Source organism: Anditalea andensis, assembly GCF_000714815.1.
Taxonomy (GTDB): domain Bacteria; phylum Bacteroidota; class Bacteroidia; order Cytophagales; family Cyclobacteriaceae; genus Anditalea; species Anditalea andensis.
In genome coordinates, this window is record NZ_JMIH01000013.1 from 115,343 (window position 1) to 173,013 (window position 57,671).

The 57,671-nt window shown below is 37.7% G+C and carries 45 protein-coding genes and 1 riboswitch (1 of these 46 cut by a window edge); of the genes, 21 read left to right on the forward strand and 24 right to left on the reverse strand.

Translation table 11 applies throughout. The features are described 5' to 3' along the window. The 3 genes in view from EL17_RS03400 to EL17_RS22505 are tightly spaced (at most 59 nt apart) and all read right to left on the reverse strand, a layout consistent with a single transcriptional unit that may run on beyond the window. Positions 1–266, reverse strand: partial view of an NAD-dependent epimerase/dehydratase family protein gene (locus EL17_RS03400; protein WP_035070099.1) — the 5' portion only. 679 nt of this gene lie to the left of the window's left edge; 266 of the gene's 945 nt are visible here — the first part of the coding sequence; the start codon lies at positions 264–266; its stop codon lies off the left edge, out of view. Then, complete coding sequence (locus EL17_RS03405; RefSeq protein WP_035070101.1) at positions 263–1,090, reverse strand: SDR family NAD(P)-dependent oxidoreductase; 828 nt, start codon at positions 1,088–1,090, stop codon at positions 263–265. The genes EL17_RS03400 and EL17_RS03405 overlap by 4 nt, the downstream gene beginning before the upstream one ends. A gap of 59 nt (positions 1,091–1,149) precedes the next feature. After that, the gene (locus EL17_RS22505; RefSeq protein ID WP_164674937.1) at positions 1,150–1,722 is read right to left on the reverse strand and encodes a DUF4136 domain-containing protein; all 573 of its coding nucleotides are present in this window, start codon (positions 1,720–1,722) and stop codon (positions 1,150–1,152) included. A 1,079-nt stretch (positions 1,723–2,801) separates the two neighbouring features. Here EL17_RS22505 and EL17_RS03415 point away from each other — a divergent pair. Next, a complete protein-coding gene (locus tag EL17_RS03415) occupies positions 2,802–3,932 on the forward strand; it encodes an exo-alpha-sialidase (protein ID WP_164674938.1) in 1,131 nt (376 codons plus the stop codon). Positions 3,933–4,077: 145 nt separating this feature from the next. Continuing rightward, a complete protein-coding gene (locus EL17_RS03420) occupies positions 4,078–5,445 on the forward strand; it encodes a L,D-transpeptidase scaffold domain-containing protein (protein WP_035070103.1) in 1,368 nt (455 codons plus the stop codon). Here EL17_RS03420 and EL17_RS03425 read toward each other — a convergent pair whose 3' ends face one another. The 3 genes from EL17_RS03425 to EL17_RS03435 all read right to left on the reverse strand — a co-directional run bounded on the left by EL17_RS03425 (position 5,446) and on the right by EL17_RS03435 (position 10,365). Further along, a complete protein-coding gene (locus EL17_RS03425) occupies positions 5,446–6,423 on the reverse strand; it encodes a glycoside hydrolase family 43 protein (protein ID WP_035070105.1) in 978 nt (325 codons plus the stop codon). Between the two features lie 212 nt (positions 6,424–6,635). Then, on the reverse strand, positions 6,636–9,647 hold the full coding sequence (locus EL17_RS03430) for a histidine kinase (RefSeq protein ID WP_035070107.1): 3,012 nt from the start codon (positions 9,645–9,647) through the stop codon (positions 6,636–6,638). Continuing rightward, positions 9,634–10,365 carry a LytR/AlgR family response regulator transcription factor gene (locus tag EL17_RS03435; RefSeq protein WP_035070231.1) on the reverse strand — a complete coding sequence of 244 codons (732 nt, stop codon included), beginning with the start codon at positions 10,363–10,365 and terminating at the stop codon, positions 9,634–9,636. The genes EL17_RS03430 and EL17_RS03435 overlap by 14 nt, the downstream gene beginning before the upstream one ends. Positions 10,366–11,039: 674 nt before the next feature. Here EL17_RS03435 and EL17_RS03440 point away from each other — a divergent pair. The 3 genes from EL17_RS03440 (at position 11,040) to EL17_RS03450 (ending at position 13,849) form a co-directional block, all read left to right on the forward strand. Beyond that, positions 11,040–11,408 carry a hypothetical protein gene (locus tag EL17_RS03440; protein ID WP_164674939.1) on the forward strand — a complete coding sequence of 123 codons (369 nt, stop codon included), beginning with the start codon at positions 11,040–11,042 and terminating at the stop codon, positions 11,406–11,408. An 828-nt stretch (positions 11,409–12,236) separates the two neighbouring features. After that, positions 12,237–12,575: a P-II family nitrogen regulator gene (locus EL17_RS03445; RefSeq protein WP_035070111.1), complete on the forward strand. Its 339-nt coding sequence runs from the start codon at positions 12,237–12,239 to the stop codon at positions 12,573–12,575. A gap of 41 nt (positions 12,576–12,616) precedes the next feature. Further along, entirely contained in the window at positions 12,617–13,849 is a 1,233-nt protein-coding gene (locus EL17_RS03450; RefSeq protein ID WP_035070113.1) for an ammonium transporter, read from the forward strand. Here EL17_RS03450 and EL17_RS03455 read toward each other — a convergent pair. Beyond that, positions 13,839–14,819, reverse strand: coding sequence for a hypothetical protein (locus EL17_RS03455; protein ID WP_051719791.1), 981 nt, complete (start codon positions 14,817–14,819; stop codon positions 13,839–13,841). The two genes, EL17_RS03450 and EL17_RS03455, sit on opposite strands and share 11 nt — an antisense overlap. Before the next feature lie 270 nt (positions 14,820–15,089). Between EL17_RS03455 and EL17_RS03460 the strand changes: the two genes are divergently transcribed. Then, positions 15,090–15,986: a bestrophin family protein gene (locus EL17_RS03460; RefSeq protein WP_035070115.1), complete on the forward strand. Its 897-nt coding sequence runs from the start codon at positions 15,090–15,092 to the stop codon at positions 15,984–15,986. A gap of 271 nt (positions 15,987–16,257) precedes the next feature. Here EL17_RS03460 and EL17_RS03465 read toward each other — a convergent pair whose 3' ends face one another. The 3 genes from EL17_RS03465 to EL17_RS03475 all read right to left on the reverse strand — a co-directional run bounded on the left by EL17_RS03465 (position 16,258) and on the right by EL17_RS03475 (position 19,534). Then, positions 16,258–17,283 (reverse strand): LacI family DNA-binding transcriptional regulator, encoded by a 1,026-nt coding sequence (locus EL17_RS03465; RefSeq protein ID WP_035070117.1) that lies wholly within the window; start codon positions 17,281–17,283, stop codon positions 16,258–16,260. A gap of 239 nt (positions 17,284–17,522) precedes the next feature. Continuing rightward, the gene (locus EL17_RS03470; protein WP_035070119.1) at positions 17,523–18,083 is read right to left on the reverse strand and encodes a class I SAM-dependent methyltransferase; all 561 of its coding nucleotides are present in this window, start codon (positions 18,081–18,083) and stop codon (positions 17,523–17,525) included. A gap of 50 nt (positions 18,084–18,133) precedes the next feature. Further along, a complete protein-coding gene (locus tag EL17_RS03475; protein ID WP_205623528.1) occupies positions 18,134–19,534 on the reverse strand; it encodes an APC family permease in 1,401 nt (466 codons plus the stop codon). A 231-nt stretch (positions 19,535–19,765) separates the two neighbouring features. Here EL17_RS03475 and EL17_RS03480 point away from each other — a divergent pair, with 231 nt between their 5' ends. The 3 genes from EL17_RS03480 to EL17_RS03485 all read left to right on the forward strand — a co-directional run bounded on the left by EL17_RS03480 (position 19,766) and on the right by EL17_RS03485 (position 21,074). Then, a complete protein-coding gene (locus tag EL17_RS03480; protein ID WP_035070121.1) occupies positions 19,766–20,299 on the forward strand; it encodes a DUF421 domain-containing protein in 534 nt (177 codons plus the stop codon). 82 nt (positions 20,300–20,381) lie between these two features. Beyond that, positions 20,382–20,552: a hypothetical protein gene (locus EL17_RS23415; protein ID WP_164674940.1), complete on the forward strand. Its 171-nt coding sequence runs from the start codon at positions 20,382–20,384 to the stop codon at positions 20,550–20,552. 6 nt (positions 20,553–20,558) lie between these two features. Further along, on the forward strand, positions 20,559–21,074 hold the full coding sequence (locus EL17_RS03485) for a CinA family protein (RefSeq protein WP_051719792.1): 516 nt from the start codon (positions 20,559–20,561) through the stop codon (positions 21,072–21,074). Between the two features lie 46 nt (positions 21,075–21,120). Here EL17_RS03485 and EL17_RS03490 read toward each other — a convergent pair whose 3' ends face one another. The 3 genes from EL17_RS03490 to EL17_RS03500 form a co-directional block, all read right to left on the reverse strand. Continuing rightward, positions 21,121–22,755: a sensor histidine kinase gene (locus tag EL17_RS03490; RefSeq protein ID WP_084166105.1), complete on the reverse strand. Its 1,635-nt coding sequence runs from the start codon at positions 22,753–22,755 to the stop codon at positions 21,121–21,123. 200 nt (positions 22,756–22,955) lie between these two features. Beyond that, entirely contained in the window at positions 22,956–25,151 is a 2,196-nt protein-coding gene (locus EL17_RS03495) for a bifunctional alpha,alpha-trehalose-phosphate synthase (UDP-forming)/trehalose-phosphatase (protein WP_035070128.1), read from the reverse strand. Between the two features lie 201 nt (positions 25,152–25,352). Further along, complete coding sequence (locus EL17_RS03500) at positions 25,353–26,885, reverse strand: FAD-dependent oxidoreductase (protein WP_035070131.1); 1,533 nt, start codon at positions 26,883–26,885, stop codon at positions 25,353–25,355. 503 nt (positions 26,886–27,388) lie between these two features. Between EL17_RS03500 and EL17_RS03505 the strand changes: the two genes are divergently transcribed. The 6 genes from EL17_RS03505 to EL17_RS03530 all read left to right on the forward strand — a co-directional run bounded on the left by EL17_RS03505 (position 27,389) and on the right by EL17_RS03530 (position 32,891). After that, positions 27,389–27,937, forward strand: coding sequence for a DUF892 family protein (locus EL17_RS03505; RefSeq protein WP_164674941.1), 549 nt, complete (start codon positions 27,389–27,391; stop codon positions 27,935–27,937). A 259-nt stretch (positions 27,938–28,196) separates the two neighbouring features. Further along, a complete protein-coding gene (locus EL17_RS03510) occupies positions 28,197–28,751 on the forward strand; it encodes a hypothetical protein (RefSeq protein WP_035070138.1) in 555 nt (184 codons plus the stop codon). Between the two features lie 15 nt (positions 28,752–28,766). Then, a complete protein-coding gene (locus EL17_RS03515) occupies positions 28,767–29,636 on the forward strand; it encodes an SDR family oxidoreductase (protein ID WP_035070141.1) in 870 nt (289 codons plus the stop codon). A 97-nt stretch (positions 29,637–29,733) separates the two neighbouring features. Then, positions 29,734–30,111 (forward strand): sensory rhodopsin transducer, encoded by a 378-nt coding sequence (locus tag EL17_RS03520; RefSeq protein WP_205623529.1) that lies wholly within the window; start codon positions 29,734–29,736, stop codon positions 30,109–30,111. A 3-nt stretch (positions 30,112–30,114) separates the two neighbouring features. Continuing rightward, positions 30,115–31,746 carry an alpha-amylase family glycosyl hydrolase gene (locus EL17_RS03525; RefSeq protein WP_035070143.1) on the forward strand — a complete coding sequence of 544 codons (1,632 nt, stop codon included), beginning with the start codon at positions 30,115–30,117 and terminating at the stop codon, positions 31,744–31,746. Between the two features lie 185 nt (positions 31,747–31,931). Then, positions 31,932–32,891 carry a TIGR03885 family FMN-dependent LLM class oxidoreductase gene (locus tag EL17_RS03530; RefSeq protein WP_035070145.1) on the forward strand — a complete coding sequence of 320 codons (960 nt, stop codon included), beginning with the start codon at positions 31,932–31,934 and terminating at the stop codon, positions 32,889–32,891. A gap of 71 nt (positions 32,892–32,962) precedes the next feature. Here the strand turns inward: EL17_RS03530 and EL17_RS03535 are convergent, their stop codons facing one another. From EL17_RS03535 to rmuC, 3 genes are all read right to left on the reverse strand, one after another. Then, positions 32,963–35,074 (reverse strand): catalase, encoded by a 2,112-nt coding sequence (locus EL17_RS03535; RefSeq protein ID WP_051719793.1) that lies wholly within the window; start codon positions 35,072–35,074, stop codon positions 32,963–32,965. A gap of 513 nt (positions 35,075–35,587) precedes the next feature. Next, positions 35,588–35,935 (reverse strand): hypothetical protein, encoded by a 348-nt coding sequence (locus EL17_RS03540; RefSeq protein ID WP_035070149.1) that lies wholly within the window; start codon positions 35,933–35,935, stop codon positions 35,588–35,590. Positions 35,936–36,031: 96 nt separating this feature from the next. Next, positions 36,032–37,513, reverse strand: a complete 1,482-nt coding sequence (gene rmuC / locus EL17_RS03545; RefSeq protein WP_035070151.1) for a DNA recombination protein RmuC — start codon at positions 37,511–37,513, stop codon at positions 36,032–36,034. Between the two features lie 309 nt (positions 37,514–37,822). Between rmuC and EL17_RS03550 the strand changes: the two genes are divergently transcribed. Then, positions 37,823–38,629 (forward strand): glycerophosphodiester phosphodiesterase, encoded by an 807-nt coding sequence (locus EL17_RS03550; RefSeq protein WP_035070152.1) that lies wholly within the window; start codon positions 37,823–37,825, stop codon positions 38,627–38,629. A 448-nt stretch (positions 38,630–39,077) separates the two neighbouring features. Further along, the gene (locus EL17_RS03555) at positions 39,078–42,359 is read left to right on the forward strand and encodes an amidohydrolase family protein (RefSeq protein WP_035070154.1); all 3,282 of its coding nucleotides are present in this window, start codon (positions 39,078–39,080) and stop codon (positions 42,357–42,359) included. A gap of 312 nt (positions 42,360–42,671) precedes the next feature. On the opposite strand, the gene EL17_RS03560 is transcribed toward EL17_RS03555, so the two are convergent. The 7 genes from EL17_RS03560 to EL17_RS03590 form a co-directional block, all read right to left on the reverse strand. Beyond that, a complete protein-coding gene (locus EL17_RS03560; RefSeq protein WP_035070156.1) occupies positions 42,672–43,268 on the reverse strand; it encodes a hypothetical protein in 597 nt (198 codons plus the stop codon). Between the two features lie 290 nt (positions 43,269–43,558). After that, the gene (locus tag EL17_RS03565; protein ID WP_164674942.1) at positions 43,559–44,671 is read right to left on the reverse strand and encodes a hypothetical protein; all 1,113 of its coding nucleotides are present in this window, start codon (positions 44,669–44,671) and stop codon (positions 43,559–43,561) included. Between the two features lie 274 nt (positions 44,672–44,945). Next, a complete protein-coding gene (locus EL17_RS03570) occupies positions 44,946–46,217 on the reverse strand; it encodes a PepSY-associated TM helix domain-containing protein (protein ID WP_035070255.1) in 1,272 nt (423 codons plus the stop codon). 429 nt (positions 46,218–46,646) lie between these two features. Further along, positions 46,647–47,261, reverse strand: coding sequence for a hypothetical protein (locus EL17_RS03575; protein WP_035070158.1), 615 nt, complete (start codon positions 47,259–47,261; stop codon positions 46,647–46,649). Positions 47,262–47,340: 79 nt separating this feature from the next. Continuing rightward, positions 47,341–49,437 (reverse strand): type IA DNA topoisomerase, encoded by a 2,097-nt coding sequence (locus EL17_RS03580; RefSeq protein WP_035070160.1) that lies wholly within the window; start codon positions 49,435–49,437, stop codon positions 47,341–47,343. A gap of 230 nt (positions 49,438–49,667) precedes the next feature. Further along, complete coding sequence (locus EL17_RS03585; RefSeq protein ID WP_164674943.1) at positions 49,668–50,192, reverse strand: DUF6134 family protein; 525 nt, start codon at positions 50,190–50,192, stop codon at positions 49,668–49,670. 228 nt (positions 50,193–50,420) lie between these two features. Next, positions 50,421–51,584, reverse strand: coding sequence for an MFS transporter (locus EL17_RS03590; RefSeq protein ID WP_035070162.1), 1,164 nt, complete (start codon positions 51,582–51,584; stop codon positions 50,421–50,423). A gap of 339 nt (positions 51,585–51,923) precedes the next feature. Here EL17_RS03590 and EL17_RS03595 point away from each other — a divergent pair, with 339 nt between their 5' ends. Further along, positions 51,924–52,733, forward strand: coding sequence for a universal stress protein (locus EL17_RS03595; protein ID WP_035070164.1), 810 nt, complete (start codon positions 51,924–51,926; stop codon positions 52,731–52,733). 27 nt (positions 52,734–52,760) lie between these two features. Here the strand turns inward: EL17_RS03595 and EL17_RS03600 are convergent, their stop codons facing one another. Further along, positions 52,761–53,681 (reverse strand): helix-turn-helix domain-containing protein, encoded by a 921-nt coding sequence (locus tag EL17_RS03600; protein ID WP_035070166.1) that lies wholly within the window; start codon positions 53,679–53,681, stop codon positions 52,761–52,763. Positions 53,682–53,809: 128 nt separating this feature from the next. Here EL17_RS03600 and EL17_RS03605 point away from each other — a divergent pair, with 128 nt between their 5' ends. From EL17_RS03605 to EL17_RS03615, 3 genes are all read left to right on the forward strand, one after another. Continuing rightward, a complete protein-coding gene (locus tag EL17_RS03605; protein WP_035070167.1) occupies positions 53,810–55,336 on the forward strand; it encodes an aldehyde dehydrogenase family protein in 1,527 nt (508 codons plus the stop codon). A 197-nt stretch (positions 55,337–55,533) separates the two neighbouring features. After that, on the forward strand, positions 55,534–55,926 hold the full coding sequence (locus EL17_RS03610; RefSeq protein WP_035070169.1) for a DUF779 domain-containing protein: 393 nt from the start codon (positions 55,534–55,536) through the stop codon (positions 55,924–55,926). 185 nt (positions 55,927–56,111) lie between these two features. Beyond that, positions 56,112–56,217, forward strand: a riboswitch (SAM riboswitch). Between the two features lie 7 nt (positions 56,218–56,224). Beyond that, positions 56,225–57,409 carry a trans-sulfuration enzyme family protein gene (locus tag EL17_RS03615; protein ID WP_035070171.1) on the forward strand — a complete coding sequence of 395 codons (1,185 nt, stop codon included), beginning with the start codon at positions 56,225–56,227 and terminating at the stop codon, positions 57,407–57,409. Positions 57,410–57,671: the final 262 nt, after the last annotated feature.

Below are 57,671 nucleotides of genomic sequence, written 5' to 3' on the forward strand. Positions count from 1 at the left end.
TTAATCCGGTCATGCTCTTCCCGGCTACTTCCCCACTGTTTGGTATTGGCTGCACAATGGATGATCGCTTGACAACCTTTGGCTGCTTTAAAAATAGAGTTTTTGTCTTCTAAATCACCGAAATGAATGATCGGTGACAAACCTGTCAATCCCCGTGTATCACTAGTCCGGCGAAGTAGCGCGTTCACTTCATATCCCTGACTGAGCATCCATTCCACCACATTGGCACCGAGAAGACCACTGGCTCCGGTTACTAAGACTCTCATATGCTTTGTCTTTCACTTTCAGAAAAAACTTCCTTACTCAGTACCTTATAAATCATAGGCATAGCAAAAATCCTGGGAATGAATTTCAACAACCGAATTATAACTTTATTATAAACTCCAGGAATGATAACCTTGTCACCGGCTAACATTTTGCTCACCCCTATATCAGCTACATCATCTACGGTCAGCCAGGCACCTTTTCCCATGAACCCATGCTTACCTATTCTGGCCTCATTATCTTCAGATGTATTCATAGGCCCAGGGTGCATGACGGCTACGTGTACACCTGTATCTTTTAATTCTTCACCTAAACCTACAGAGAACGAATAGACAAAAGCTTTACTGGCTGGATAGACCATTTTGAATGGCATTGGCTTAAAAGCGGCTATGCTGGATACATTCAAAATAAATGAATGCTCTTGTGCTTTTAGAGCGGGCAGAAAATACCTGGTCAATAAAGTCAAGGCCCTCACGTTGACCAATAGCATGGTATCTATAAGTGATATAGAGGTCTGCTCAAACAAGGCACTTCCTCCCAGACCTGCATTGTTTACCAAGCCTGCTATCTGTACTTTTTGATTTAATACCCAATCGGCAAATTCTTTTATATTTTCCCCCTTACACAAGTCAGTTTCAAAATGAAGGATTTTGACACCATATTCATTGGCCAGCATTCTGCTATAATTCGCCAGTCCTTCTCCCGGAAGAGAAAGCAAGATTAAGTTGCATCCCTCCAAGGCAAATCTCTTTGCCAATGCCTTACCCAACCCTAAACTTGCTCCAGTGATAATTATATATTTGTTAGAATAATTTTTATACTTCATGTTTTTAAAAATGGATACTATTTATAATCAAAAATGTCAATACATTTTTTTCGTTTTAATTAATAAGTGCTTTGTACGTTATATTCATCTATTTTTTCGAAAGTTTTTTCTACGCCATTTCTTATGGTAGCTCTTAGCCTTTCTTCCCTTCTGGGCAAAATTTTCTCAACGATCCCTACCCAGACAGCCTCATCCCTATGGACATCTATTAAATGTAGCGTGGCTGTTCCATGCCTATAACGACCCGTTTCTACCGTTTCGCTGCGCCAGGCATACCTTCTCTGCCCAATGTAGGTAAATGTCCCTGGATCAGTCACTAACCCAGTCTGTCTGGTCTGCGTCCTTTCTTCGACCTGAACGCCTAGATTAATCTTTAGTTCAGGGCTAACTGTATCTCTTCTCACGCCCCGTTCCTCCATACGCTGTACTATTTCATCTTTTATAAGGCTTATGCTCATGTTGTCTTCGCTACTAAAAACACCATCCGTCCGGGTTTCGACAAAATCATAACTTTGATAATGGTTTAGGCTGAATTTTCGGTTATCATCTTCTACCACCGTAACAGAAGTAGTCCTACAACCTGTACCTAAGGCAATCACCACCATTAATAAGGATGTCTTTAGTATTTTCATATCAAGGGGGATAAAACTCATTAAAATAATGAGTGAAAACTCACATAAAACGTGCCCTTTCTCACTTATAAAAGCGCTTATTAACGATACTAAATAGAAACTCGCCAAAAACGTAAGAGTTCAAAAAAATTAATTTGTGCCTCGGATGGTACTGAGCGTCGATCTGACGCGCTGTACAACCCGAGGACTTAAGTTCTTTATATTAAGCATTTATTACATAAATACCTTCAAAGCTGATATATTTGGAGATGTAAACATATGAATTAATAAATTAACCCGCAAACGTTTTCTTAAAAATATATGTAAGTATTATGTTAATAAATATAATTATTTGAAGCAAAAAAATTTTTGAAAGCCAAGTGCATTATTTAAGGTTTGATAATGAAACACTTGTCCTGTTAATACGTGAATTAAATAATTTTGGACCCAGCTAAAAAATACTTATACTAGACGAATAATGACTTATTGGAGAAATAAATTACTTTACCAACCCCATTAAACGACGCCTTTTATAGATTACTTTTAAATAAAATAGTAAATCTCCATCATTTACTTCATATGGAAATGAATAGGGTTAAAAATAACTATAAACTTACAGCGACCGGGCTGAGCAATATACTGCCTTGACATAGGCATTTCAAAGTGGACCAAAGTTGAATACATCTCCAACCATCACCACACGATAAGCAACTGTATAATATTATTTTTAATGCTTAAATCAGCTTACCCTTTACTAGCAATATAGGATATAAGGCTCAAAAAGCCGGTCCGAATATCATAATTAGAAAACAATAAGCTTACTATTCCCTGGCAAAGGTAATGGCTCTTACGTTATCGATCAGTATCAATCCATGTTAATGCGATGTGCTTTTTTTCATTTCCCATACTCTACCCAACATGCAATAATCTTTGTAAAAGGTATTATCTTAGGCACACTAATAGGATAATTATATTGAGAAGAAATAAATATCACCCCTATGCGATTACCTTACACTCTAACAGTTTATTTACTTCTACTTTTATGTGGCTGTAATAAGAATCCTGGAAAAGCTATAGATGGATTATCAAACCAGCTACCTATGGCTATAAATTTTTTCACGGAAGAAGGAATCCAATATGGAGAGCCGTACCTCCTTACCTACCAAGGAAAAACCTTTTTATCATTTAGAGAAACAGAAAATAACACTCACCGGCTCAGGTATACCATATTGCAGGAAGACGGATGGGCATCTCCAGTCACTATTGCTACAGGTAATAATTGGTTTGTAAACTGGGCAGACTATCCCCAACTGGTGGCACTACCTAAAGGCAATATGCTTTCTTTTTATTTAGAAAAAAGTGGCCCATCTACCTTTTCCTATGACATCATGGTGACCACTTCTACTGAAGGCATGAATTGGGATGAAGCCAAAATATTACATGACGACGCCAAAAAAGTAGAGCATGGTTTTGTTTCCCTGCAACCTTACGATGAAAATGTTTTTATAGCATGGCTTGACGGAAGAAACACTGCCGAAGAAACCCATCACGGTCACACGCAAGTACATGGAGAACATGGTCCTATGTCTCTAAGAGGTGCGATTACAGATATCAAGGGCAACAAGTTACATGAATGGGAACTAGACCAAAGGGTGTGTGACTGCTGTCAGACTACATCTGCAATAACAGATAACGGACCAATAGTGGTATATAGAGGCAGATCAATTACCGAAATAAGGAATATCAACATCATCAGGCTGGTCAATGGTCAATGGACCAAGCCAAAACCAATTTACGACGACAATTGGATGATAAAAGGATGCCCGGTCAATGGGCCGAGGGCTGCTGCAACAGGAAATCATCTAGCCATTGCTTGGTTTACAGAAGCCCAGGGCAAAGCAGAAGTTAAAGTTATATTCTCAGAAGACGGCGGCGCCACATTTGGACATCCTATCCTGATCAATGAAGGTCATACCATAGGAAGAGTAGACATCGCCATGCTCGATACAGATATGGCTGTAGTAACCTGGATGGAAGGCCCGCTCATTTTAGCCAGGAAGGTGAAGAAGGACCATTCTTTAGGACCTGTTATTACTGTAGCGAAATCATCTGACAATAGATCAAGTGGCTTTCCCCAACTTACGGTAAACAACGGTCATCTTATATTAGCTTGGACTGACAGTAATGAAGCTTACCCCCAGATCAAAACAGCTATTTTGAAAGATTTCTAAAAAAATCCCAAACTTAAAACCTGACTCTCTTTTATAGGACTAAATCATTTTTTTATAAAACAATCTATAGCTTTATTGTATTTATTGTTTATATTGATTATATTAATTTAATCATTAAAGTCATTCATTTTAATTTAAATTGGGTATGGGAAAGCGCTACAAAATGATATTGCCAACATTTATCTTGTTATTATTTTCCAGCCCCATATTTGCGCATCAGGACACTTTACTTTTTGATACATGTATACTCCACTCACCGGAATTGGTACAGGATTTTTACAAGTCCAGAAATTATGAACCTGCATGGACTAAAGAAGGTAAATTTTCGGTAAAAGCATATTCATTTATACACATCCTTAGCAATGCGCACTACTATGGCCTACAAGCAAAGCATTACCACTTATTAGAGTTGATGGAATTAAAAGAAAAACAAGTTTTAGGTTCTCACGCCTGGGAAATAGAATCCCTACTGACCGACAGCTTTTTTACCTTTGCCCATCACTTAAGAGCTGGACAAATGGATAATGAAAAATTAACCATCAAAAAAGCCGGGAAGACACGTATGGACATATCCATATTGGATCAGGCACTCAATAGTCCTTCCATAAAGAACGTACTTGATAACCAAGAGCCCAGCCATGTCCAGTATCATCACTTAAAAGCTAAGCTTCATGAAATATTAAACAATAAAAATACGCTTTGGTCTACAATAGGCAGTGAAGCCCTCAAAACAGAAATCCAGACAATAGCTTTAAACATGGAACGCTGGAGATGGGAAAGTAAAGATTTTGGAGACAGGCATATTTTGATAAACATTCCATCTTATATGATGGAAGTATGGGAGGATGGAAAAATGATATTGGCATCTAAAACCATAGTGGGGTCAGCCCGTATGCAAACCCCTATATTGGATAGCCAAATCGAAAAATTCATCATCCATCCCACCCTGGTTTCAGAAGAAATTTTTTCATCTGAACTTTTGCCCATCCTTACCAAAGACCCTACCTACCTATCCAGGAATGGTTATGATGTCATGGATGATGGTAAATCAATTGATGCTTCCAACATAATATGGGAAAACTACAAATACGAACCATTCCCCTATACCATCAGTAAGCAAGATGTGAATCATAAACTTATGGGTAGGTTAAGATTTGAAATGGATAGCGTCACTTTACTTCACGATTCTGAAGCTAAACATCTTTTTATCCGCAACTTCAGAGCCTTAACCGGTGGATGTGTTATAATAGACAAAGCTGAACAACTCGTATTCCATCTCGTTAAAAACGATAACAATGTACATCTTTCCCAGCTCCAAGAATTGTTTGACTCCAAATCATCTTATACTGAGGTAGAAGTCATGCAACCCATCCAAATATACACCAGGTATTTTACTGCTGACGGCAATCAAATATTTACAGATATATATGGGAAGGATCTACCTTTATTAACCTTTTTTGATGATATGGTCGATTGGGATAAAGGCAATTACAATCTTCAACGAATAAGATAATTACAGAATAGGCCTAGCCTCCACACCTGTAAAAGTCATCTTTACAGGTTTAATCTTTCCATTATCGTCAAATTCCAACTTATCTATACAGGTGACCCGATGATTATGATGGGTTTCTTCAAGAGGTCTTCTATGGTAAACAATGTAATACTCGTCCGCCCCAGGAACCTTCATAACTGAATGATGTCCTGCACCCGTAGCTATTTCAGGATCTTGAGCCAAAATAGTTCCTTCCCTTTCAAATGGTCCAAACGGGCTGTCTGATATGGCATAAGCCACCCGGTAATGTGGCCCTCCCCATCCTCCTTCTGACCACATAAAATAATATTTTCCATCTCTGATAAACATAAATGGACCTTCGACATAATCCTTGGGAGTAACTTCTTTATAAAGAGTGCCATCACTGAAAGGCTCCAAGGCTGTAAAATCCTGATTAAGCTTTACCATATTGCAATGGCCCCAGCCACCATAATACATGTAATGTGATCCATCATCGTCTCTAAATACAAACTGGTCGATAGGCTGCGCACCATTGACTATCTCATTAATGAGAGGCTTGCCCAATACATCCCGGTATGGACCTTGAGGTTCGTCTGCTACTGAAACGCCAATTCCGCCGATTTGCCCCTCGTGCACATCGTTAGCCCCAAAAAACAAATAATATTTGCCCTTATTTTCGATAACCGAAGGTGCCCACATGGCACTATCTGCCCAAGCCACTTCTGCTGTATCAATAACCCTTTCATGCTTTGTCCAGTTTATCAGATCGGGAGATGAGAACGCATCCATAAACACCTGCTTATGATATGCATCTGAATAAGTTGGAAAAATCCAGTAATTGTTGCCATAAACTATTCCCTCAGGATCAGCATACCAGCCATCTATTACTGGATTTCCGGCATATTGATTAGATTCTGATGGGCAATTGGAAGAAATAAGCCCTGCAGAAAGCAATAGAAGTAGGATGCGTATTTTCATAATATCTTTTACTAATATATATTTTTTTTAAACTCTAAGAATGCTAATATACCAATAGGCGACTTAAAAATACAGCGATTTTACTTATAGTTAAAGACCAAAGCAAAAATATATGTCCAAACAATGGCACAATCATATTTTGATCTCTAATAACATGATGGGTTAATTTATTAATATCAATAATAACGTCAAGCAGGTGTATTCGTGTAGGTTTACAGGACGAGGTATAGGGATATATTTGTCCCAATGCCCAGCTTAGAATCAATGATCAACTGGTTTGCCTCAGATCCTTTGAGAAGCTGTACCCTTTCCCGTACTAGTTTGATGCCTTTGGATTCCCGAAATTTGTTTACCCTGGCTGGATTGATTCCCATACCATTGTCTTTAACCATACAATGTAGTTTTCCTTCACCATCTTGAGAGAAAATTAGATGTAGCTGAGGATCGGTGTGATGTGAGTCAAAAGCATGTACAAATACATTTTCTATAAAAGGCTGTATTAGCATCGGGGGCAAAAACGTAAATTTCTGATCTATGCTGCTGTCCACTTCTAAACAGAAAGCAACTCTATTCTCTATACGGCTATTCTCTATAGACACATAGGACTGGAGATAAGATATTTCTTCATAGAGTGAGATCCGCTGTTTGGAACTCAGGTCGAGGGTAGTTCGGATCAGTTTAGAAAATTTGCCCAGATAAGCCACGGCTTTTGCTGTATCATTTTTCAGGATATAATACTGAACAGAATTTATGGCATTAAAAGTAAAGTGTGGATTCATCTGGCTGCAAAGCGCCTCGAGTTTTATTTCAGCCAGCCTTCTCTCAATATCAGCTTTCTTTTTCTCCCTATTTTTAAGCAACCTTATTCTATAAATATATAAGGCCCATATATTAATCAAAAACAATACTATTAAAGTGATGATAAACCATGACCTGAGAAACATCGGAGGGTGTATGGTGAAATCTATCAAAGGATAAATGCCGGCTACACCTGTATGTCTGTCATACGCCTCTACCTCCAAGGCATACGTGCCATAGGGAAGGTATGGCAGTTCAATCCTAGTTTCCTGACGGTAAGAGCTCCACTCAGCATCCGGGTGAAGCCTATACCTATATGCCAACTTTTCGGGAAAAGGATGTCCTACAGATTTAAATGCTATCAGCAAAGTGTTTTGGTCATAGGGAAGTTCCAAAGATGGACCTTCATAGGCAAACCAAGAATAATCTAAGGCAGAGGAAGGCTGATGATTGATGTTTACTTCCGTTAGCGCTAACCGTACAGAGTATTCTTTGATATCCAGAAGTTCATTCAGCTTAATAATATAATACCCTTTACTGGTACCTAAATATAAATCATCTCCCATTACCTTGGCAGAGGTAAACAGCCTGTTAAGCAAACCCTGTTCCTGATCCACAAACCTTATTTGACCATCATTATAGACCGTAAGCCCCCTTTCCGTTCCAATTATCAGATTTTCCTTATAAGATTCTAAAAATAAAATATTGTTACCTATTATTTCTGAACGGTCAATTTTTTGGACTATTTTAAAACTCGGTTCCAATGCCGCCATATATACTTCCCCAAATTCAGAGGCTATAATCAATTGGCCCTTCTCGGTATAATGCAGCCGCTTAAGCTTTTCTTCCATCCACATATTATCTCGGAGCATGGAGGTAAACTCCCCTTTATCATATTTATATAGGCCATGGAAAACGGATGAAAAGTAAAGTGCATGGTCGGCACGCCCTATTTTAGAAAGCTGAACAGGTGTGTGAGGATCCTGATCACTATATGTCGTAAATTTCATGGCTGATACGTCATCAAATATCCTGACGCCTCCATACGGGTTGGATTCTAGAAGTTTCCCTTCCGGTGTGAAGCCCATACAATAACTATGGACGGGAAGGTAATTTAAAATTGCACCTTTGTCGTTGAATTCATAGATACCAATATTGGTATTGACCCAAAAATGGTCACCCTGAGCATGCAGCTCATAAAATTCCATATCACTGGACACTATATTAAAATCCAGTTCAAAAAAACCATCTTCATGTTTAGGAAGTACATTTTGATGTCTTTTTACATAATTATCTTTTGAATCAGTAAACGTTTTTTGATTTATGTTGAATAAAGCTCCTGATTTTTTATTTACCAATGTTATGCCCATATGATGCAGAATAACCTGGAAATTGGCATTTTCTTCAAATGCCAGCACGGCCCGATCTTCAAATGGATAATATAATATACTCGGATCCAATCTAATACTATAGAGCCCCAGGTCATTCGAACCTGCATATAAAACATTCCTTTCTTTATCGTATGCCACTGCCAATATCTTTTTAGAACTTACGCCAAAAGCTTGATCCATATTTACCATATTGTCATTTTCTATTTTATATATACCCCCATCTTTGGTATATATGCCCCACGCCCCTACATATAAGGTCTTATTTTTATCTTTGACATAACTCCAATTTATAGAATGCCCCATTTTATCACCGTGAATGGCTTTAGAAGCAAAATCATGAAGAGAGAATCTATCCGTATTACCTTTATTGCTGGAAAATATCGTATCCCCAAACTGACCAATGGAATAAATCAAATGATGCGAATGGATTTTTTCAATTATAGGGACAGGCTGCTGATCCATATAAATAATCCTATATGTACCATTACCGAAAGTGGTATAATGAAGTGTATCCCCTTGGACAAAAAATCCAGATATAAAATTCTGTAGATGGTCTGACTGACTCTCCGGAACGTTTACAATCTGTAATGTTCTTATGTCAATTACAGAAAGTCCGTTTGAGGTACCCACATATATTTTGTCCTGGTGACTAAATAGATGGTGAATCCTATCATTAATCAAACCGTCCTTTTGGGATAGGACCTCAAATTTCTCTCCGTCAAACATGGTGACACCACCTCCGTAACTTCCAAACCACATATGCCCTATCTCGTCTTCTGCTATGGCCCAGCAACTGTTAAAAGCCAATCCGTCAGATTCGTTGAAGTTGGTAAAATGCCCATTTTCCATCACCGAAAGTCCATTTTCAGTCCCTATCCATAACAGCCCCCTGGAATCAACTAATAAAGAGCGTATAGCATTATTGGGCAGACCTTCCAGAGTAGTGAAATGTTTGGAGGGATACTGCTGACCTTTTAAAGATAAAAAATTACCGTAAATCAGGATAAAAAATAAAAAACACCTAATAAAATTCATTCAGCAGTTTAGCTTTTTTCCTTATAGAAACTGAGAGCTTTTCTCCATTCTTAAGAATCAGAAAACAATTCTTTTTATCGTATCGGGCAATAAATTTGATGTTTACAACTATAGAATCATGTATCCTATGGAATTGTTTTGCAGGAAGCCTTTCATGTACTGTCTTCAATAATTTAGACACCAGTAACTGGGATTCATCTTTAAAATAAATTTTGGTATAGTTATTATCTGCCTTGCAATAGACAATATCATCATGATGGACAAATTCCATCCCTTCATCTGTAGAAAAAACCTGCATGCCATGGGATTCCAAATTATTGATGAGTAAGTCAAGTTTTTTATTGACGCTGCCGGAAGCTAACCGCTCCTCGTATCTACCTATAGTGGCAATGAGATCTTCAGGGTCTATAGGCTTTAAAAGATATCCCAGGGCATTGCGGTTTATGGCCTGTATGGCATAGCTATCATATGCAGTTGTAAATATCACCTCAAAATCAACGTTTTTTATTTGATTAAATAAGGAAAACCCGTTTTTTTGAGGCATTTGAATATCCAAAAAAATAAGATCAGGCCCGTGCTGTATGATCTGTGATATGCCTTCATCCACGCCGTTACACTTTGCCAATACATCAAATTTGTGGGGAAAATATTGCTGCAAGATCATCTCTAAAGCATCTTGAGCATGGCTCTCGTCATCTATTATAATCACTTTTATCATACAACCGGAAAAAATAGGGTCTATCATTTTGAAAACTACATCCAAAGTAGACATTTCCCGCTAAAGTCAAAATTTATTAAAAGCTTCCTTGGATATGCGATCGCTCAATCACTAAAAAATAATAAAATCATACCAATATTTGATTATATTATTTAAACCCCTTAATAAACCGGCTTTGACAATCAAAGATAAAATAGCCGTATTACGAGAGATAAATTTTCATTAATAATTTTTAAGGCATGATAAAAATCAGGGATTGACCACAACACCCAGATCTAAAAAGGGATTTCATTTTAAAATAAATTATAGCACTAGTAAATAAGATCCTTTGGCAAAAAAGGCAAAACACAATTGATTTGGATGTTGATTTAAAAATTTAATTGATATTGATAAACCTATAAATCACATCTAATACTCCCTCATTTTTTATTTTTTTACCTCTATTAGTTTATTTTTAAATAATTTTATAGAATTTTGAACAAAAAAAATTGAAATTATGATATAAATCATTAATATTATGTTTGAAATCAATATTAAGTTTAATTTTATTTACGTAACTTAGTTAAATGATCACTGCTGTAAGAAAAATCGACTCAAAGAAAAGATTGCTCGAAACCTGCATTAAAAATCTCCATTCATACACTCAATGTGTAAAAGACAAAATGATGGATGCCATGCAAAAGGATCGTATAGCAAAAAAAGATTCAGGAAGTGGCGCATCGCTCCTATCGGCAGCGGTGGCGCATTTGGAGATCCAAGCATTGGAGCAGGATCTGGATTATGCGGTTAAGGAAATGAGGGTATTGAAATACCTTCTTAAGACCCACCAAGAAAAACATGAAAAAGCAGGCTTGGGAGCCATAGTGGTAACGCATAGAAATACATTTTTTGTTTGTAGCGATCTTCAGAGACTGGACATGGAGGGAGAAAAATATATTGCCATTTCCAACCAATGCCCTTTATTTAAAAGCATGCGAAGTAAGAAAAAAGGTGAAAAATTCACGCATAAGGACCTTACATACCACATTTTAGATATTTACTAGATAGGCCCTAGTCAAAATAAACCCATTCCTATCCGAAAGAATAAAGGCGCATGTAAATGGTGCCTTTTTCTTTTTTATATGGCTTCATCAACCAATATAATTCAGGCAGCACAAAAGACGCACTTAATATACCAGGTATTGAATGTTTATTACTACCATAAGCCCAGCCATGATTGTTATTCATATTGATTCATCCTATATATATGAACATAAGAAGTACCAAAAAACATAGGACCACGCCTGCCTCCTCCCATTCACTCTTTTTTGAAGGTTAAACCCAAACGGTTATCCATATATGATATTCTTGAACCGCTTTATGACTGATAGATTTTGATCAAATTTTTATAAAGGCTCAGAGACAGCAGCGGACATCATATACCGGTTTAAATACTGATTCTGTGGGCATGTACATATATTTACCTGACTCATCCCATTAAGGAATTTGCAATATACCGAGTATTCAAAAACATATATTTGGATTTAATCTCAAATTCTTCCAACAATACGAAAATCAACCTACTCCCTACTAATTTATATTTACAAACATCCCTCCTCCGCCTACATTAATCCTTCTATATTATATATAAACAAAACCATAATAGTACTCCCAAAACAATTATTACAACAGATCTTTAACTCATGTAATAAACATAAAAACAAAACCAATTAGTGTATAAAATGCAATTTTTTACAATAAAAGAGATCAATTTTACACCATATTCAAATGATTTTTCAAAAAAAATCAAATACATAGTTTTTTTTATAACCTTCTTTTGTACATTTAACAATGAATAAACAGAAACATATAGACTTATTATTTTGTGTAGTATGAAAAAAATTGAAGCATTGATTCGAACATCTAAATTTGAGAAAGTGCATGAATGTATAGCAGCACTGGATGTACGGTTTCTGACCTTTTATGAGGTAAAGGGTATCGGACTGGAGCATGCTAAGGAACAATCATACAGAGGGGCCTCTTTCAGCCCCGTATTTATACCCCGTACCAAATTGGAAATGGTAGTAATGGACCATCAGGTGGATCCCGTTGTCAAATGCATCATGGATCAATCTGCCACAGGAGAAATAGGAGATGGTAAAATTTTTATATCCAATATTGAAGAAGCCTACAGAATCAGAAATCAAGACAGAGGAGAGGCAGCGCTATAACAGATCGCCGAGAAACTCAAAAATTAATTAAACCTATTAATATGGAACAGGAATTATTTACAATCAATAATTTATGGATGATGGTGGCTACAATTTTAGTCTTTATCATGCATTTAGGATTTGCTTCTTTAGAAGCGGGGCTTACTAGATCAAAAAACACTATAAACATTCTTTTTAAAAACACAATCATACCAGGACTTGGCATATTAACTTATGCTTTGATCGGGTTTAATCTTATGTATCCCGGAGAGAACTATAGCGGAGCTTTCATAGGACTTTCAGGCATAGGCATCAGTTTACCCGAAAACTGGAACACTTCACTATATAACGTCGGATACACTTTCTATACCGACTTTGTGTTCCAGGCCATGTTTGCCGCCACAGCAGCGACTATAGTGTCAGGAGCAGTAGCTGAACGCATCAAACTGGGTAGTTTTATCGTGTTTTCATTACTCTATGTAGGGATATGCTATCCCATAGTAGGCATGTGGAAATGGGGAGGTGGTTTTTTGGATGCGATGGATACACCATTTTATGATTTTGCCGGGTCCACTATAGTCCATTCCGTAGGTGGATGGGGAGCATTGGTAGGAGCGTTTTTATTAGGGCCTCGTATCGGGAAATATACCAAAGAAGGTATCCGGCCAATACCCGGGCACAATATACCTATGGCTGTCATAGGTGTATTTTTATTATGGTTTGGATGGTTTGGTTTTAACGGAGGGTCTGTACTTTCTGCTGATCCAGGTCAGGTATCACGCGTATTTGTGACTACCGCACTGGCAGGAGCAGCCGGATCTATGGGAGCATTGGTAGCAGCCTATCTGGTGACAAAGACCTTCGATATTACTATGGTACTCAATGGAATACTGGCAGGACTGGTAGGCATCACAGCCGGGGCAGATGTTATGGGCCCCATCGATGCTATTATCATAGGCATAGTTGGTGGTGCATTGGTCGTAATAGCCGTAGTCTTTTTTGATAGAATTAAAATAGATGATCCGGTAGGAGCTATATCCGTGCATTTGGTATGTGGCATATGGGGAACACTAGCAGTAGGGATTTTTGGGGATTTGGCAGGCCTGCAACAGGTATACAGCCAGTTGATCGGCATCGGAGCGGTAGGTGTGTTCTGTCTTGCCTTTAGTTTCGGCACGCTATATACCATGAAAATAACAGGTGGTATAAGGGTACATGCCAAAGAAGAAGTGGAAGGATTAGATGTACATGAACATAGCATGCAGGCATACCCGGATTTTGCCTCTAAAAATTAGATTCTTTGACCATTTTAAGATTTAGAGAAAGCTTTATCCTATAGGTGCGCTGTATCATAGACAGGGCACCTAAGCTTTCTTTCCAATATAAAAGCCCCTTATTCAATTTTTGACTTTGAAAACCAGTATAGGAAGTACCCATATCCATAAATTTCTTTTGATGGAATACCACTGTTCCCAGATGGTATAACAAAAGATCTAGAGCATGTAGTTTTTTGCCTTTAGGGGTAGCCGCTATGTATTGTGTTTTAACTACCTGGGGAGTTTCGAATATGGTAATGCCTGCCAGTAGTTCATTTGAATGATATATATTAAATTGTCTGATATGACCTGGATTTTGTTTACTCAAATGTGATATTTCCTCTAAACTATGAACTGGACAAGAATTATGTTCAATCATCAGATTTGGTATCAGCACTTCTTTCCAATAAAGCTCAAAAGATTGGGTTTCTTCTATTTTCAATTCCGCCTTCTGTGCCTTTTTTAGGCCCCATCTCCTACCGTGGCTCCATGTAGCTACATTCATTGGCAGTGTAATCACAGAAGTATACGCTCGCCTCACATCTATTTTACACTCTTTAGTCAAATGCCATAACACGTCCTCCCCCATGTTCATATAGAAATCAGGTACCGGCCGTATCTGTAACCAAACAAAACCATATGTATGAGCATAATGACATACAGCCTTGATTACTTGTTTGATTTTATCCCTTGATAATTTGGAACAAAAAATAATGCCTCCATATGTCAACCCATCATGAGATAAAAGAGTGTCCCATTTTTCATGGGCTGGTAGGACCGCTACCAACTCATGATCGACATGTATCATTAAGGAATGATCAGTAAAAAGATGCTTGTGGTAATCCATATAATCCCTGAGGTGCATAAAGGTCCCATTGGCAGACTGCATTATAAATCTGTTCCATTTGGCGCTGTATGTATCATTATATCTATTTACCTTGATATTCATAAATCAGAAGTAATGCAATGTAATAAACCCATATACATCAGGAGAAGATATACGATTATGTTACCCTCAAATACCTGTTTCGGCACAAACATTCATCAGGTTTATATGAATGAATATATATGATATTCTTCCATTACTTTACAAATGTAAGACTGTCTTAAGATACTTATATAGATTCTTATTTAAACACTTTGGCCAAGAATCCGCTTTGTTTTATATACAATATAAAGCGTATAATCTTAAATTTTTATCCAATCCCAAAAATCTAAAATGCTCCTAGCCAAAAAAGTACCTGTCTTTTATCTCATACGGAAAGTTCGGTATGATTTAATGTACGTGATCATCGTGGCCATAATAGTTCATGGATTGACAAGACAATTATACCCTTATTTACCAGAAATGCCACTTGGGATACCCACATTTCTTGGTACAGCGATATCTGTCCTATTGTCGTTCAAGATGGCACAGTCTTATGATAGATGGTGGGAAGCACGAAAAATATGGGGCGCTATAGTCAATGATTCCAGGAGCTTGGTAATACAGCTGCAAACTTTTCTTTTAAAAGAAAATACTGAAAAAACAATTCGTACCATGGCTTATCGCCAGATTGCCTGGTGCTATTGTTTAGGACAGAGCTTAAGAGAGCTTGATCCACTGGCCAATATGAAGACATATCTCAGTCCGGAAGATTATGAAAAAATAGCAAAACATAATAATAAACCACTCGCCATCATGCAGTTAAATGCAGAAGAAATGAAAAAGTTCCGGAAAGCCAACGAAATAGATGGATTTACTCATATGCAGATCAATAGTACGCTAAGTAGACTGATCGATTCTATGGGAATGGCTGAAAGAATCAATAATACCATATTCCCTGTAACCTATAAGATGTTTTTGCATTTTTCAATATACATATTTGTGATTATACTTTCCATAGCATTAAGAAACGTAGATATTTACTATGAAATCCCTCTTCTGGTAGCGCTGTCATTAGTTTTCTTTTTACTGGAAAAGACTGCTACACATCTACAGGACCCTTTCATGAACAGACCCAGTGATATCTCCGTTACCTCTATAGCGAGAACGATAGAAATCAATATCAAGCAGCTGATCGGAGAAAAAGATATACCACCACCGATAGCGCCCGAGAAGTTTTATATTATGTAATTTTGAATATAAAACTACTATACGGAGGCAAGCTATCTAATTAAAGGAAGGAAATGAGCGGTTTGTAAAAAGCATGTGAGCTGACAGGTAATTTTCCATGCAGGTCGGCCATACTCGGCGGACCGTTTTTGCTATAGTACTAATCTGTTTGGTCACTAGGATCTGTGCCGAACTGATCTTTTTTTTTCAATCAATTATAATATTAAAAAATAATATCCCCGAATCTTTTCACCCTTTTACCAGTTTTTAGCTAGGCCCATTTACATTACTACTATGGCCGATGTATTCCGGAAGATTCCCGGTGGATATACTGTACGGGCAGTTCAATCTTTTCTATAACCATCTCCCCTTTTAGCTGGGTTAAAATAACTTCCATCAGCTTGTTAGCCATTTCCTCTATAGGCTGTGAGATAGCTGATATAGGGGGATCATATAATTTAAAAAGATCATTATCATCAAATGCTATAACAGCAATATCCGTAGGGATTATTTTATGATGAGATTTTAGCGCAGACAGCCCACTGATAGTTAGGTAATTAGTTGAAAAAAATAACGCATCTAATGTAGGTTTCTCCTCTGCTATAAATGTAGAAATAGTATGTGCTACTCTATCTGTACCTATATCGCTGTAGGGAATCGTCTGTAAATGCAAAGAAAGTCCATGGTCTTTTATTGCCTTTTCATACCCCAGATACCTATCCATCATTTGTGTTTGCTTGGATTCTAAAGTAACAAACCCTATGTTTTTATATCCGTTAAATATGAGTTTACTAATAGCAATAGAAGTGGCTTCATTATTATTGATCACCACATGGCTGACATCTAAATTAGGAAAATATCTGTCAAATAATACTACAGGAAGACCTTCTTCCATCAATCCTTTAATATCTTCTTCTAATCCATCCGGAGCTGTAATAATATAGCCATCTACCTGGCGGCCCTTAAAAACCTGGATCAGCTCTTGAGCTTTCTTGATATCATTCTCTGTACTACAATAGATAATCTTATACCCTGTGGCGTACGCCTTTTCTTCAAGTTTCCTGGCGATACTGGAATAAAAATAATTTGATATATCTTCCACCATGAATACCAGAATCTTTGATTTCCCTGTTCTGAGACTCTGGGCCAATTGACTGGGTTGGTAACCTACCTTTTCTATATGGTCAAGTACCTTTTTGGTAAGCTTTTCACTTATCCTATTTTCTTTGGCCTTCCCATTCAAAATAAATGAAACAGTGGTAATGGATATTTTTAACTGAGCAGCTACATCCTTTATAGATAATTTTTGTTTTGCCATAGGTAATGCAAATTAATGATTTTTTTTGCAGGAAATGTTCCTAAAAATAAACTTTAACCCTCTTATCCTATCTAATCTGATCATATGTCTATATTATTACTAGAAAAGAATAAATAATTCATTAAGTAGAAGTAGCAAAGAACATTCAGGCTATTCGATTAAATAAGGTAAATTATGAAGTCAGATCAAAAAAAAGGTAATGATTATGGCCTCAGAATTTACTGAGGCCATATTATTTTTTAATTTTTATCATTTTTTTCCGGGACTACCCAGTAATATATAGTATGGACATAACCATTATCAGTTTCTATCTTTTTTACCTGTTCCGGCGTCCAATCCCCCATATCATAATTATGCGATACTATCCTGGTCCCCGGCTTAAGATTCAAAATTTTGGGACGCAATTTCATATTTACCTGGGGCAATAAATAAAGAGTGAGGACAGTTGCTTCACTAAAATCCATTTCAAATAAATTTCCTTCTATAAAGGTTACTTTGTCCGTAACATTTGCATTTTTGGCATTGGCATTGGCTTCCTCTATCCTAAGGGGATTTATATCCACACCTACACCTCTTGTACCAAATTTTTTTGCTGCTGTAATAGGTATTCTGCCATCTCCGGATCCTAAATCATACAGTACATCCTCCCCTGAAACATTTGCCATCTTAAGCATTTCATCTACCACCACCTCTTTGGTAGGTACATAAGGAACATCCAATGCTACAGATTGCCCAAAAGAATACGCAGTGAATCCGAGTAAAAAGCTAAGAAGCATTACTAATCTGTTTAATTTTTCCATTGTTTTTTTATTTTAGTTTATGAAATTATTTTACTAATGATAATATTGGATTAATGAGCATTTTTTTCAAACCTTCTTTTAGAAAGAAATAATAAAAGCAATGCACCAATGAACAAAACACCAATCCCCACCAAAGCTCCAAGTCCGGTATATATAATACTGGAGTATAATAAGTAAGCACTGGTAAGGCAAAATATAATCGGAGTAATAGGATACAAAGGAACTCTAAATGGAATTGGCCTTTCCGGGTTTTGACTTCTCAACACAAATAGTGAAACCCCTACCAGCAAAAAGAAAAACCAAAAAACGGGAGCTGTATATTCCACTATAGCTTCAAACCCATCACGGGATAGCAGGCCTAGGCTTACCAAACCCAATGCAATCAAACCCTGTATGAGAAAGGCGTTTACAGGGGAGGATTTACGGTGGTCCCATTTTCCCAATACAGCAAAAAGTGGAAAATCTCTACCCAATGCATAATTTGATCGGGCTCCTGTAAAAATAGTCGCATTAGCCGAAGTTAAAGCCGCAACTGCCACTAGGATCACGATGAACCATACCCCCATATTCCCAAAAGTGTCCATCATAAGATCGCTCGCTACCGCATTGGATTCGGCCATTCGCTGTAGACCCAAAACTTTTAAAAATGAAAGATTGATCAGAAAATAAATGGATGTAATGACAAATATTCCCAATATAAATGCCTTTACCATTTTCTTACTGCCCGCCTGTAGTTCAGCAGATATATAAGCGGCTTCATTCCAGCCCCCAAAGGTAAGGAGCACAAACACCATCGCCAGTCCAAAAGCATTTCCTGTCACATTTTCTTCTCCCGACATGGCAAATAATTCGACGGGCTCGGAAGAAAAAATCAAACCTGATACAATAATTACTATTATTCCTACTACTTCAATGGCTGTCAAAAACTTCTGAACTCCAGACCCCATTTTCACTCCTAAAATATTTATGGCAGTTAAGCTTATAATTGCAAAACTGGCATAAATTATAGATGAAAATTGACCTAAGTTTAAAAGTTGGGAAGCATAATCCCCAAATATGTAAGCCAATAAAGCTATGGATCCAGACTGGACCACACTCATTCGCGACCAGGCAAACAAAAAAGCTATATGATTGCCATATGCTTTGCGAAGAAAATGATAATCACCCCCTGTATTTGGATAGGTAGTCGTAAGTTCTGCATAACACATAGCACCGACCAAAGATATCAATCCTCCCAATACCCATGTGGACATAAACATCACCCCATTTGCTGTATTAGCCGCAACTAAAGAAGGCACTCTAAAAATGCCTGCTCCTATTACTATACCTACTATTAATGCAATAACATCTATGGTGGAAAGAACTTTTTCAGGTCGCTTTGGCCTCTCGTCATCATGACCTTTTGGGTAGGTACCTGAATGCATATGACCTAGCTTTTCTGTTTTATCCATGTGTTCTACAATAACCTTATGTATTAACTTATCCTATGATTTTTGGTTATAAAAAATTGTTTGATTAATATCAACCTGATAATATACTGATAAAATATGGGATAAAACAACTTAAAATAAACATATAAATATTAAGGAAGTTATCTAATAAACCATTAGGATTCTCTCATGTAGTTAATAAATGAAATTTTACATGATTGGACGTAATGATCACTTTAAACCTCAATTATAATGGATTATATGTTTTTTGATACTTGGGAAAGTCTGCTTAGAACCTTTATCATCACGGTATTAGCTTATTTTTCATTGATACTGATGTTAAGGTTATCAGGAAAAAGAACATTATCTAAAATGAATGCATTTGATTTTACCGTAACAGTAGCTTTAGGATCCACTTTAGCAGCAGTATCATTAAACAAGGAAATACCTTTAGCGGATGGAGCTTTGGCATTAGGCCTTCTGATATCGCTTCAGTTTTTTATTACATGGCTGTCTGTACGGATAAATTTCGTTAAAAGCATCATTACAAGTACCCCATCATTGATTTTGTACAAAGGGGAAATGCTAGATAGAGCTTTGAGAAGAGAAAGGATAACTTCAGAAGAAGTATTAGCTAAAGCCAGGGAACAAGGCTACAGCGCTTTGATCGAAATAGATGCTATGATACTGGAAACTACAGGAGAAATCACCATAGTTCCGCATATAGATCATGAAGAGGCCGGAACGCTAAAGCTTGTAAAAAATTTTGACAAACATCAGAGCTGAAAGTTTATCATTCTAGCATAAAATATGTATGATCAAGGCGCCATAGATACCAATTATTCACTATATATAAATCACATATCTCATGAAAGATGAAGGAAAATACAGAGGGATTTATCAGGACGAAGACAGTGATGATAAGCTGAAAAAAAAGCCGGAAAAAATCACTGATCCACTAGAAGATGAAGCCCAGCAGGATGACTCCAGTTCCAGGGATCTTGACACACCCCAACAGCCCAAAAAACCGAATAAATAAAGTTATATGGAGAAAAAAACCATAGCTGATAATCACGACATCAAGAATGCACTGGATACAATCAAGGAATATTGTAAGAAGAATAATGAAACACTATCTGTAGCAGAAAGCGTGTCTTCTGGTGCATTACAGTTACTGTTCAGTTCAGAAGAAGAGGCAGGACTCTTTTACGAAGGTGGCATGACAGTATACAGTTTGGACCAAAAGGAATCACTATTAGGTATTTCCAAAGAAATAACCCAACCCTGCCAAGGCGTATCCAGTGAAATAGCAGAAAACCTGGCCAAAAATATTTGTAAGTTGTATAAAACAAATATAGGGATGGGGCTGACTGGATTTGCTTCACCCTTTCCAGAAAAAAATATATATGAACTTTTCGCTTATGGAGCTGCCTATAGAAATGGGAAACTTATATTTTGTGAAAAAATCGAAAGCAAAAAAGAAACGCCTGAAGAAAAAAGAGAAGATTATGCGAAAATAGTCATTAAAAAATTTGCCGCTTTTTTAAAAGAAAAGGGATGAAGTCACACATTTCATCCCTTTTGCTAATGTATAAATGTCAGTTTAGCTATTCAAATTGGTTTACCATTTCAATATAAAATATACTGCCTTTTGATGGTTTACTTTCTACCCAGATTTCCCCACCCATAACATCTACTTGCGTTTTGGTTAGAAATAAACCGAAGCCTTTGGCATCAGGATTATCATGAAAAACCTTCCTGATTTTAAAGATTTTGTTTTTATATTTTTTCAGATCGATGCCCATACCATTGTCTTCTACTGAAAGTATAATTGACTTATTTTTTCTCACTGACTTGATTTTTATGGCAGGTGTTCTATCGGAAGATTTATATTTAAGTGCATTGCTGATTAGATTATGGAGGATACTGGAAATGTATTTTGGAGGATATTTGATAATGGGCGCGCTGGAAAAATCCAGCTCTATAGCTGCATTTAAAGTCGTAACTTGTCCCTCAAAACATTCAAGTTGTTTTTTCACCAAAGGTTCCAAGGGAATTTCTTCCGAGATGATCTCAAGATCCTGCCTTATCTGTAAAGATTCTACCAATTCATCAAATGTTTCATGTAAATTATTGATGACTGGTTTAAGCTTTGATATAAAAAGCTGCCTATCTCCTTCATTTTCACTTTCCTCTATAGCATCCACCAGCATAGACATATTAGCCAGAGGGGACCGAAGGTTATGTGAGACTATATTACAGAAATCTACCAGCTGCGTATTTTGATATTCCAAAAGATCCTGACTTTCCTGGATTGCTTTTTCTGCTTTTTTTCTGTCACTTATATCCAATACGATAGCCATCATTACATCTCCTAGGTCCTGCTCTATCCTCTGAAGATGTATTTCAACTGGATACGTTGATTTATCTTTTCTGCGATGAACAGTTTCAAACACCAATCTTTCCTGTTTCCCATTCAAAAGAGGGTGAACCAATTTTAAGTAATCTTCTTTTGTAAATTCGGGTTTAATATCTATTGGAGTCATGTTCAGCATTTCATCCATCGTATAACCCATATTAGTCAAAGCACCTATGTTTAGAAATTCAAATTTAAATGTTTTGGAATTAAACAAATAAATTTCATCCCGACTGTGTTTGATCACATGGAGCAGCCTCGCATTTTCAGCTTCTATCCGTTTTTTTTCTGTAAGGTCATGCAGTATGCCGATCAGTCCCAGAGCAATTCTATCTTCATTATAGACCATTTCTCCCTGAGCATAGAGATATTTTACATCTCCGGTTTCATTTAATATCCGGAAAGATATATTTATACCTTTATCCAGTGGGGCCTTACATTCTAGAAGTTCCATTACCCATTTTCTATCTCCTGGGTGAAGCATATTTTTTAAAATGGACCATGATGGTATGGTACCTTCTGGTAGGCTTAATATGGTATTGACTTCGTCAGACCAACCTAGCCTCTCAGACATGGGGTCATAGTTCCAAATACCGATCCTGGGAAGGATCCTGTCTTCATCATGAAGCAGATGAGAATACAGCCTGTCTGTATCCAGTAAGGAAGTGTGGCTTTGGTTCAGTAAAATACATTGATCGTAAATGCGCGATTTAAAATTTTTGTGAAACTCTTTTTCGGCTTGCTTAAAAAAAGTATAATAATTATCCTTTAAACTTTTGTCTGTTCCTGCTATGTAATTAAACATTATATTGTTCTCAATTCTCATCTACCCTAGAATTATAAAACCCATGCCAAAACAACAACCAAGGAATAATTATATTAAAAAACAGAATAAACCAATATGACTAACATTTTACCTAATTTGAAAAACAATTTTACAATTAGGTAAAAACCTAGAAAAATACCGCTTAAACAGCAAACAAAACATAACAGTGACATTAATATACAACCTGTGGAATTCCGTGATTAATATATTTTATTATTCACGTTACAGAGAGTCTCCAAAAGTTTTCTGACTTCTAAATGTGACTTTAAATTGTACTGGGCCCGTGTAAAATCATAACCTACCCTGATGGTTATAGCATTATCCGAAAGATCCCGGAAAGTATCCTCATCTGTCCAATTGTCCCCAATTACCAATACAAAATCAGCGCTTTCATTTTCCAAATACTCTATTATAGCCTTGCTTTTACTAGCCTCAGGCCTTTTTATCTCCAATGCCCTATTTCCTTCCAAAACTTCTAATTTAAGCCCCCGGGCCATATATTTGAGGTGGCTGAACAGCTCTCTCTTCCGCAAGTTACCTAACCCACTTTCCACTTTCCTGTAATGCCAAACAATAGAATGTTCTTTTTCTTCAATAAACGCTCCTGGTGTCCTTTCTACATAGTCATCCATCTGGATTCTAAAACTGGATTTCCAGTCATTACTGATATCCAGTTGGGTAGCCCAATTATTATCCATCCCATGATTTTTCTTTACAAAAACACCATGTTCGGCGATCATATTTAATTTATAGCCTTCCAGCCATTTATCCATAGTCATCTTATCCCTACCGCTGATAATGACGATATTGGCCTTTTCACAAAGGCTATCTAATATTTCTAATAATTTAGGATCAGGAAAAGCTTCATCTGGCTGGCTGGTATACCCTACCAATGCTCCATCATAATCCAAAAACACAATAGGATGCTCAGCTTCTTCAAATCTAGTTTGGATAGTCTCTAGATCTTTACCTATAAGTTCTCTGGAATGAAGGCTTTGTTGCAACGTTTTGACATGTTTAAGCCTATTGATATAGATTCTTGCCCATTGGTAAATAGAATATTTTTGCACTGTATATTGCATGCGCCTCATTCTTTTTTGTTTTTCCTCCAAAGGCATGTTCAAAGCTTCAAAAATAGCCCGGCATACTGATTTTTTGTCGTTTGGGTTTATAATAATAGCTTCCTGTAATTCTTTACTGGCTCCTGTCATTTCAGAAAGAATCAATACACCATCTTCTTTGGTCCGGCTGGCTATATATTCTTTACTGATAAAATTCATGCCTTCCCTAAGGGTACTTACCAATGCTATATCCGCCAATCTATAAAAAGCAACATTTTCTTCAAAACTAAATTTTCTATAGAAATAGTGGATTGGCACCCAGTCTAAAGTTGAGTATTTGCTATTGATACGGCCTACCAAAGTATCTATTTCTTCTTTAAGCGCCCTATATTTTTTCACCGTAGTCCTAGAAGGCGCCACTAACAGTAAAAGAGATATCTTTTCAACATAAGCTGGGTAGGTATCCAAAAATAATTCAAATGCCTTTATCCTTTCAGGTATCCCTTTAGTATAATCCAATCTGTCACAGCTTAGGATGAATGTTTGCTTGTGATGGTCTTCTCTAAAAGTCCTCAGTAGATTTTCTGTTTCATCGCATTTGGCAGCTTTTTGAAGTTTCTCATAGTCTATCCCCATAGGAAATGAATCCACATTAATCAGTCTGCTGTCAGTATGAATAAATCCTGCTTCATCTGTATGTCCTAATATTCTACCTATAGAACTGAGAAAATGCCTCATATCATCATAGATATGAAAACCTATCAGATCGGCACCACACATTCCTCGCAAAACTTCCTGTCTCCAGGGCAACATTCTGAATATTTCATATGATGGAAATGGCGTATGCTGGAAAAAACCTATTGTAAGATCAGGCATTCTCTTTCTTAACATTTCCGGAAGCAAGAGCAATTGATAATCATGGATCCAAACTGTATCTTCCGGTTTGGCTTTTTTTAAGATGGCATCGCAGAATTTACGGTTTACCGCTACATAAGCGTCCCAGTTGTTTTCATTATAATTTATATATTGAGTAAAAGAATGAAAGGTAGGCCAAAGTGTCTCATTACAAAAACCACCATGATAACGGTCTATTTCCTCTTGGGTAAGAAATACAGGATGCATTTTTTTTGCACTTAATTCGAGAATAAGGGATGCCCTAATCTCTGATTCTTTGATTTCCGCACCTGGCCAAGCTATCCATAAGTCGCCTTGCTTTTCGAAGAGTGGGTACAGCCCCGATGCCACTTCACCTGAACTTGCTGTAAAATGAAATTTACCCTCATGATAATTGCCATTTATAGGCAGCCGGTGTGAAACAAATATCGTTTTTCCCATGGTAAATTCTGACGATCCCAATTTTAAATACTGTAAATTAATAAAAAGACAACCAGGTTTAATTCCTATTTTAATAAATATGAATTTACAGATTTATTTTTAATTTAATATAATTATTTATATAATAAAATCATAATTATCTCTGTTTCTAATGTCTGAATAAACAAAAAAAAGCCTGAACGACGTCAGGCTTTTTATTTCTTACAATTCATGCTGATTTTCAGGCCTGTATACCAAATCTAATTTTACTGGAGGTAAATCTGACAGGGATGGCCCGGCTATCGCCTTTCCGTCACAGTCAAACCTACTCCCATGGCAGCCACAGTCCCATGTCTGATCAGAATCATTCCACTGTACTATACATTTCATGTGTGGGCATACGGGAGTCACAGAATGAATTTTGTGGTTATGGTCCATGCTCACCCCTACTGTCTGATCATTAATCTTGATGATTATGCCTTTTCCAGATGTCAACTCATGTAGCTGCTCATTATCCAAGGATATCCGGTCTCCTACCAGGTGCTCCAAAGCGTTGAAATTTTCCTTCAATATGAACGGAATAGCATTGAACTCAACTCTGGCAGGATTAAATATATGCTGTAAATGATGGTGACCATCGGAAATTAAACTGGAAATCACCATGGCTGAGATAGTACCAAATGTTAATCCATCCCCTGAAAACCCGGTGGCGATATAAGAATTTACGCCTAAAGGATTTTTTCCTATATATGGAAGATGACTTGCCGGTTCAAAAAACATATCAGACCATGCATAATGTATCTTATCTATTCCAAATTTAAAATGAATATATTCTTCCAGCTTTTCAAGTTGCTTTTTCTGATCGTTTTTCTTACCTGTTTTGGAATCAGAGCCTCCTATCAGATAGCACCTTTCACCACCTACCTGACAGGGACGTATATAATGGTATGGACTGTCAAAATCATAATAAAGACTTTCTTTAATTTCTGCCTTTGGTTTTACCACCATTGCATAGGAATTATAGGGGATCATCTCCATTTGAACCGGATTTATATTCATAGGTGTATGAGTGGCATGTACCATATGATCTGCTATTACAAAAAAATCACCTATTCTGACATTCCATTTATTCTTAATGTATTCATAATCTTTCACCGGTGAATTTTCAAATACCTTTCCACCTGCAGCTTGAAATGCTTCAGCCAGCCCCTGTACATACCCCATGCCATCTATCATACCCTGTCCAGATATACTGAAACTGGAAAGTGAACCTTTCAATGAAAGATCCGGAAGCTCCTTGATAGGAATGCCTACTTGAAGCATCGCCTCTTTTTCCTTTTCCAAAGTTTCAATTTGCTCGACACGGTCCGCGAAATAAGTAGCAGGCAATACTTCATAATTAGCGGCCTGTATATCATGCATTTGGATAAGATTTTCTATAAGCTTTCTGGCTTTTATTGTGGCCATGGCTACTTCGGTAGCTTTTTCTAACCCTTCTTTTTTGATCAGTTTGTGATAATAAAAATCTATAGCAGAAGTGACATGCCCTGTAGTATAGCCTGTAGTTCCTGACCCCACTTGGTTTCTTTCTACCAAAATGACCTTATGACCATTCTTTTGAAGTAATATGGCTGTGGTCAATCCTGTGATTCCTCCTCCTACGACGCAAACATCAGCATCCAGATTACTGGAAATGGATGGATAACCTGTTTGATTTTTTTTTGATGTCCAAAGTGAATTGCGCTCTTTAATCATAATGATCTAATTTTTAAATGGTAATTATATTTGCTTTTACCTGGGACTTTTAAGACCTAAGGCTAAAATTGTCCTACATTTAGGGTTATAATTTTGAAACTTATCAGCCAAACTTTGTACCTATTCACGTTTTTATCCATTTCTTTTAAAAAATGGCGTTTGGATATACCTTAAATACCCTATTTAACACTAAAGAGAATTATAATATCAAAAAACAACAACAGACTGTATCTCTCTTACCTCATTACGTAACACTTTTTTATATCAAAAAAAAAATCTTTTCACCTAATACCAAAAAATATATTTGAGAGGAGCTTATAATATATTTTTTTATCAGTTTATACCTACTTAATTCCTATCAGAAAGTTAAGGAGCAAACCTATCTCTACCCCAAACCATCAAAAGTAATCCGGGAAGTAACTTATTTTTACCAAAATAAAGATATAAAGAAATCAATGGTATCTTTTTGGTATTTAAATAAACTTATTAAAAATGATATATCTATGATATTTGAAGACCATCCATCCCCCAAAAAATTAAGTGATCAGGATAATCCGGATTTTATCAATTATTTCTTAGAAGAGCTTAAGGGAGTTTTTGGCACCGAAAAAGAACTGTTAGAGTTACTAGGCCGATTCCAAAAACAAGCATTCGGACAAGAATTTATTAAAATTCTTGTAAAATACTCACAGCATACCATCAGTAATGTAGAGCGGTTAGAAAATATTTTTGTATTGGCAGATGTACCTATTGCCGCCAGTTATTCTAATACCCTTAAGGGTATGACCGAAGATGGTAAAGAGGCAACTTTATCTAATGAACCATCATTAATTAAAGATCTGAAATTGGCTACACTCATGGCCCAATTTAATTATTTAAACATCTCACAATATACCCAACTTCATTCTTTGTCCTACAGAATGCAATTAGAAGACATTACAGGACTGTTTTTTATCAATCTTCAGGAGGAAAAAAAGATGTGCGATCATTTATCTAGCTGTATCATCAAGGAGGTAATAAATAAATTTCCTGGACTTGGCAGCCACTATTAGGTACCCTATCATAGTAGAAATTTAGAAATGCCTTCTACATTCAAAAAATTCTATATCTCAATCATCAAGCTTAAAGCCTCCTTAATTTAAATTATTTATATGCCATATTGATCTACCTGCCTTAAATCCCCGGACTACAAATACTATATATTCAGAGGCTATAAAACTGGAAATGAAAATAATGATAACAGACCATTCCCAGATAAGTTATACAGCTGTACCGTATGAACGAAATATTTTAACTTAAACCAGTTACACTATGGAAATTTTCCTAAAAGCTAAACATTGGCAGATATTTCTTTTTATAGTAGGTATTCCTATACTTATAGAATTATTAGATACTATAATCATTATAGCAGGAAAGGGCGAAGAATTCACTTTCCGGGCTGTGTTAAGGTTTTTGCTTATTATACCTTTTCTAACATTCTATTTTTGGATTTATTCTGTGGGGTATTTATTAAATAAAAAAATTAAAGGAAAACTTAACACCAAGTCTGGATATTTTGGCCTAGCTGTATGGACCTCGGCTTTTTCTTTATTTTTTTTATCGATTTTCGTTTTTTTTATTTGGGATGATTGGGAACAGCTCATGATCGAAAATAATTTTACATATGTAATATTTGGTGTTGTAGTTTTTCTTGCCTTAGCGACCTTATTGACAGCCCTGAGTTTTATTGCCAAAACCTTGGTTCGAGCAGAGCGAAATGCCGAAGTAAACTCTTCGGATTTCTATGGTGAATTTGTCATGACTTTATTTTTCCCTATAGGCATTTGGATATTACAGCCCCGTATTAATAAAATTTACGCTAAATAAACACCATCAGAATAATTGGGAACGACAGAAAAAATTTTAGTGACAGGTGCCAGCGGCTCATTAGGGCTGGAAGTGTCCAAGGCCTTACATGCTATGGGACATCCTATCAGGGCAATGATAAACAGTATAGCAGAAATAGATAAATTACTTCCCTACACCCAGGATATTGTCATCGCAGATGCTCGAAATCATGAACAGTTACTGGGTATATGTGACGGTATTACTATCCTCATATCGACTGTAGGCAAAAGTGTCAGTTTATTTAAATCCGATCCGGGCACATATGATACGATAGATTATCAAGGTAATCTTAATATTCTGAGAGAAGCTGAAAAGAGTGGTGTATCACGGGTTATTTTCACATCCATAATGGGATGTGGAGAAACAAATCGGTTAAAATTAGCTAAAGTACATTATGATGTAGAGAGATATATAGAAGGTAAATTTAAAGATTTCACCATATTTAGACCCACCGGTTTTTTTTCAGGTTTAAATGACCTGATCATACTTGGTAAAAGAGGTATAATACCTGTTATAGGCAGGGGTAATTTTAATACTAATTCAATCCATCAGGCCGATCTTGCTCTGGCCATCACTAGCAGATTGACTGGTGGGCAAAAAATAATAGAAATCGGCGGTCCGCAGATCCACACAAGATTGGAAATGGCCAAGATGATCAAAGAAAAAACAGGGGGAAGAATAGTTCACCTTTCACCGAATTTTGCAAAAGCATCAATATCCCTAATATGGCCAATTAAACCCAGTCTTTATCATAATATGGACTATTACCGCTATGTGACTACTAGGGACATGACCGGCGGACTACATGGCAACCATAGTTTTAAAGATTATCTGGACAATTTAAACCTAGATGATCTACCTTAATAAAACCGTTAGACCTACTATGAGATAACATAATGGTCTTAAAAGAAGTTATTCATCATTACTAATAAACCAATTTTTAATTTAAACTTTTATAATCATGGAGAATGGAAATATTATCGGAAAAAAAGTATGGGCCATAGCAGAAGGATATATACCCTCTGGAAGCACAGGCCCTAAACCAGACTTTGAAAGCCATGATACGCTATGTGTATTAAACACATCTGACCAGACCGCAAATCTTGAAGTCACCATTTACTTTGAAGATAAAGATCCTGTAGGCCCTTATAAAATGTCCGTGCCGCCTCAAAGGACAAAGCATTTCCGGTTTAACGAATTTAAGGACCCAGAAGAAGTCCCAAGAGATACCGATTATGCCAGCAAGATCGTATCTGATATCCCTGTGGTAATTCAGTATACACGTTTGGATTCCCGGCAGGCTGAAAATGCCATCTTTACTACAATTGCATATTCATAACCTATGAAAAACACTTGGTATAAAGATTCCATAGTATATGGAGTCGATATAAAATTATTTCAAGATTCTAATGACAATGGATATGGGGATATTAGAGGCCTTATGTCCCGAATGGATTATATAATAGATTTAGGTATAAACACGCTTTGGCTCCAACCATTTTACCCCTCCCCCCTCCGTGATTTCGGCTATGATATTTCTGATTTTCTAGGCATAGATCCCCGACTGGGAAACATGGATGATTTCTTAAACCTAATCAAATTATGCGATGAAAACCGGATTAGGGTAATCATAGATTTAGTAATCAACCATACCTCAGTAGACCATCCATGGTTTATCCAGGCTAAATCGGACAAGGATAGTCCCTATCGCAACTATTATATATGGAGGGACGAAGAACCGGAAAATGAAGAGAAGAAGGTTATGTTTGAAGGTGTAGAAGATAGTGTGTGGGAATATGTTGCAGAAACGAGTTCTTTCTATTTGCACAGCTACTATAAGGAGCAGGCTGATCTTAACATCGCCAGCCTACAGGTAAGGGAAGAAGTATTTAAAGTTATTAAATTCTGGTTGAACTTGGGAGTATCTGGATTTCGTATAGATGCTGCGCACGCCCTTACCGATACTGTATCCAATGATCAAACCACCAAGAATAATCTAAACGAATTTTTAGACGAAATAAGAAAATACACCGAAAACATCAATCCGGATGCTATTCTTCTGGCCGAAGCAGATGTAGATCCCAAAGATATCCAAGACTATTTTGGTAAAGGGGACCGGATGCACATGCTATTTAATTTCTTCTCCAATCAATATAATTTCCTCGCAATGGCAAGGAATTCTGGTGAAGCCTTAGTAAAAGGGCTAGAGCTTACAAAGCATGTTCAATGTAAACACTACCTGAACTTTGTTCGCCATCATGATGAACTTAATATCAACCAGCTTGATTCCGACGAGCAAAAAGATGTTCTGGAAAAATTCGCACCAGATGAAAAAATGAGAATATATGGACACGGGGGCATTAAAAGGCAGCTGGTGCCTATGATGGAGAATGACATAAAAAAAATAAAACTGATGTATGTCAGCATATTCGGCCTGCCCGGTTCTCCTTTGATACATTTTGGAGAGGAAATTGGTATGGGCGAAGATCTTAACAGGAAATTGCGATCAGCCGTCCGAATACCCATGCAATGGTCCGATCAAATGCACGGAGGATTTTCTAAAGCCCCAATAGATAAATTAAACCATAAACCATTGTCCAATGGTGATTACAGTTATTCATATGTGAACGTAGAAAAGCAAGTAGATGATCCTGCATCACTTTTGTCCTTCATGAAAAGTTTGATTAAAAAGAGAAAAAGCTGTACTGAAATAGGTCATGGTACATGGGATACCCTTTCTTTGGAAAATGACAAATTACTGGCCATCGTCTACCAGGTTGAGGAAAGTAAATTACTCGTAATCTGTAATTTTTCTTCTAAAAAGGAAAAAGGAAAATTAGGCTCCATCATGGAAAATGACGATTTAGTGGACCTACTATCTGATAGCGAGTATAAAAAACCCTCCAAATCTATAGAAGTGAATGGATATGGGTATAGGTGGATCAAAGTAGTAAACCAAGAGAAAATAATCTAAATCCTAAAACAAAACTGGATTAAAAAAAAAATATTTAGATCACATTATTTATAATTCAATGAAATCGAGCATGACGCAGAACGTCACACATTGAGATGACTGTAAAAAAGCTCGATTCCATCCCTTTTTCTTCATCACGAGACAATTTATGACCATTAAAACCAATTATAAACAGATGAAATAATATGCTAAAGCTAGGCTACCATGTATCACACGAACAGTTTTCTCCATCCAGCCTTCTGGGTTTGGTGGAAAAAGCCGAGGAGGGAGGGTTTCAATTTGCATTGTCTTCAGACCATTTTTATCCTTGGAACGAAGCTCAGGGACAGTCTGGATTTGCCTGGTCATGGCTGGGAGCAGCTATGTCACGCACTTCTTTTCCTATAGGAGTAGTGACCTGTCCATATCACCGTTATAACCCCGCCATTATCGCCCAAGCTGCGGCTACTTTACTTGATATGTTTCCGGATAGGTTTTTTATGTCAGTAGGGAGTGGGCAGATGCTTAACGAAGGAATAATAGATAAAATTTGGCCTACAAAAGGGGAAAGAAATAAGGCTCTGGAAGATGCTGTTATGGTAATGAAAAAATTATGGGATGGTGAGGAGGTATATTATTCAGGCCATTTTAATGTGGTCCAGGCTAAGCTTTACACCCGTCCTTCAAAGCCTCCTGAAATACTGGGAGCAGCCATTACTCCCATTACGGCAAAGTTCGTATCTTCCTGGGCTGATGGATTGATTACCATTAATAAACCTATGAAGGAAATGGAAGAAATGGTGGATGCATATATAAGTGCAGGAGGTAAAAAAGATGCTATGGTCCTTAAATTACAGGTATCTTATGATCCAGACAGAGAAATCGCCCAAAAAACAGCCTTTGAACAGTGGAAAACAAACATATTTGGTAGTGATCTTCTGGCACAGATTAGAACACCTAAACAGTTTGAACAAGCAGCGGAATATGTTAGGCCTGAAGATCTACATGACCATGTACATATAGGAAATAATTCGGACTATTTCATAGAAATCATAAAATCCTATCAAGCACTGGGATTTGAAAGGATTTCAATCCATAATGTCAATAAAATGCAGGAACCTTTTATAAATTTTTTCTCCAAAGAAGTCCTTCCTTATTGTGATTAGTTTTATCCATATCATAAGATAAAATTAAAAGAGGTGGATTATTACCCACCTCTTTTAATGCTTTTGATAGTTTATGCAGGCACAGTATCCTTAGCTCCTCTTTGCCAATGCCTATAAACGGCGAGCGCTTTTTCATATTTCTCTAGGAAACCTTTATCCAAAGTTTCCCCTCCTACGACACCTTTTTCTTCCCAAGATTCAGAAGCTCCTTCGTATGCGGTGATAAGGTTCTTCAGCGCTGTTTGTGAAAGCAGCTTCTGGCCTTTACCTATAGTAGCTATACTTTTACAGTGTTTATACACCTCATTTATAAAATGAATGGTTTCTCCGTTTTCTACCTGTCTGGCTATGCTATCTTCTCCATCCACTATTACTATACTGTCATAAAGTACAGATGCTGTAGTAATATATGACTTATCTACCTTTATGCCATCTAAATCACCAAATTTGGAAGCTACTACTTCAGCCATGGCGCCTTTTGAAATAAGCCATTCTTTAAGTGCTTTAATGGTAGCTGTATTTGCTCCGTTTTCAGCTAGTATACCTACCTTTCTCCCCTGAATACTATCGGCTTTTTTCATCTTTTCCATACTTAAAGCGGGAGAGTCTTTAGCTATTAGCCTGCCTTTCCAAATGCGATCTACAAATTCCGCCTGTTCTTTTTGGAGTACTTCTACTTTGTCAGGAGATAGCGGTGCTACCCCTATACCTCCTGCCACTCTGTTAGCCAGATCACTATCGATCCTAGCAAAATGTTCTACCACTCGCTCACGTATAGCCATTTCTGTTACTTTTCCCAGTTCAAACCAAGCCGCTTCTACGATATGCTGTTTCTCCACAGCCGTCATGCTGTTCCAGAAAAGGGTGGCCTGTGAATAAAAATCTTTAAATCCTTCAGACCTTTCTCTAGTCTTAACACCTGAAACCGGTTCTGGATAATGGACATACCCTCCTTCGCTAGCAGGTGCCATCATGGGGCAGCCAGTTGCTCTAGAATTGGGGAAATAATTTACCTTACCTGTGTTTCCTCGTCTATGGAATCCTTCCTGCTGGTTGTTATTTACCGGTTTCTTAGGACTGTTGATAGGTATCTCTGCAAAATTGGGTCCTCCCAGTCTCAGCAGTTGCGTATCCAAATATGAAAACAACCTCCCCTGAAGTAAGGGATCATTAGTAAGGTCTATACCTGGCACTAAATGTCCAGGATGAAAGGCTACTTGTTCTGTTTCATTGAAAAAATTATCTGGATTTCTATTTAGGGTCATTTTTCCGGCTTTCACTAAAGGGACCATTTCCTCTGGCCAGATTTTGGTGGCATCTAGTATATCAAAGCCAAATTTATGTTCATCTTCTTCAGGCAGAATTTGTAAGCATAATTCATATTCTGGATAGTTGCCCATTTCTATTGATTCCCAAAGATCCCTTCTATTAAAATCAGCATCTTTTCCGGCTATCTTCTGGGTTTCATCCCAAACGAAAGATGCCATGTCTTTGGTAGGTTTCCAGTGGAATTTTACAAAATGGCTTTTACCTTCTTCATTGATCAAACGGAAAGTATGAACCCCAAATCCTTCCATGGTAGAATAACTACGAGGTAGCGCCCTATCTGACAACACCCACATGATCATATGCATAGATTCTGGCATCAAGGATATAAAATCCCAAAACGAATCGTGAGCTGCAGAAGCCTGTGGCATTTCGTTATGTGGTTCCGGTTTAATAGCATGTACTAAATCGGGAAACTTTATTCCGTCCTGAATAAAAAACACTGGCATATTATTGCCCACTAAGTCATAATTACCTTCATCCGTATAAAATTTGGTGGCAAATCCCCGTACATCCCTTACAGCATCCGCCGATCCCCTAAAACCAACTACGGTAGAAAATCTTACAAAAACATCTGTACTCTTTCCGGCTTTCAGAAAAGAAGCTTTAGTATACTTTTCCAATCCACCATAAGCTTCGAATATTCCATGCGCAGCAGAACCACGGGCATGAACTACTCTTTCAGGGATTCTTTCATGATCGAAATGTGTCATTTTCTCCCTGAAGTGATGATCGTCCATAATCAAAGGTCCCCTTTGACCGGCACGCAATCCATCATCGGTATGGTTAACCCTTTGACCTTGATTGGTAGTCAAGTATTTTTCCTCTTCATTATTGTAATTGTGCTCATTATCCATAATAAATCCCTTTTATTAAATAGTAAAACATCATATTTGACAAAGTGTATTCCAATTATCTAATATTTGATACGATTTATCTTATTTATATCTATTTTAAAGTATATGGTTCTTTTATGAAAACAGTAAGGTATTTATATATCTGACCTTTGGAAATTAATATAGGTGTGGGGACCACTTCTCCACCATATGGCAAAAGAATGTAACGCAATGAGGTAATTTATAGGTCTATGAGTAAGAAAGAATAGATTACACCCCAAAATGTGGTAACTATCAATTATAATAAGGTGAAATTTTATAGGTAATTGAAAGATTCATTAGAAAAGTATAGGTTTGGATCAAAGCTAAATCTATAAATAAAAATCACATAGCTTGACAGCCTTAAAAAATAATTCACTTTAGCTAAAGTTCTACATCGCATCCTCTATATAAGGCACACCTTACATATTTTCCAATATATATTTGTATAAAACCTGGATAATACCAGGTTTTATACAAATAGTCAAAAAATGGTTAATCTAAATCCTCTAACCTCTCATCTCTTTCTATTTTAATTTTTTTGATAAATTCATTGACATACAAAGCATCTTCTCCAGAATATGTCCCATATGAATCCAATAAATATCCCTTTTTACCTTCATTGGTTTGCAAGGCATAGATGACGGCCATATCTGCAGGATCTGATTCACCTTCAAATCGGTATACCTTCACCACCTTCAAATCTTCTGGCTTATATATATTTTCATCGTCACCTAATATGGCTCCTTTATCTCTCTTTATCTTCAGTTCCTCCCCATAACCCAATTCTGGTAATCTGTTCATTACTTGTGAAAGAGTGGTCATTGATCTTGATGTGCTCATAATTGTTATATGATTAAAGTTTTAAATAATATCCAGTCTGGATATGCTCATGTCCAAAAATTGCGCCATGTTATCATTCTGTCATGCTGTCTTTTTTTATTGCTTTAATACCTTTTCAGGAATAGAAGAAGTCGTTTTTACACCTAATTTTTTAAGCTTTTCCACCTGGCCTATAAGATTCCCATTTCCAGTCTTTATTTGCTTCATTGCATTAGTGTATGCCGTTTGAGATTTTTCCAGATGTGAACCTATACTTTCAAGGCTAGAAAGGAAGGTCACAAATTTATCGTAAAGTTTACCGCCTCTTTCGGCTATCTCCAAAGCATTTAGAGTCTGCTCCGTTCTGACCCATAGATCCTTTATCATCTTTAAGGCTGCGATGAGATTACTGCTGGAAATCAAAAGTATCCTTTTCTTATAGGCATATTCCCAAAGATTCGGATCAGCCTGTACTGCAGTAATATAAGCGGCCTCCATGGGTACAAACATGATGACAAAATCCAAAACCTTGTCATAACCATCATACTGTTTGGCTGATAGTTGATCTATATGGTTTTTGATTGATTTTAAATGCGCTGATAAGGATAGTTTTTGAACCTCTATATCATCAGAGGAATAATACTGTTCATATGCCACTAAAGATACTTTACTGTCTATGATTACTTTTCGGTCATCTGGGTAAGTGATGGTCACATCCGGTTGCATACGCTTCCCATTAGGGCCTAACAGATATTCCCCCGAAGCATCTTTCAAAAATTCCTGCAGCACATAATGCCTGTTTTTTTCAAGACCCGAATTTTGAAGGATCGTTTCCAATATGGCTTCGCCCCAGTTCCCCTGGGTTTTGGCATTGCCTTTTAGTGCACGGGTCAGGTTTTTGGCTTCCTCACTGATCTGCTGGTTTAATCCAACCAGCTCCTTTACCCTTTCCTCAAGGGAAAACCTTTGCTTGGATTCCTTATCGTAAGTCTCCTCTACTTTTTTCTTAAATTCGCCAAATTCATGACCCAGAGGCTGTAGGATTTTTTCTATACTGTCTTTGTTCTGCTGAGAAAACCTTATAGCCTTATCTTCCAGGATCTTGTTGGCCAGAAGCTCAAACTGAGCAGAAAACTTATGTCCTATGTCATCTAGTGCCATGGCCTGGGTTTCCAGTTTTTCTTTAAGTCCTTCTTTTTCCTGGTTCACACCGGATAAAGCAATGCGACTTTGGGATAGGCTTTCCTGACACTGTTCCAATTTATCTTTCAATTCACTCTCTCTTATAGAAAGTGCATTTAGGTATGATTTCACCGATTTCAGTTCAGTTTCCAGTTCAGTTTTCTCTCTAAAGAGCTGCTGCACATGTAGCTCTGCTAGCCGATTTTCATTTAAAAAACGGGATAGTTCCTCTTTTTTATCCTGAAGCTGAATAGAAAGCTGGGATAGTTTTTCTTTGATGACTGCATTCTCAGATTTCAGGCTACTGATCACCTGTATATGCTCTTGGCTAATCATTTCTCCGGATGCTTTGAACCGAAAGAGATAAATGATTATCACACCCAAAATCACTATAATTGATAAAAGTAAAAATTCCATAGATTTTGTTTTTCGCTTTCAAAAATAAAAATAGCTAAACATGGACTATTTTCCACTATTAAAGTATGTTTCCATTTTTTAAATGACAGTAATTGTCCCAAATATTACAGATCCATTCTCTAAATTACATATACCATGAGTATGGTCCTATCAGTAGTTAAAAGTCAATACTCAAACCATAAAATTAAAAATTAACCTTATGATAAAGATCTAGTAAAATGATAGTACTGGATTTGCAATCAAATAAGTTTAAGTTTGGGCATCCATAACTATATTGCTATTAAAATATCAAAGCAAATTCTAAGTCAGATGAAATATTTTGCGATCTCTCTTATCCTTACCTTTTCTAATATTTTCCTCAGCCATCCAGTACATATGGTTAAAGACGAAGCGTTTCATACTAACAAGATCATTGCCCATAGAGGTGCTTGGAAAGCCAAAAATCTTCCCCAAAATTCAATTGCTTCCTTGGAAGAAGCCATAAGACTAGGATGTGAAGGTTCTGAGTTTGATGTATGGATGACCATGGATTCTGTTTTAGTAGTCAACCATGATGCGGATTTTTATGGCATGCCTATAGAAAGCTCTACCTATAAGGCTCTTCTGGAAAAAAAGCATCCCAATGGAGAGCAGATACCAACTGTGGAAAAGTACCTAAAAAAAGGTATGGAACAAAATGGCACAAAATTGATTATGGAATTAAAAACCTCCACTGTAAGCAAAGAAAGAAGTTTGTCATTGGCAAAAAACGCAGTGAAACTTGTTAAAGATCTAGGTGCGGAAAAGTGGGTCGATTATATAGCCTTTGACTACGACATGTGTGAGAAAATTATAGCGGAAGACCATAATGCCAATGTGGCTTATTTATACGGCAATAAATCACCCGAAGAACTGAAAAAAGCTGGTTTTTTTGGCCTGGATTATCATTTCAGCATTTTTAGGAAAAACCCGCAATGGATTAATGAAGCCCATGATTTAGGCCTTACCGTCAATGCATGGACAGTAAATAAGGAAGAAGACATGCAGTGGCTACTGGACCAACAGGTAAGGTTTATTTCTACTGACGAACCTGAGTTGCTTTTTAAATTGATAAACAACAGTAATTTACGGATGTGATATATATTTTGGCAGATAGATTTCTGGTGGAAGTTGTGTTTAAATCCGGAATCCAGAGAGTATATTTCGGATTTTAGCCGAGCAGTTTAGGTGTTTTATCCTATAATCTAGGTTCATAGCAAAAATAGGTGATAGCTTATCTTCCATTAAATAATACTACAATTCACTAACAAACCATTAATTTTCTGCTTTCTATTTTTCTGTTTTTTTTCTACTGATCACAAAATTTCTGCTGATGCTCTTTTATATACCTATATAGTAAATCCGGTATTATGAAACTTATCACATAATATAAATCTAATACAATCAGCCTGTATGATCAGAGATAGGTGATACGATATACTGAATACAGACAATCCGCTACCTACCATTGATCAAATTTTTATTAGACTTTTTCCTAATTACAGTATATTTGAGGTCAATACTCCAATGATCAATCAGACAATTTATGAATATTAAAAGTATAGGCTGTGCTCTTCTAGGAGTACTCATGACTGTAGCTGTTAACGCACAGGATAAAAAATGGGATGTGTCCAATCCTGAAGGTGAATGGAATTTTAAAACCCACCGTTTTACTACTGATGAAGGTACTTGGATGAATCTGGATGTAAGTCCGGATGGAAAAACCATCATCTTTGATATGCTGGGAGATATCTATAGCCTGCCTATAGCTGGGGGCAATGCAACACCCCTTCGTACAGGCTTGCCTTTCGAAGTACAGCCAAAGTTCAGCCCAGATGGTAAATTGATTTCATTTACCAGTGATGCGGCAGGAGGTGATAACATATGGGTGATGAATGCTGATGGATCTGAGGCAAAACAGGTCACCAAAGAAACTTTCAGATTATTGAACAATGCCACGTGGATGCCCGATGGGAATTTTCTCATTGCCAGAAAGCATTTTACATCAGGAAGATCTCTGGGTGCAGGAGAGATGTGGCAGTACCACATCACTGGAGGCAGCGGGATCCAGCTTACCAAAAGAAAAAACGATCAGCAGGATGTAAATGAACCAGTAGTTTCCCCTGACGGCAGGTTCCTGTACTACAGTGAAGACGTAGCACCGGGAGGAGCTTTTGAATACAACCGTGACCCTAATAAGCAGATATATGTAATCAAAAGATATGATCTGCAGGACGGCTCCACTACCACTTTAACCGGGGGACCGGGAGGTGCAGGCAGGCCTACCCTATCTCCGGATGGAAAAAAGATGGCCTTCATCAAACGTGTACGTGCAAAGTCTGTTCTGTATGTACATGATCTGGAGACTGGCGAGGAATGGCCAGTTTATGATCAGCTCAACAGAGACCAGCAAGATGCCTGGGCTATATTTGGCGTATACCCTAATTTTAGCTGGATGCCGGGTAATAAAGAAATAGTATTCTGGGCTGGGGGAAAAATAAACCGGGTCGATGTAGAAACATTTGATGTAAAAGAAATTCCTTTCTATGTAGATGCTACTATCCAGATAGCCGAGACCGTCCATTTCAATAATCCTGTAGAGGAAAATGAATTTACTTCAAAAGTGATCAGAAATGCCATAACTTCTCCTGATGGCAATACACTGGCTTTTAACGCACTCGGCTATATCTATACTAAAAGCTTACCTAACGGTACACCAAAAAGGTTGACTTCAGGGACGGACTTTGAAGCTGAACCCGCCTTTTCACCAGATGGAAAAACCATAGTGTACGTCACCTGGAATGATCTAGAAAAAGGTGCTATCCATAAAATTTCAAACACTGGCGGTAAATCCACCCAAATAACTGCTGAAAAAGGTATCTACAGAACGCCATCCTTTTCACCGGACGGAAAATCCATAACTTACAGGAGAGAGTCGGGAAACAATGATCAGGGAAGGACTTTTACCAAAAATCCGGGCATCTACACCATGGATAACGATGGCAAAAACGTTAAGTTCCTCACTGGAAACGGCGAATATCCAACGTATACAAAAGATGGGAAAAGAATATTCATACAAGTAGGAGGCACCTTTATGGGCCGCATAGAAAAAGAACTTAAAAGTATAGATCTAAACGGACAGGAAGAACGAACGCATATCAAATCCAGATATGCCAATAGACTGGTACCTAGCCCCAATAATGAATGGGTAGCCTTTACACATCTTCATAAAGCGTATGTAGCTCCTATGGTCATGAATGGTCAAGAATTAGACTTGGACGACAAGTCCACGGTTGTACCTGTCTCTCAATTGGCTAAAGATGCAGGGATAAACCTTCACTGGTCCAAAGATGGTGACAGGATCTACTGGACGATGGGAGATTCCTATTACTCCAATAAATTGGCTGATAAATTCACCTTTTTATCCGGCTCTCCAGATGAGGTAGGAGAACCTTCAACTGAGGGTGTACCTATCGGTCTTAAATATCAGATGGACAAACCTAAAGGAAGAATAGCCTTTACCAATGCCAGACTGATCACGATGGAAGGGGATGAAGTTATTGAAAAAGGCACCATCATCATACATGAAAATAAAATAGAAACCATAGGACAAGCATCTGCAGTCGACATACCCAATGGTTCCAAGGTGTATGACATGAACGGTAAAACCATTATGCCGGGCATAGTAGATGCACATGCCCATATCGGAGCCTTCCGAGATGGACTGACCACTCAGCAGAACTGGCAGTTTTATGCCAACCTGGCCTTTGGGGTCACTACCGCACATGACCCATCTGCCAATACAGAAGCTGTCTTTACGCTCGCCGAAATGGTAAGAAACGGAAATTTGGTAGGGCCTAGGATCTTTAGCACGGGCTTCATCCTTTATGGGGCTGATGGAGATTTCAAAGCTGTAATCAATAGCTTAGATGATGCCCGCTCATCTATCAATAGAACCAAAGCATTTGGTGCTCAATCGGTCAAAAGTTATAACCAACCCAGACGGGAACAACGACAGCAAGTCATGCAGGCAGCCAGAGAACAAGGGATCAATGTAGTGCCCGAAGGAGGGTCGACCTTCTTTCACAACATGAGCATGATCATGGATGGGCACACAGGAATAGAACATAATATACCTGTAGCACCGGTCTATAGAGATGTATTAGAACTATGGAGTCAGAGTAACTCGGGATATACCCCCACCCTTATAGTAAATTATTCAGGGTTAAATTCAGAATATTATTGGTACCAACATACCAATGTATGGGAAAATGAAAAACTACTGAGTTTTACCCCAAGAGGTATAATAGATGCCCGCTCAAGACACCGGACAATGGCACCTGATGAAGAATATGAAAACGGTCATATCAAAACCTCTAAAGCAGTAAATGAGCTAGCAAAAAAAGGGGTAAAAGTAAACCTTGGCGGACATGGGCAACTACAGGGATTAGGTGCTCACTGGGAACTTTGGAGTTTACAGCAGGGAGGAATGAGCAATCACGATGCCCTTAAAGCGGCCACCATCAATGGCGCCAATTATATAGGCGCTGGTGCCGAGATAGGATCTCTTAAAACCGGTAAACTGGCAGATCTGATTATCATGGACGAAAACCCACTTGAGGAAATAAGAAACTCGGAATCTATCCGCTATACAATGATCAATGGAAGGCTATATGATACCAAGACCATGCACCAGATAGGTAACGAACCGAAAGAACGCCACGAATTCTATTGGGAAGCAGGACCTTTCAATGAAGCTTTTCCGTGGCATGAAGAAGCCAAAAGCTTTATGCATGCCGGCTGCGGCTGTAGTATAGGACATAATTGATTGTAGAATGTCAAAGCCCATATATTTATAGAAGACGGGAAATTGGATTCACTCCTTTTAAAATGGTATTATAAAAATTTCTTTATTTTGTATAAACAGCAAAGACCTGAATTAGAAATAATTCAGGTCTTTCTTTATTCTTGAAGCATACATTTGACTGGTTTAAATATCACTATTACGATTTATGTATCCAGTGATGGGCAATTCGTTTACTTATTAATCAAATGGTGTTAAATCCATATCCTTCGAAAGAATCCAAACAATGAGTTTCAGAAAAACATGTGCTAATCAGTCTTTAATTTATTTCCCTCCTTATCTGTTTCTTCTTCCTGTAAGATATATCTGGAGGCCTAGTCCAATACCCAATCCGGTTACAGATACCGGAGTATTAATATTAGCTCGAGAGTAGGAATATCCTAAAGTGGCTTCCAATGCTACATCAGAAGTGATAAAATGGGCATATCCGGCCCGGATAGCACCTAGAAATGCGAAATCACTTGCTTCTGTGCTTCCTCCTAAGCCAGCCTCCACTTCACCAAAAAAACGGCTAGTCGCTGTGGCTCCTTCTGGAAAATAATATCTGGCAAAAGGTGTTACCCCATAACTCCAAACATTGGGCAAATTAGGCACTGTAGCCAATCCAGTCGATATGCCTAAACCTAAAGCTACATTATCCATAATAAAAAATCCAGCCCTAGGATTTATATTGACATTGAACGCGTCAGTACTAAAATTATAACCCAACGCACCTATACTACCTCCTACAATCCAATTTCCAGCCATAATAGGGTCTTCACCGGCCGCAAATGAACTCGGTGGTAATGATGTCCGCGGATCGACCTGAGCATTTACATTCAAAACTAGGAATAATGTCAAAGCTGTAATAAGGGTAAATATCTTGGTGTTCATATGCATATATTTATAGTGATAAATTTATTTGAGGAATATCAGACTAATATGATGCCATAGTGGTTCAATATATTTAAAATATTCCTATTTTTATAAATTTAAATTTACATATGAATAAAAAATCACGAAAAAATATTATTTTATATTAAACTACCTTTAGTTCGGCTATTAACATGATCTATACATGAAATCACCAAATATGCTGATCCTGGTTTGGCAGCTTCTTTTCATCTAAAAGTGCATGTTTTTTACAGGCATTAGATAATTCCAAAGTATTTGTATTCATAAAATTAGTCTGGAAACAGTACACCCGTTTGTAGCCCCTTATCTATTATCTTATTCCATCTAATCTGTGCGCTCTGATCTATTCCATGCCTGGTTTCTTTATCATATAGATCCTGAAGTTTATTCATTTCTCTAAAAGCCTCTAAATAATAAAAATTTATGACACTGTCATATTCATCAGGAAATATTGCAAGGTTTGAAATATCGTTTATTAGTTTTTTGGCTATGATCTGGGTGATATCAAAATGCCGTTGTTCGTGGTTTAAAGTATAGTCATTTAAAGCAGTAGATCTTGCCCAAGACTGATCCCTGAGCATATAAACTTTTGGTATGATGTTTACTTCCAATGTATCCCCCACCAATTCCCCCTTCACATCAAAAGAAAAACTAGAAAATATAGATGCTGCAAATCGACTGGAAGGGGTAGGTTTGGCCCTAAAATCGTCAAAAACCAAAGGTCTATCTGCGGTATAAAATACTGTATCCAGATCGTAAAAATTATTATGATCGAGAAAATTGACTTTTATACCCCTTGCTAGCTTTACATTATCCTTTACTTCTACTTGAATCCAGTCTTGGAAATAGTGAAGGGCAGCAGTAAGAGATTTTGTTAATGCAGGTTCCACCAGATCATACCTACTGGCAGATCGTCTATAGGATACACCACCATTATAATCTATAAGATATACAGGATCCTCCTCTCCTAGATAATAAAAAGAAAGGTGAAGTTTTACATTCCCTTCCACTAAGCCGGTAGTCCCTCTTTTTTCCGATAGACTAAATTCATTTATATGGATTTGGATAGGTCTTAATTTCTGGTCCTGTTTTACACTTTCAAATATAAACGCACTGATAGATAACTTCCCTCCTCCTTTCAAATCCACTGGCTGAGGTGCGGTAAACTCGGGCAAAAGGAGCCTTCCGATATTTGACTGTTCCTCTCTTGCATCCAATACCTCTGAAAAATAAAATTCAGTGGGGGTAAAAAGCAGCTTTTCATTGCGGAGACTGATCTCCCTAACTCCCTGATTACCATAGGTAGATAAAGGAATCGTGATCAAGAAGGCACAGCTCCAGATGAAAAAGCCCAACTGAAACCGTGCAAAGTTTTTTCCCAAAGAGTAATCCAGGAAATGTAAAGAAAATTTTTGATGCTGACCTTTCAAGTATCCGTCTTATGTTAAGGCGCCTGATACATCCTTCATTATGTACCTTCATAAAAGATCAAGGGCACAAATGTCAATTTATCAAGCACGTTTATAGTTTAAAGATTCACTTTCTGAGACAGAATAACCAATAACTGTTTTCAAATAGTTCTCTCTACTTATATATAAACCTATGCTTAATATTATTTAACATAAGGCCTTCTGATGACAGCATTTAAGATGTCTTTTATACTGCTACTTTATTCCTTTTTTTGGTACCCTTTTTATTTTTGTCTTTTTTCTTCATCTTATTGATCCATATCAATGTTCCGGTAATAGGCAAGCTCGTGGCTATCAGACAGGCAAAGAAATATAGCAATTTGGTAAACTGTCCATAAACGTCTCCGACATGGAGTGCTTTAATAGAACGTGAAATCCTTTCATTGACAGGTTTTTCTCTGAAAATATCTAATTCTTGGACTGCAGCGGTGGCAATATCCAGATCTACTCGGTCACCCGCTGATGGTGCAAAAAAACCAGTCCTGTTTTTGTTGATAGTAACCTTACCATTGGGTTGGTTAGGTATACCTATTCTATAATCTCCTTTATAAGGAAGGACTGTCTCTGCTGCTGCTATATAAGTATCTAATGGAAGTAAAGGCACATCTGCTGGAGCCTCACCAGCAGCCATCGAACCTGGGCCACCACCACGAGGGCCAGGGCCACCACCTCGCGGACCGGGGTTAGCGGGGGCTTCTTGATAAGTGCCCCATAATTTTTGCCATCCATCCCTATACCAAGGGAAAGACCAAAAAGGTCCGGTGGCTCCCATAATCAATAAGAAAATCAAGGAATAAAAAGCAAACGTATTATGAAGATCATAGTTCAACCTTTTCCAGTTGGCATTCCATTTAACTTTTAACCCCTGCCTCCAGGTTTTTAGTTTTTGAGGGAACCAGATCACTAATCCAGTCAATACTCCTATAGTAAATAAAATAGTAGCTGTACCAGAAATATAGCTTCCCAACTGCCTATTGGGGAGCTCACCTATAAGAGGTTCTTCTATCCTATCCAGTAATAACCATCGGTGTAAACTGAACATGTAACCCATAAATTCGTCTGTACGCGTCGCTTCTTTAGAATTCCCTAATATTTCACCAGAATAGGGATTTAAATAGTAGGATGTTCCAAATCTGCTTTTATCACCTTCAGCCCGGACATTTACCTGCACACTTCTGTTCAGATCTGTTGGAATACTGATGGAAGTAACGGTCCCTAAGTCTGCATCCTTTATGATATTGTATAACTCGTCTGCAGCCTTTCTGCTTGTACCAGGATCATTGACACTATGAAGTTCACGATTTGACCATTCCCTGATTTCACTATTATAAACATAGATAGTCCCACTTAAGCATACCGCTATGATGACCAGGCCACTGATCAGTCCCGTCCAAAGGTGGATATCATTGAAAAATTTGCGGACCTTAGCCCACGTACTTGGATGTTTCGTTTTAGCCATGCTCATCTAAATAAATACTATAAATATCCTCTATTAAATTATACTTAACCTTTTCAGTTTGGATGGTAATAAAGGATTCTTTTAAGATTATCCGTTGACCTGAAAGGGATGCAATAATCAGATTCAAATATAATAATTACTATTTAGATTTAATCTAAAAAAACTAAAATTCAAGCAGGAATTAAATTAGCCTTAAGAAAAACAGCCAATCGTAAACCATGTAAAAATTTACTGATAAATATTACATATACATACATACGCTCAATAGAAACAAAAAGCAGTAGCAAAAAATGATGGGTTAGCTATTATTAGTGAAAAGAAATTTCAGGAGTACGAAAACCATCTTACCAAAATTTAAATCAAAAAAACTATACAGTCGGTCCATATATTCAATTTAATTAGAAGATCTGGTTCGACGTTATAATAACCTTATCTTTCCCCTCTTAAATTCAGCTGCTGGCTGCTCGCAGTTAAAATTTTCCCATCACTGAGCACATAATTAAACGTAAACTGGTAAATTCCTGAATGTTCTGGGCCTTTAGATAAGGTATAAAGAAAGGAAGAAAAATCATTTACCTTAATTTCAGTCAACTGTCGCAGCAAAGTCTCTTCTGAAGAATTCCCTTCATATTGGTGATGCTTATTCTTAACCTTAAATAAATCTGAAATATCTTCGCCGGGATCATATCCAAGAAAATGCTTATCTGTGGTAATAGAAATATGTTTAACTTTTTGAACAAAAAACTCTGGCTCAACCTCATTTAAATGGGATGATAGCCCCCATTTGGACCATATAGAATTATCAGGGGGACCCTGAGGTACAATTTCTATGAAAAAATCACGGTAAGCTACTTCGGGGGCTGAAAGTGGATAAGTCACTTTGTTAAAATAATCTCTTTCAGACCCAATAAACATTTGTACCTGATGATACAATGACTTAAATTGATGGTCGATTTTTGCCTCCGCCATAAAGTAGAAAAATGCATAGGTAGCCATCATAGAAAATAGTATAGCAATGGCCATAGTAGTAAAAAGTCTTTTCATAAGCTTAGGCGTTAAATTATTATACAATACGTAAACTTCCAGCTTTTTGGCTCAGCCTCATGTAGAAAATATCAAAAAATTATGCTATTACTGTGTGAAAGCTTTCATCAAATCTGATTTTACCATCTTGTAAGACCCCATTTTCAGTTACTAAACCCTTTAATTTACGGGTCATTCCTTTATTTATAAGTTCATTCATTTGGTTAGCTGTAAGGATTCTTCCATATAAGCTAAAAGGTAATTTAAATCCACATACTTTATAATTACTGCAGCCGTATGCCGAATTTCCCTTTATGAGCTTATGGGTATTGCATTTAGGACAGTTCAGCGTATCTATCTGTATTTCGGGTTTGGCTTTTTTCTCTTTAGGAGGTGATGCAGCAGTTTCTCCTGTGACAGCAATACTGATGGGCTTAAAATTACCTGACTTTACTTCCTGAATAAGGTCGGTAACCATTTTTATAAGTTCTTCTTTAAATAGAGCTGGTTCATAATCCCCTTTCTCAATCATCCGTAACTTCCTTTCCCAATCTCCGGTAAGTTCAGGGCTCTTTAGCAGTTCGTTTTGGATGGTATCGATTAGGTCCATTCCTGTCTGCGTAGCAAAGAGGTTTTTCTTTTTCTTTTCTATATATTTTCTTCTAAAAAGCGTTTCGATAATATTTGCTCTAGTAGACGGCCTTCCTATACCATTATCTTTCAGCATCTCACGCATTTCCTCATCTTCCACCTGTTTGCCAGCTGTTTCCATAGCCCTGAGGAGGGTAGCTTCTGTATAAGGTTTGGGTGGGGTGGTCTTTCCTTTATGAACTTTGGGTTCATGTGGCCCTGATTCTCCTTCAGTAAAGACAGGCATGAGTTTTTCCTCCTCATTGTCTTTTTTGGTATCATTAGCATACACCACTTTCCACCCCGGTTCCAATATTTGTTTTCCTGTGGCCTTAAATGCTACCTGTCCCGCTTTTCCTAAAACCGTGGTATTGGACACTTTACATTCCGGATAAAACACTGCTATGAATCTACGTGCTATCAGATCATATACCTTTTTTTCCTCTTTGACATGCAGTCCCGAAGGGAGTATCTCTGTAGGAATGATGGCATGGTGGTCGGTAACTTTAGTGTCATCAAATACCGTCTTAGACTTGGGAATGGGCTTTGCCAAAACTGGCTCTGTTAGCTGATGATAGTAAGTCATGCTCTGAAGTATACCAGGTATCTTGGGATGTAAATCTTCGGACAGGTAAGTGGTATCTACTCTGGGGTAAGTCACATATTTCTTCTCATAAAGGTTCTGTACATATTTAAGTGTATCTTCGGCAGAGTAGCCATATTTTTTATTGGCCTCCACCTGGAGGGCTGTTAGATCAAATAGTCTTGGATTACCCTCTTTACCTTCCTTCTTCTCAAAAGAAGTGATGGTGAATGGAAAACCCTCGAGATACTTCAGTCCTTTTTCAGCTTTGTCTTCAGCTTTGATCCTATCTATAGTAGCTGTGAATTCAGTATCTCTATAAATAGTCTTCAGCTCCCAATATTCTTCAGAAAGGAATGCATTGATTTCTTTCTGCCTTTGGACCAGCATCGCTAGTGTAGGTGTCTGCACCCTACCGATAGATAAGACAGTCTTCTGCTGGGCAAATTTTTTGGTAAATAATCTGGTGGCATTCATTCCTAGCAGCCAGTCCCCTATAGCCCGGGCACTTCCTGCAGCATATAAGTTGTTATACTTTTCACTATCTTTTAGTTTCTGGAACCCTTCCCGAATGGCGTTTTCGGTCAATGATGATATCCATAACCTTTTTACAGGGACATTACATTTGGCTTTTAAGAGCACCCATCGCTGTATCAGCTCACCTTCCTGTCCGGCATCACCACAGTTAATCACTTCTTCGCAGGCCGCTACAAGCCTTTCGATTACTTTAAACTGCTTTTTCACACCCTCATTTTCGATGAGCTTAATACCAAAGCTCGGAGGAATCATGGGTAAATTTTCAAGGCGCCATGATTTCCACTGAACGGTATAGTCATGGGGTTCTTTGAGCGTACAAAAATGCCCAAAAGTCCATGTGACCTGATATCCATTGCCTTCATAATAACCATCCTTGCGCTGTGTAGCTCCAAGAACTTGAGCTATATCTTTTGCTACACTGGGTTTTTCGGCTATACATACCTTCATGGGGCTGGGATGATTAGTACTGGGAGGATTGAATTTCTGCTAAGCAAATATGAGGTTATTCTTTGAAGGAATCAAAAACTATAGACTACTTACTCCCAAATATTACATCCTGTCAATGATCTTATCGCTACTATCATATGGTTTAATAGTTTTTCCATCAGGCAGACTTTCATTGAGATAATTATAACTACATCTACCACCAATAGCTTCATCTATTATTTAAAATTCGCTCAGAGGATTCTTTTCACCACATAGTTTTTGATAGGATGCTCCATTACCGCTTTTATGAGTTGCCCATTTTCATAATAATACTTATTAATATTCCCTGCCACATTTACTTCATAATAACCCTTCATACCTTTGTTTACTAGGGCTACCTTGCCATAGTGTTCGTTCAGCAGATTGGAAACCTCACGTGGTTCCTGAAAAAATAATTTTATGCCACTATAATCCATAGGGCCAATAATCTCATCTTTGTGCTCATATTTATAACTCTCTGCCTCTATAGCATACCGATCCCGGTCCCATTTAATAGTTGAAAGAAATTCTCCTTTATTAGTCCGTGTGTGCATAGTGGACTGAAGAAACTGACTCTCATTATAATAAGCATCTGTTGACACTAGCGCTTTTATTTTTCCAAAAAACCAAAAATCCACTTTGCTCTCCAGTTGATACCTGTCTTGATCGGTTCCACTGGTTTTAACTGCCTTCATCTCACCGATAGTAATGCCCGCAACTGAGATGCTGAATTTCAAGGTATCCTGCGCATATAATTTACATATACTAAAAAAACAAAAAATCAATCCAATACTGACCTGCTTCACGATATCTTTTGATTTTGATGAGAAAACGGCACCTATGCACTAATATATATAAATTTCAGCATGATTGTTCCAAAATTTGAAAATGAATACTGCTGATTTTTTTTTATATTGGTTAATAGATTCGGGTATTCATTTCTAGGTTATCTTGGCGCTTCAATATCATATGTCAGCTTGCCCCTCCTTAATCTCAAACACTGCTGGTCTTATAGTCATTAAGATGGTAATCACAATACCCATCACCGCTATCAAAGCAAAAGACACCCGTAAATTAAACCACTCTGCTATAAATCCTATCAACGGCGGACCTAACAAAAAGCCAAAGAAAGATATCGTCGCCACCATGGCCAGTGCAATTCCCGGAGAATACATCGTAGACCTTCCCGCTATACTATATGATAATGGAATCACGGAAGCTGTTCCCAATCCTACCAATATAAAACCTATCAATGCAGTAGTTACAAATGGGAATATTACTGCCACTACCAATCCTAACCCAATCAATACGCCGCTAATCCTCAACATTTTCACCTTCCCTATCTTATTGGTCAAGGCATCAGACACAAACCTGCCTCCTGCCATCGCTCCCATAAAAGCCACATAACCTAAAGCTACATAATTGGGATCGACTTCTATGACTTTCCTAAAATAAACCCCGCTCCAGTCAAACATACAGCCTTCACACATCATCCCAAAAAAACCTACCAGCCCAATACGAAGAAGCAGATCATCAGGTTTTTTTAACACAAACCCACTTCCTCCGGATGGCGCTGCTTCTTTTAATATATACTTTTGAGAAAATATAAGTATCATTACCCCTAAAAACCCAACTATTAGAAAGTGCTCTGCTTCTACCAGCCCATAATAAATACTGGCGGCACCAATCCCCGCACCAGAAAAACCAGCCAAGCTCCAAAGACCGTGGAATGAAGCCAATATATTCTTTTTATATTCATTTTCTATACCGATAGCATGGGTGTTCAATGCAATGTTAAGGATATTCCCTACCATGCCAAAAAAAACGACTACCAAGCCTAAAATCAAAAGGGAAGGACTCAACCCTATCAAATACAAAAAAAACAAATATGCCAGACCGGAAATCAGGAGGACGGCACGGCTGCCAAATTTATGTACTGACCAGCCTGCCAAAGGCAAGGCTACCAATGAGCCCATAGGCATGCCCAATAAGAGCGTACCCAGCTGCCCATCAGATAATGAAAATTTTAATTGTACGTCAGGTATCCTGCTAGCCCAAGATGAAAAACAAAGTCCTGATAAAAAAAATAAACTACTTAAAGCAATCCTACGCTTTCGCAAAAGCTCCATATCTTTTATAAGTTAACTGATCTGCGAATTTACAGTAGAATTTAACCTTTTCCTTATTCAAATGCGGAAACTTGTACCCGCTAAAGGAGCATATATTATGATATATATAAGAAATCGATTGTAATAGCTGCTAAAGGTTTATTAAATTTTAACCATATAAAACCAGCGATCTTCTTACTCTTTTTTCTAAAGATAATTATGCTGCAATAAAAAATAAAGGTTTGCTTATGCATCAGTCAAACCATGCTTCATATTATGTATAAATTTAATAGCCTTTCCTTTAGTTCATATGAGATGGATTTAGTAAATTACTCATCAGAATTTTCGATGTTATAATATATGAAAATCTTAGTTCCCACAGATTTATCAGAAAACGCCGATAATGCACTCGGTTTTGCCCAACAGCTAATCATCCAAACTGGGGGTGAAATCATATTGCTGTTTACCTATTATGCGGTATATGATTTTGCTGCACAGGCTACCCGTATCATAGGACAAATAGAAAAGGACGCTAAGAAAGCATTAAAGAATATAATAAAAAACAACAATCCCGATAACCTGCACATGGACTACCGGATCGTCCAAGGGACTGTCGATAATGCCGTAAAAGCAGCTGTGGATGGCATGGGAATTGACTTGGTCATCATGGGAACACAGGGTGCCAGCGGTCTAAAAAAGGCGTTATTAGGATCTAACACCGCTGATGTGATCAAGGAGGCGACGGTACCTGTATTGGCAATACCTTCAGGCGCCAAATTAGAGAAGGTAAAAAAAATAGCAGTAGCTGTAGAACTTAAAAAAGAAGACCTGCAAACTCTATTACATTTAATGGAACTGACGGCAGTATGGAACTTACCATATAAGATCATCCACGTTCAAAAAGAAGGCAGGTCAGATACAGAAATAAACTTTGAAACGCTCCAGAGGAATATTCTAAAAGAATATCCTTTAGTGGACATAAATTTTCTCTCATATGAATCCGATGGCATCAATAAAGGACTGGAGAATTATTTGAAGGAAAACCCAGATGCTCTTCTGGTAATGTTTTCTAAAACCAGGTCATTTTTTGAACAGCTCCTGGAATCCAGCCGCTCAGTAGAGATGGCATACCATACTCATGTACCATTACTGGTGGTGAAGTCTTCTTAAAAACCATATAACTGAATAATGATCTATTCATAAATTACCTTTCCTAAAAGCCTTAGGAGTAATACCAAACTCCTGCTTAAATGCGCGTATAAAGTACGTGATATTTTTGAACCCTGCCATAAAACAAACTTCCTGTACCCTATTTTCTGTAGACAGAAGGTATTTTCTTGCCAGCTTTAGCCTTTCCTTCAGCACATATTCAGTAGGGGATACACCGAGTTCATTTTTAAAACTTCTGGAAAAATGGTTTTTGCTGAGACAGGCTTTTTTACTAAGGATATCCAAACTTAAGTTCTCTCTTATGTTATTTTTAATATAATCAGCTACGTAAGCCAATCTATTACTTCCCGCCAGCTGCTTGTAGGTCTTTTCAAGCATATCTCTGGCCTGTGTTTGAGATAACCGAATCAGAAACTCCTTTAATGCTAATGAAGCTATAATATCTTTCTCTTTTGTCACATCATTTAATCCTATCTGGACAAATCTGTTGATGATATCATTTAATTCTATATTATTATTTAAATGGAAATAAGAATGATTTAGCCCCCAATCTTCAGTTAACAATTTTTGAGGCAAATTTTCATTTAAAAGGTTAAAAGTGTTTTCGATCATCTGTCCGGAAATTGAAAGAGCTATACATTGCGTCGGATTCTCCCAGGTCGCTTCCGGAAAATCTATTATCATGACTTCATGCGGAGGCACTATTACTGATTCACCTGGTAGATATTCAAATCCCGGCTGATCAAATAAATGCATGACTTTTTTACCCTTTAGCATGGTCGTAAGTACTAAATCTTCGAAGACCAAGTTCACTTTAGAGGCTTCCTGATGGGTTTCAAATATATTTAACTCACAGCTTTCCAATGTATAGGTAGTTCTGTTTTCTACCATTGAAATCAGATCGTTCTTTCTTTTCCAGGGGACACCTGCTATATTACTTTGGGACATGGTGGTAATTTACGCAAATTCTTATAATTAATCAGCATGATGCTTTAGGTATATTAAATAGTATAAAAAGTGGATTTAATAAAATAATTTTTAGAGATATTTGTCATAATATCAAAAACAGAAAAATTATGACAACAACCACATTATCCCAAAGCAAACCTGTAGATAGGCCTGAAATCAAAGAACAATATGAACATTTTATAGGTGGAGAGTGGGTCGCCCCCTCTTCAGGTGAATATTTTGAAAATATCAGCCCAATAGATGGAAAACCTTTTTCAAAAGCTGCCAGAGGTAATAAAGAAGATATAGATAAAGCTATAGAAGCGGCACATAAAGCATTTCCAAGTTGGAGTAAAACCTCTGCTGCTAATAGAAGTAAGCTACTCAACAAAATAGCGGATATCATAGAAGAAAACCAGGAGCATTTAGCCAGGGTTGAAACAATAGATAACGGTAAAGCACTAAGAGAAACAAGAGCTGCAGATCTTCCGCTGGTCATAGATCATTTCAGGTATTTTGCCAGTGTTATAAGAGCTGATGAAAGTTCAATTTCTGAACACGATGAACATACAGTAAGTATAGCACTGCATGAACCACTGGGCGTAGTAGGACAGATTATTCCTTGGAATTTCCCGCTACTGATGGCTACCTGGAAAATAGCTCCTGCATTGGCTGCTGGGTGCTGCACAGTAGTAAAACCCGCAGAGCAGACACCTACCAGTATCATGGTTCTCATGGAACTGATCGCAGATGTCCTGCCTCCAGGGGTTTTAAACGTGGTTACAGGATTCGGCCCTGAAGCAGGCAAACCCTTGGCTACTTCACCCCGCCTGGCCAAAGTGTCCTTTACGGGAGAAACCACAACAGGTAGGCTTATCATGCAGTATGCTTCAGAAAACCTTGTACCGGTTACAATGGAACTGGGGGGGAAATCACCTAATATTTTCATGAAATCTGTAGCGGATGCAGATGATGAATTTTTCGATAAAGCAGTAGAAGGCGCAGTCATGTTTGCCCTAAACCAGGGAGAAATATGCACTTGCCCCTCAAGGATACTCGTCCACGAAGATATTTACGATGTCTTTATGGAAAAGGTAATAGAAAGAACCAATGCTATTAAACTGGGGCATCCTTTGGCGGAAGACACCATGATGGGGGCCCAAGCATCCAATGACCAATATGAAAAAGTATTGTCCTATCTTAAAATAGGAAAGGATGAAGGTGCTGAGCTGCTCTGTGGCGGAGAGAAAGCTGACCTGAACAGTGGTTTGGAAAATGGTTATTATATTCGGCCTACCATATTTAAAGGGCATAATAAAATGCGGATTTTCCAAGAAGAAATTTTTGGGCCGGTAGTTTGTGTGACCACTTTCAAATCCACCGAAGAAGCTTTAGAAATTGCCAATGACACGATGTATGGACTTGGGGCAGGTCTGTGGTCAAGAGATGCCCATGAGCTTTATCAAGTCCCAAGAGCTATCCAGGCAGGAAGAGTATGGGTTAACTGTTATAACACTTATCCTGCTCATGCTCCGTTCGGGGGGTATAAAAAATCAGGTTTTGGAAGGGAAAATCATCTTATGATGTTAGACCACTATCGTCAAACCAAAAATATGCTAATTTCTTATGATAAAAATAAAATGGGATTCTTTTAGAATATAAAGAAAAATATTCTTGATAAAGACTATTTTGGATGGGAATGGTGATCGATGGAGGCTTGGGATTAAGGGTAAACCCACCCCTCTTCCTTTATCGATCACTTCTCCTTTAATTTTAAGAATAGGTATTTATTTACTGCTTTCTACCTAAATCACCATTACCCTCATTCCACTTTTTACTTAACCCCTTATATATGACTCCTCGAGTACTGGTTACCGAAAAGGCAAAAAATACAATAGATACATTAAGAAAAAGGTTCGGAACAGACCTGATGTTTCACCAAAGTGGTGGGTGCTGTGATGGATCCTCCCCGATGTGCTTTGAAAAAGGGGATTTTAAAGTCGGTGGTAGTGACATATGGCTTGGAAAAATCCATGACTGTGATTTTTTTATGAGCAAAGACCAGTTTGAATATTGGAAGCATACACAGTTGACTGTTGACATCACTCCCGGAAGAGGAAGCAGTTTTAGTATAGAAATACCTATGGGTATACGCTTTATGATACACTCAAGACTTTTTACAGATGAAGAATTCCAAGATTTAAGTCCTGTCAAAGAAGCAGAAGAAGCGATCCAAAGTGAATAAACTTGATAGGAAAAGCAATATTTTCGATACCGGCTTATAACTCATTACATGGCTCTCCCTAATATCAAAACCTTCCTGTAGATAGTTTTCAGATCTAATATCATGTCATTATCTTATACAATTTATCCATCAATGTTTGGTTTAGCCGATAGTATGAATTTACTTTGCAGCTACTTCAGGAAACTGATTTATAAAGAAGAGGTGAGAGATTAGGCTCCCAGACCCTCTGGCAACCGCCCTTGACGTAGGAGAGGTGCCAATACCTACCCAAAAAGCCGGGAACTATAAATTAGACATTATGACCTATCAAAATGACGAAACGCGTGCGGTAAGAACCGTCGCTGCCAGTTCAGATCAAAGAACACACTCTGCACCTATATATTTAACATCCAGCTTCACCTTCGAAGGTGCGGAAGAAGCCCGACAAATGTTTGCAGATGAAATACAGGGCAACATTTACTCCCGGTACAGTAACCCCAATTCCAGTGACCTCATAGCAAAAGTATGTGCTATGGAAGCCACTGATGACGGCATCGCCACTTCTTCTGGCATGGCAGCCATGTTTGCCAGCATAGCCTCTCTGCTGCAGCAGGGAGACCATGTATTGGCAGCTAGAAGTTTATTTGGCTCTACCCATCAACTGCTTACCCGTGTTTTTCCTAAGTGGGGGATTACCCATACCTATGGAGAAGTCAGCGATGTACAGCAGTGGGAAAAGCTAATCCAGCCAAACACCCGCATGATCTTTATCGAAACTCCCTCCAATCCAGGCCTGGAAATAATTGATCTCGAATGGATAGGAGCCTTTGCCGAAGCACATAACCTGATATTGGTAGTGGACAACTGCTTTGCCACCCCTTATCTGCAGCAACCTGCGAAATGGGGAGCGCACATTGTGACTCACTCTGCCACAAAATACATTGACGGACAAGGCCGGGTATTGGGAGGATTAATCTTAGGTAGGCAAGAGCTTATGGACGAAGTGCAGTTTTTTACCCGGCACACAGGCCCTGCCATATCCCCTTTCAATGCCTGGCTCTTGGCCAAAAGCATGGAAACCTTGCCGGTACGGATGGACCGTCATTGTGAAAGTGCATTGAGGATAGCAGAATATTTTGAAGAGAATACTGAATTAGAAGAAGTAAAATATCCTTTTTTAAAATCTCACCCACAATACCATCTGGCCAAAAAGCAGATGAAACAGGGAGGAGGAATTATTACCTTAAATTTTAAAGGTGGACTTGAAAGGGCCAAGAACTTCATCGATCATCTGGAAATGATCTCTATTACAGCTAATCTAGGGGACAGTAGAAGTATAGTCACCCATCCTGCTTCCACCACTCACAGTAAACTTACTAAAGAAGAAAGAGCTAAAGTAGGCATCGTAGATGGACTTGTCAGGCTTTCAGTAGGGCTGGAGCATGCTGATGACATCATCCAGGATGTACAAAGAGCGATTGATTTATCAAAAAAACAATCTTAACACTGCCCACAGCTGTGAAAACAGTATATAGAGCATAAAAACCATTTATACCCTTCAGCCAACTAATAATCCATCTACCTTTAGTGGATAAGGATGAGGCTTTCTCATATATCAATTCAAGAGCCTGAGATTTGGCTGAATGAAAATTGGCTCAGATACCAACCTGAATAAAACAGAGGCTGTCCCTACTCCCTTCATATGAGAGAGCCCTGTTTTTTGGGTTTTTTATAGGTGCATTGAAGCATGAAAATATAAGAAACCG

Coding starts and splice junctions, on each gene's coding strand:
- EL17_RS03465 (WP_035070117.1), bottom strand. CDS start 17,283: ATGGCAAAACAAAAATTATCTATAAAGGATGTAGCTGCTCAGTTAAAA.
- EL17_RS03445 (WP_035070111.1), top strand. CDS start 12,237: ATGAAAAAAATTGAAGCATTGATTCGAACATCTAAATTTGAGAAAGTG.
- EL17_RS03440 (WP_164674939.1), top strand. CDS start 11,040: ATGCAAAAGGATCGTATAGCAAAAAAAGATTCAGGAAGTGGCGCATCG.
- EL17_RS03485 (WP_051719792.1), top strand. CDS start 20,559: ATGGAGAAAAAAACCATAGCTGATAATCACGACATCAAGAATGCACTG.
- EL17_RS03490 (WP_084166105.1), bottom strand. CDS start 22,755: ATGAGAATTGAGAACAATATAATGTTTAATTACATAGCAGGAACAGAC.
- EL17_RS03415 (WP_164674938.1), top strand. CDS start 2,802: ATGGCTATAAATTTTTTCACGGAAGAAGGAATCCAATATGGAGAGCCG.
- EL17_RS03540 (WP_035070149.1), bottom strand. CDS start 35,935: ATGAGCACATCAAGATCAATGACCACTCTTTCACAAGTAATGAACAGA.
- EL17_RS03505 (WP_164674941.1), top strand. CDS start 27,389: ATGATATTTGAAGACCATCCATCCCCCAAAAAATTAAGTGATCAGGAT.
- EL17_RS03615 (WP_035070171.1), top strand. CDS start 56,225: ATGACCTATCAAAATGACGAAACGCGTGCGGTAAGAACCGTCGCTGCC.
- EL17_RS03430 (WP_035070107.1), bottom strand. CDS start 9,647: ATGAATTTTATTAGGTGTTTTTTATTTTTTATCCTGATTTACGGTAAT.
- EL17_RS03575 (WP_035070158.1), bottom strand. CDS start 47,261: ATGAAAAGACTTTTTACTACTATGGCCATTGCTATACTATTTTCTATG.
- EL17_RS03580 (WP_035070160.1), bottom strand. CDS start 49,437: ATGAAGGTATGTATAGCCGAAAAACCCAGTGTAGCAAAAGATATAGCT.
- EL17_RS03510 (WP_035070138.1), top strand. CDS start 28,197: ATGGAAATTTTCCTAAAAGCTAAACATTGGCAGATATTTCTTTTTATA.
- EL17_RS03500 (WP_035070131.1), bottom strand. CDS start 26,885: ATGATTAAAGAGCGCAATTCACTTTGGACATCAAAAAAAAATCAAACA.
- EL17_RS22505 (WP_164674937.1), bottom strand. CDS start 1,722: ATGAAAATACTAAAGACATCCTTATTAATGGTGGTGATTGCCTTAGGT.
- EL17_RS03405 (WP_035070101.1), bottom strand. CDS start 1,090: ATGAAGTATAAAAATTATTCTAACAAATATATAATTATCACTGGAGCA.
- EL17_RS03450 (WP_035070113.1), top strand. CDS start 12,617: ATGGAACAGGAATTATTTACAATCAATAATTTATGGATGATGGTGGCT.
- EL17_RS03435 (WP_035070231.1), bottom strand. CDS start 10,365: ATGATAAAAGTGATTATAATAGATGACGAGAGCCATGCTCAAGATGCT.
- EL17_RS03495 (WP_035070128.1), bottom strand. CDS start 25,151: ATGGGAAAAACGATATTTGTTTCACACCGGCTGCCTATAAATGGCAAT.
- EL17_RS03460 (WP_035070115.1), top strand. CDS start 15,090: ATGCTCCTAGCCAAAAAAGTACCTGTCTTTTATCTCATACGGAAAGTT.
- EL17_RS03610 (WP_035070169.1), top strand. CDS start 55,534: ATGACTCCTCGAGTACTGGTTACCGAAAAGGCAAAAAATACAATAGAT.
- EL17_RS03420 (WP_035070103.1), top strand. CDS start 4,078: ATGGGAAAGCGCTACAAAATGATATTGCCAACATTTATCTTGTTATTA.
- EL17_RS03455 (WP_051719791.1), bottom strand. CDS start 14,819: ATGAATATCAAGGTAAATAGATATAATGATACATACAGCGCCAAATGG.
- EL17_RS03570 (WP_035070255.1), bottom strand. CDS start 46,217: ATGGCTAAAACGAAACATCCAAGTACGTGGGCTAAGGTCCGCAAATTT.
- EL17_RS03595 (WP_035070164.1), top strand. CDS start 51,924: ATGAAAATCTTAGTTCCCACAGATTTATCAGAAAACGCCGATAATGCA.
- EL17_RS23415 (WP_164674940.1), top strand. CDS start 20,382: ATGAAAGATGAAGGAAAATACAGAGGGATTTATCAGGACGAAGACAGT.
- rmuC (WP_035070151.1), bottom strand. CDS start 37,513: ATGGAATTTTTACTTTTATCAATTATAGTGATTTTGGGTGTGATAATC.
- EL17_RS03520 (WP_205623529.1), top strand. CDS start 29,734: ATGGAGAATGGAAATATTATCGGAAAAAAAGTATGGGCCATAGCAGAA.
- EL17_RS03530 (WP_035070145.1), top strand. CDS start 31,932: ATGCTAAAGCTAGGCTACCATGTATCACACGAACAGTTTTCTCCATCC.
- EL17_RS03480 (WP_035070121.1), top strand. CDS start 19,766: ATGGATTATATGTTTTTTGATACTTGGGAAAGTCTGCTTAGAACCTTT.
- EL17_RS03525 (WP_035070143.1), top strand. CDS start 30,115: ATGAAAAACACTTGGTATAAAGATTCCATAGTATATGGAGTCGATATA.
- EL17_RS03535 (WP_051719793.1), bottom strand. CDS start 35,074: ATGGATAATGAGCACAATTACAATAATGAAGAGGAAAAATACTTGACT.
- EL17_RS03555 (WP_035070154.1), top strand. CDS start 39,078: ATGAATATTAAAAGTATAGGCTGTGCTCTTCTAGGAGTACTCATGACT.
- EL17_RS03560 (WP_035070156.1), bottom strand. CDS start 43,268: ATGAACACCAAGATATTTACCCTTATTACAGCTTTGACATTATTCCTA.
- EL17_RS03425 (WP_035070105.1), bottom strand. CDS start 6,423: ATGAAAATACGCATCCTACTTCTATTGCTTTCTGCAGGGCTTATTTCT.
- EL17_RS03600 (WP_035070166.1), bottom strand. CDS start 53,681: ATGTCCCAAAGTAATATAGCAGGTGTCCCCTGGAAAAGAAAGAACGAT.
- EL17_RS03475 (WP_205623528.1), bottom strand. CDS start 19,534: ATGGATAAAACAGAAAAGCTAGGTCATATGCATTCAGGTACCTACCCA.
- EL17_RS03470 (WP_035070119.1), bottom strand. CDS start 18,083: ATGGAAAAATTAAACAGATTAGTAATGCTTCTTAGCTTTTTACTCGGA.
- EL17_RS03605 (WP_035070167.1), top strand. CDS start 53,810: ATGACAACAACCACATTATCCCAAAGCAAACCTGTAGATAGGCCTGAA.
- EL17_RS03550 (WP_035070152.1), top strand. CDS start 37,823: ATGAAATATTTTGCGATCTCTCTTATCCTTACCTTTTCTAATATTTTC.
- EL17_RS03590 (WP_035070162.1), bottom strand. CDS start 51,584: ATGGAGCTTTTGCGAAAGCGTAGGATTGCTTTAAGTAGTTTATTTTTT.